49 protein-coding genes, 1 tRNA gene and 1 pseudogene are annotated in these 53,260 nt (G+C 61.8%); 32 read left to right on the top strand and 19 right to left on the bottom strand.

Annotated elements, in window-relative coordinates; translation table 11 throughout:
* A partial coding sequence (locus tag E7T06_RS21465; RefSeq protein WP_205750835.1) for a hypothetical protein occupies positions 1–236 on the bottom strand: 236 nt, incomplete at its 3' end.
* Between the two features lie 67 nt (positions 237–303).
* On the opposite strand from E7T06_RS21465, the gene E7T06_RS06400 reads away from it, so the two are divergent.
* Genes E7T06_RS06400 through E7T06_RS06390 form a run of 3 tightly spaced genes read left to right on the top strand, consistent with a single transcriptional unit; the run spans position 304 to position 2,157 of the window.
* Positions 304–1,047 (top strand): hypothetical protein, encoded by a 744-nt coding sequence (locus E7T06_RS06400; RefSeq protein WP_136364991.1) that lies wholly within the window; start codon positions 304–306, stop codon positions 1,045–1,047.
* On the top strand, positions 1,044–1,235 hold the full coding sequence (locus E7T06_RS06395) for a hypothetical protein (protein WP_136364990.1): 192 nt from the start codon (positions 1,044–1,046) through the stop codon (positions 1,233–1,235). Before E7T06_RS06400 ends, E7T06_RS06395 begins: the two co-directional genes overlap by 4 nt.
* Positions 1,236–1,275: 40 nt before the next feature.
* Entirely contained in the window at positions 1,276–2,157 is an 882-nt protein-coding gene (locus E7T06_RS06390; RefSeq protein ID WP_136364989.1) for a TAXI family TRAP transporter solute-binding subunit, read from the top strand.
* Between the two features lie 207 nt (positions 2,158–2,364).
* Here E7T06_RS06390 and E7T06_RS06385 read toward each other — a convergent pair whose 3' ends face one another.
* A complete protein-coding gene (locus tag E7T06_RS06385) occupies positions 2,365–3,063 on the bottom strand; it encodes a hypothetical protein (RefSeq protein ID WP_136364988.1) in 699 nt (232 codons plus the stop codon).
* 106 nt (positions 3,064–3,169) lie between these two features.
* On the opposite strand from E7T06_RS06385, the gene E7T06_RS06380 reads away from it, so the two are divergent.
* The 3 genes from E7T06_RS06380 to tkt all read left to right on the top strand — a co-directional run bounded on the left by E7T06_RS06380 (position 3,170) and on the right by tkt (position 7,122).
* Positions 3,170–4,081 carry a peptidoglycan-binding domain-containing protein gene (locus tag E7T06_RS06380; RefSeq protein WP_240740882.1) on the top strand — a complete coding sequence of 304 codons (912 nt, stop codon included), beginning with the start codon at positions 3,170–3,172 and terminating at the stop codon, positions 4,079–4,081.
* 20 nt (positions 4,082–4,101) lie between these two features.
* On the top strand, positions 4,102–5,022 hold the full coding sequence (gene pdxY, locus E7T06_RS06375) for a pyridoxal kinase PdxY (RefSeq protein ID WP_168733403.1): 921 nt from the start codon (positions 4,102–4,104) through the stop codon (positions 5,020–5,022).
* A gap of 99 nt (positions 5,023–5,121) precedes the next feature.
* Positions 5,122–7,122 carry a transketolase gene (gene tkt / locus E7T06_RS06370; RefSeq protein ID WP_136364986.1) on the top strand — a complete coding sequence of 667 codons (2,001 nt, stop codon included), beginning with the start codon at positions 5,122–5,124 and terminating at the stop codon, positions 7,120–7,122.
* A gap of 124 nt (positions 7,123–7,246) precedes the next feature.
* Here tkt and E7T06_RS06365 read toward each other — a convergent pair.
* Positions 7,247–8,020 (bottom strand): annotated as a pseudogene (locus E7T06_RS06365) (IS982 family transposase).
* A 207-nt stretch (positions 8,021–8,227) separates the two neighbouring features.
* On the opposite strand from E7T06_RS06365, the gene E7T06_RS06360 reads away from it, so the two are divergent.
* Positions 8,228–9,127 (top strand): SDR family oxidoreductase, encoded by a 900-nt coding sequence (locus E7T06_RS06360; RefSeq protein ID WP_136364985.1) that lies wholly within the window; start codon positions 8,228–8,230, stop codon positions 9,125–9,127.
* 123 nt (positions 9,128–9,250) lie between these two features.
* On the opposite strand, the gene E7T06_RS06355 is transcribed toward E7T06_RS06360, so the two are convergent.
* From E7T06_RS06355 to E7T06_RS06335, 5 genes are all read right to left on the bottom strand, one after another.
* The gene (locus tag E7T06_RS06355; RefSeq protein WP_136364984.1) at positions 9,251–10,786 is read right to left on the bottom strand and encodes a dihydrolipoamide acetyltransferase family protein; all 1,536 of its coding nucleotides are present in this window, start codon (positions 10,784–10,786) and stop codon (positions 9,251–9,253) included.
* A gap of 73 nt (positions 10,787–10,859) precedes the next feature.
* Positions 10,860–11,093: a hypothetical protein gene (locus E7T06_RS06350; protein WP_240740881.1), complete on the bottom strand. Its 234-nt coding sequence runs from the start codon at positions 11,091–11,093 to the stop codon at positions 10,860–10,862.
* 32 nt (positions 11,094–11,125) lie between these two features.
* The gene (locus E7T06_RS06345) at positions 11,126–12,139 is read right to left on the bottom strand and encodes an alpha-ketoacid dehydrogenase subunit beta (protein WP_136364982.1); all 1,014 of its coding nucleotides are present in this window, start codon (positions 12,137–12,139) and stop codon (positions 11,126–11,128) included.
* Complete coding sequence (locus E7T06_RS06340; RefSeq protein WP_240740880.1) at positions 12,136–13,290, bottom strand: thiamine pyrophosphate-dependent dehydrogenase E1 component subunit alpha; 1,155 nt, start codon at positions 13,288–13,290, stop codon at positions 12,136–12,138. The genes E7T06_RS06345 and E7T06_RS06340 overlap by 4 nt, the downstream gene beginning before the upstream one ends.
* 567 nt (positions 13,291–13,857) lie before the next feature.
* Positions 13,858–15,459: an aminotransferase class V-fold PLP-dependent enzyme gene (locus E7T06_RS06335; RefSeq protein WP_136364981.1), complete on the bottom strand. Its 1,602-nt coding sequence runs from the start codon at positions 15,457–15,459 to the stop codon at positions 13,858–13,860.
* A gap of 97 nt (positions 15,460–15,556) precedes the next feature.
* Between E7T06_RS06335 and mnmG the strand changes: the two genes are divergently transcribed.
* The 6 genes from mnmG to E7T06_RS06305 all read left to right on the top strand — a co-directional run bounded on the left by mnmG (position 15,557) and on the right by E7T06_RS06305 (position 21,433).
* On the top strand, positions 15,557–17,362 hold the full coding sequence (mnmG, locus tag E7T06_RS06330; protein ID WP_136364980.1) for a tRNA uridine-5-carboxymethylaminomethyl(34) synthesis enzyme MnmG: 1,806 nt from the start codon (positions 15,557–15,559) through the stop codon (positions 17,360–17,362).
* 102 nt (positions 17,363–17,464) lie between these two features.
* A complete protein-coding gene (locus E7T06_RS06325; RefSeq protein WP_136364979.1) occupies positions 17,465–17,866 on the top strand; it encodes a hypothetical protein in 402 nt (133 codons plus the stop codon).
* On the top strand, positions 17,863–18,600 hold the full coding sequence (gene rsmG / locus E7T06_RS06320) for a 16S rRNA (guanine(527)-N(7))-methyltransferase RsmG (RefSeq protein WP_136364978.1): 738 nt from the start codon (positions 17,863–17,865) through the stop codon (positions 18,598–18,600). Before E7T06_RS06325 ends, rsmG begins: the two co-directional genes overlap by 4 nt.
* An 82-nt stretch (positions 18,601–18,682) precedes the next feature.
* On the top strand, positions 18,683–19,432 hold the full coding sequence (locus E7T06_RS06315) for a ParA family protein (protein WP_136364977.1): 750 nt from the start codon (positions 18,683–18,685) through the stop codon (positions 19,430–19,432).
* On the top strand, positions 19,416–20,273 hold the full coding sequence (gene parB / locus E7T06_RS06310) for a ParB/RepB/Spo0J family partition protein ParB (RefSeq protein ID WP_136364976.1): 858 nt from the start codon (positions 19,416–19,418) through the stop codon (positions 20,271–20,273). Before E7T06_RS06315 ends, parB begins: the two co-directional genes overlap by 17 nt.
* A 113-nt stretch (positions 20,274–20,386) precedes the next feature.
* Positions 20,387–21,433, top strand: a complete 1,047-nt coding sequence (locus E7T06_RS06305) for a transposase (RefSeq protein ID WP_168733402.1) — start codon at positions 20,387–20,389, stop codon at positions 21,431–21,433.
* Between the two features lie 100 nt (positions 21,434–21,533).
* Here E7T06_RS06305 and E7T06_RS06300 read toward each other — a convergent pair whose 3' ends face one another.
* The 3 genes from E7T06_RS06300 to E7T06_RS06290 form a co-directional block, all read right to left on the bottom strand.
* On the bottom strand, positions 21,534–23,057 hold the full coding sequence (locus E7T06_RS06300) for a VanW family protein (protein WP_240740879.1): 1,524 nt from the start codon (positions 23,055–23,057) through the stop codon (positions 21,534–21,536).
* A gap of 74 nt (positions 23,058–23,131) precedes the next feature.
* The gene (locus E7T06_RS06295; protein WP_136364974.1) at positions 23,132–24,133 is read right to left on the bottom strand and encodes a YpdA family putative bacillithiol disulfide reductase; all 1,002 of its coding nucleotides are present in this window, start codon (positions 24,131–24,133) and stop codon (positions 23,132–23,134) included.
* A 124-nt stretch (positions 24,134–24,257) separates the two neighbouring features.
* Positions 24,258–24,887: a hypothetical protein gene (locus tag E7T06_RS06290; RefSeq protein ID WP_136364973.1), complete on the bottom strand. Its 630-nt coding sequence runs from the start codon at positions 24,885–24,887 to the stop codon at positions 24,258–24,260.
* Positions 24,888–24,960: 73 nt separating this feature from the next.
* Here E7T06_RS06290 and fumC point away from each other — a divergent pair, with 73 nt between their 5' ends.
* Positions 24,961–26,379 (top strand): class II fumarate hydratase, encoded by a 1,419-nt coding sequence (fumC, locus tag E7T06_RS06285; RefSeq protein ID WP_136364972.1) that lies wholly within the window; start codon positions 24,961–24,963, stop codon positions 26,377–26,379.
* Between the two features lie 51 nt (positions 26,380–26,430).
* Here the strand turns inward: fumC and E7T06_RS06280 are convergent, their stop codons facing one another.
* Positions 26,431–26,718 (bottom strand): antibiotic biosynthesis monooxygenase, encoded by a 288-nt coding sequence (locus tag E7T06_RS06280; RefSeq protein ID WP_240740878.1) that lies wholly within the window; start codon positions 26,716–26,718, stop codon positions 26,431–26,433.
* Between the two features lie 137 nt (positions 26,719–26,855).
* Here E7T06_RS06280 and E7T06_RS06275 point away from each other — a divergent pair, with 137 nt between their 5' ends.
* The gene (locus tag E7T06_RS06275) at positions 26,856–28,628 is read left to right on the top strand and encodes a hypothetical protein (RefSeq protein ID WP_136364971.1); all 1,773 of its coding nucleotides are present in this window, start codon (positions 26,856–26,858) and stop codon (positions 28,626–28,628) included.
* A gap of 200 nt (positions 28,629–28,828) precedes the next feature.
* Here the strand turns inward: E7T06_RS06275 and E7T06_RS22060 are convergent, their stop codons facing one another.
* Complete coding sequence (locus E7T06_RS22060; RefSeq protein WP_136364970.1) at positions 28,829–29,713, bottom strand: M23 family metallopeptidase; 885 nt, start codon at positions 29,711–29,713, stop codon at positions 28,829–28,831.
* Between the two features lie 91 nt (positions 29,714–29,804).
* Between E7T06_RS22060 and truA the strand changes: the two genes are divergently transcribed.
* Positions 29,805–30,641, top strand: a complete 837-nt coding sequence (gene truA / locus E7T06_RS06265) for a tRNA pseudouridine(38-40) synthase TruA (RefSeq protein WP_136364969.1) — start codon at positions 29,805–29,807, stop codon at positions 30,639–30,641.
* 343 nt (positions 30,642–30,984) lie between these two features.
* Here the strand turns inward: truA and E7T06_RS06260 are convergent, their stop codons facing one another.
* Positions 30,985–32,820 (bottom strand): acyl-CoA dehydrogenase C-terminal domain-containing protein, encoded by a 1,836-nt coding sequence (locus E7T06_RS06260; RefSeq protein ID WP_136364968.1) that lies wholly within the window; start codon positions 32,818–32,820, stop codon positions 30,985–30,987.
* 312 nt (positions 32,821–33,132) lie between these two features.
* On the opposite strand from E7T06_RS06260, the gene E7T06_RS06255 reads away from it, so the two are divergent.
* Both E7T06_RS06255 and E7T06_RS06250 read left to right on the top strand, forming a co-directional pair.
* Positions 33,133–33,828 carry a Crp/Fnr family transcriptional regulator gene (locus E7T06_RS06255; protein WP_026298891.1) on the top strand — a complete coding sequence of 232 codons (696 nt, stop codon included), beginning with the start codon at positions 33,133–33,135 and terminating at the stop codon, positions 33,826–33,828.
* An 8-nt stretch (positions 33,829–33,836) separates the two neighbouring features.
* On the top strand, positions 33,837–34,379 hold the full coding sequence (locus E7T06_RS06250) for a GNAT family N-acetyltransferase (RefSeq protein ID WP_136364967.1): 543 nt from the start codon (positions 33,837–33,839) through the stop codon (positions 34,377–34,379).
* A 94-nt stretch (positions 34,380–34,473) separates the two neighbouring features.
* Here E7T06_RS06250 and glmS read toward each other — a convergent pair whose 3' ends face one another.
* Positions 34,474–36,294 (bottom strand): glutamine--fructose-6-phosphate transaminase (isomerizing), encoded by a 1,821-nt coding sequence (gene glmS, locus E7T06_RS06245; protein WP_136364966.1) that lies wholly within the window; start codon positions 36,292–36,294, stop codon positions 34,474–34,476.
* 639 nt (positions 36,295–36,933) lie between these two features.
* Between glmS and E7T06_RS06240 the strand changes: the two genes are divergently transcribed.
* The 11 genes from E7T06_RS06240 (at position 36,934) to E7T06_RS06190 (ending at position 47,721) form a co-directional block, all read left to right on the top strand.
* Positions 36,934–37,221: an FmdB family transcriptional regulator gene (locus tag E7T06_RS06240; protein ID WP_136364965.1), complete on the top strand. Its 288-nt coding sequence runs from the start codon at positions 36,934–36,936 to the stop codon at positions 37,219–37,221.
* Entirely contained in the window at positions 37,218–38,411 is a 1,194-nt protein-coding gene (locus E7T06_RS06235) for a S1C family serine protease (protein WP_240740877.1), read from the top strand. The genes E7T06_RS06240 and E7T06_RS06235 overlap by 4 nt, the downstream gene beginning before the upstream one ends.
* Positions 38,412–38,596: 185 nt before the next feature.
* Positions 38,597–39,208: a deoxynucleoside kinase gene (locus E7T06_RS06230; RefSeq protein WP_136364964.1), complete on the top strand. Its 612-nt coding sequence runs from the start codon at positions 38,597–38,599 to the stop codon at positions 39,206–39,208.
* A gap of 125 nt (positions 39,209–39,333) precedes the next feature.
* The gene (locus tag E7T06_RS06225) at positions 39,334–39,957 is read left to right on the top strand and encodes a deoxynucleoside kinase (RefSeq protein WP_136364963.1); all 624 of its coding nucleotides are present in this window, start codon (positions 39,334–39,336) and stop codon (positions 39,955–39,957) included.
* Positions 39,958–40,382: 425 nt separating this feature from the next.
* Entirely contained in the window at positions 40,383–41,855 is a 1,473-nt protein-coding gene (locus tag E7T06_RS06220) for a UDP-N-acetylmuramoyl-L-alanyl-D-glutamate--2,6-diaminopimelate ligase (protein WP_136364962.1), read from the top strand.
* A gap of 75 nt (positions 41,856–41,930) precedes the next feature.
* Positions 41,931–42,623 carry a hypothetical protein gene (locus tag E7T06_RS06215; RefSeq protein ID WP_136364961.1) on the top strand — a complete coding sequence of 231 codons (693 nt, stop codon included), beginning with the start codon at positions 41,931–41,933 and terminating at the stop codon, positions 42,621–42,623.
* A gap of 59 nt (positions 42,624–42,682) precedes the next feature.
* Positions 42,683–43,273 carry an MOSC domain-containing protein gene (locus tag E7T06_RS06210; protein ID WP_136364960.1) on the top strand — a complete coding sequence of 197 codons (591 nt, stop codon included), beginning with the start codon at positions 42,683–42,685 and terminating at the stop codon, positions 43,271–43,273.
* A gap of 36 nt (positions 43,274–43,309) precedes the next feature.
* Positions 43,310–43,894 carry a YqhA family protein gene (locus tag E7T06_RS06205; RefSeq protein ID WP_346763189.1) on the top strand — a complete coding sequence of 195 codons (585 nt, stop codon included), beginning with the start codon at positions 43,310–43,312 and terminating at the stop codon, positions 43,892–43,894.
* Positions 43,891–44,628 carry a tRNA (adenine(22)-N(1))-methyltransferase TrmK gene (locus E7T06_RS06200; RefSeq protein WP_240740875.1) on the top strand — a complete coding sequence of 246 codons (738 nt, stop codon included), beginning with the start codon at positions 43,891–43,893 and terminating at the stop codon, positions 44,626–44,628. Before E7T06_RS06205 ends, E7T06_RS06200 begins: the two co-directional genes overlap by 4 nt.
* Positions 44,629–45,126: 498 nt before the next feature.
* Entirely contained in the window at positions 45,127–45,726 is a 600-nt protein-coding gene (locus tag E7T06_RS06195) for a GNAT family protein (RefSeq protein WP_136364959.1), read from the top strand.
* A gap of 288 nt (positions 45,727–46,014) precedes the next feature.
* The gene (locus tag E7T06_RS06190; RefSeq protein WP_136364958.1) at positions 46,015–47,721 is read left to right on the top strand and encodes a M3 family oligoendopeptidase; all 1,707 of its coding nucleotides are present in this window, start codon (positions 46,015–46,017) and stop codon (positions 47,719–47,721) included.
* A 72-nt stretch (positions 47,722–47,793) separates the two neighbouring features.
* Here E7T06_RS06190 and E7T06_RS06185 read toward each other — a convergent pair whose 3' ends face one another.
* Positions 47,794–49,215, bottom strand: a complete 1,422-nt coding sequence (locus E7T06_RS06185) for a hypothetical protein (RefSeq protein WP_136364957.1) — start codon at positions 49,213–49,215, stop codon at positions 47,794–47,796.
* Positions 49,216–49,335: 120 nt separating this feature from the next.
* Here E7T06_RS06185 and E7T06_RS06180 point away from each other — a divergent pair, with 120 nt between their 5' ends.
* Positions 49,336–50,340: a GNAT family N-acetyltransferase gene (locus tag E7T06_RS06180; protein WP_168733401.1), complete on the top strand. Its 1,005-nt coding sequence runs from the start codon at positions 49,336–49,338 to the stop codon at positions 50,338–50,340.
* Here E7T06_RS06180 and E7T06_RS06175 read toward each other — a convergent pair.
* From E7T06_RS06175 to E7T06_RS06165, 3 genes are all read right to left on the bottom strand, one after another.
* Positions 50,312–51,091, bottom strand: a complete 780-nt coding sequence (locus tag E7T06_RS06175; protein WP_136364956.1) for a GNAT family N-acetyltransferase — start codon at positions 51,089–51,091, stop codon at positions 50,312–50,314. The two genes, E7T06_RS06180 and E7T06_RS06175, sit on opposite strands and share 29 nt — an antisense overlap.
* 23 nt (positions 51,092–51,114) lie before the next feature.
* Complete coding sequence (locus E7T06_RS06170) at positions 51,115–51,471, bottom strand: hypothetical protein (protein WP_136364955.1); 357 nt, start codon at positions 51,469–51,471, stop codon at positions 51,115–51,117.
* Positions 51,472–51,780: 309 nt separating this feature from the next.
* Positions 51,781–51,855: transfer RNA gene (locus tag E7T06_RS06165), tRNA-Thr, on the bottom strand.
* Between the two features lie 270 nt (positions 51,856–52,125).
* On the opposite strand from E7T06_RS06165, the gene E7T06_RS06160 reads away from it, so the two are divergent.
* Together E7T06_RS06160 and E7T06_RS06155 are read left to right on the top strand one after the other, a co-directional pair.
* Entirely contained in the window at positions 52,126–52,395 is a 270-nt protein-coding gene (locus E7T06_RS06160) for a hypothetical protein (protein ID WP_136364954.1), read from the top strand.
* Between the two features lie 147 nt (positions 52,396–52,542).
* Entirely contained in the window at positions 52,543–53,139 is a 597-nt protein-coding gene (locus E7T06_RS06155) for an SHOCT domain-containing protein (protein ID WP_136364953.1), read from the top strand.
* Positions 53,140–53,260: the final 121 nt, after the last annotated feature.

The following is a 53,260-nucleotide window of genomic DNA, read 5'->3' as shown; positions in this document are numbered from 1 at the left end:
ACGGGAAAGGCGTCCCAGACAACATTTTTACATGCTCTGTGTTTTGGAACCAAAAACTGTCCGAACCATTGGTCATAGGGCGGGTTCGCCGCTTGTAGCCCCTCTGCTTCGCAGCGCCCCTCTCCCGTAGGTGGGCAGGGAATAAAAACCAATACGACGTTGTAATGATGCTGAGAACGCTGGCTCACACTTTCTATCAGGCCGTCTCCCTTTGCCCCCCAAACACCTTTATTCACCTCTAAACTTTGGGTGTATCCCCCACTTCCCCGCAACCCCTCTCCCCTTTCCGGCGTATAAGAATGTATGAGCCAGCCTGTGCGACCAGAAAAAGTCATCGTGACCCAGAACGTCGGGGCGCGTGCCCCTCTCACAGCGGGGCGAATCGCGCTGTACACGGGCGGCGGGGTGTTGGCGCTGGCGGGCTTGGGCGGCGCGGCGGTGGCGGTAGCAGGCGTGGCCCTGACCACCGTGACCCTCGCGGCGTTCGCGGTGGCGGTGCTGGCCGTCATTTTCCTGATGCCTGCCCTGCTGATGGGCCTCAACGCCGCCCGAATCAAGGCCAAAGAAGGGGTGGCGCGGGCCATGCCACTGGAAACCCTGATTTTGCAACGCGGACAATTTGAGAATCTGATTTTGGCGAAGGGCAGGCAACTGTCGGAAGCCAACGGGCATCTGGCCGACTTTGAGCGCCTCATTAATGCCAACCGCGCCGATATGGACGCCGCAGACGTGGCCCGCTGGGAAGGCGACCTGAGCATGAGCCGGGAAGCCTTTGGCCGCGCCCAGACCCATTTGGACGACTTGCGGGCCGACTTGGTGGCCTTTGACCGTCAGATCAAGAAAGCCCGCATAGACACGCAGTTGGCGCAGGCCAAAGGCAATGTGGCCTCGGCGCTTCAGCAGGCCAACCTGAGTGCCGAAGACCAGCACGTGACCGAAAGCGCCCTGAGCGAAATTGCTCGCCGCGCCGGACGCAACGCCGCACTGCTCGATCAGGCGTTGGCGAGTGGCGAACGGACTTCGCGGCCCAACGGTGGTACGGCATGAGCCGCAGCCGAGTCGTAGGCGGGCTGTTGGCCTTGATTCTCTTGGGCTGCGGCGTAACGATATTTTTGGATCAAAACGGTGCATTTGGCGACACACCCGCATCTGTGGTGAACCCAGTCAATACGCCCGGCACACCTACCCCGCAGCCCGACACGTCTGGCGCAGACGGTTACGGGGAACTGAAATGACCTTTCCCTTACCCCCACTTGGCCCCCGCTTGGAGACTCCATGAAACGCACCCTACTGACCTCACTCCTGCTGACATTTACTGCGGCTCAGGCCGCGACTCCGCCCACCCTGAACGTCGCGACGGGCAGCCCCACCGGAACCTACAGCGCCATGTTCAAGAACATAGGGCTGGTGTGTACCCAAAGCGCCTACCTGCGCGAGCGCGGCACCAGCGGCAGCTTGGAAAACATAGACCTGCTGCTGAACAACGAAGTCTCTTTGGCCTTCGTGCAAAGCGATGTGCTCAAGGCCCGCCAGCAGATCGACCAAGACCCGCGTGTAGAAGGCATCCGGACCCTGTTGCCGCTGCACCGCGAGGAACTCCATTTGCTGGCCAAGCCGCCTACCTCAAGCAAGAATATTTTTGGGCGCGTGACCGTCACTGGAGTCCAGACCTTTGCCGACCTGAAGGGCAAACGGGTGGGCGCGTGGGGCGGCAGCATCGTGACCGCCAAAGTAGTGAGCGCCATGACCGGCGTGCCCTACCAAATCGTGACCATGAAGGATCAGCCCAGCGCCATTGCCGCCCTGAACGCCGGACAGGTGGACGCCGTGCTAGCCGTGGTGGGGCAGCCTGCCACTTGGGTCAAGGGCCTCAGCGGACTGAATTTGGTTCCAGTCCCCAGCAATGCCAAACTGACGGCCATTTACGCGCCTGCCAAGCTGTTTTATCCAAATTTGTCGGCCCAAAGCGTGGCGACCATTTCGGTACAGAGCGTGCTGGCAACACGCGACTTTAAGACCGCCGACAAAAAGCAATTGCTGCTGGCCTACCAGAAATGCGCGATGGACAAGCTGGTGAACTTGCAAGAAGACGAGGGAATGCATCCTAAATGGCAGGAAGTGAACTTTAAGACTTGGCCTTGGCCGCAGTACAAGTGAGGGGGAGGGGCGGGTTCGCCGCTGAATTGCCCCCTCACCCCGCTGCTTTGGCAGCGCCCCTCTCCCACGAGGGGCGAGGGCGAAGGGCTAGGGCTAGGAACTTGGCCTTTTGCTCCCTCTCCCTTGAGGGCCGGGGACTCGCAGAGCTACGCAGTAGAGGGGGTGAGTGAGCGCCAGCGATTGCCCCTCCGCCCTAGCCTCAGACCCTCAGACGCCCTCCCTACTCCCCACTTCCGCCCCCAAAAACGAATTCAGGCGGCGCGAAAGCCCTTTCATTTCCCCGCCCAGTTCGCCCGGTACACCCCCGAAGGCCAACACTGCCAGCGTGCAAGGTTGGCCTTCATTTGTTATGGGTTCAGCGGCAGCTTCGGCAATCAAGTCACTCAGAGCACGGGCAAGGCGGGCGTAGCGTTCCGGTGTGAGGCGCAGGGTCAAGGCATCTAAGTGGGTGGGATAGGGTTCCACTGCGGGCGAATCGGGCAGGCGCGGCGGCGGTGCGGGGTGTTGCAGGTCGCCAAAGCCGAAAGTGTCATCTGCGTCGCCTTGCATCAAGCCCCAAGACCGCTCGTAGGCGTGCAGGAAGGCTACCGAGAGTTCCTGCATATCTCTGGTTCCGTTGCCCTGTCCGTCTTCGGGCGGAAGCAAGCTGGACGCCACCAGAAACTCCCGTGCGGCCAGTTGATAGGCCACTTTGCCCGCCTTGCGCTCCAGCCGCAGCAAGAGTCCCAATCCAGCCAGTTTGCGGGCGTGGTGGTGGGCCAGATTGGCCGCCATACCCACCGCCGCCGCCATATCGCTGGGAGATGTGGGCGCGAGGAACCGGGCCAGAAAGTGATGCTGTTGCCGCAGGGCGCGGGCCTGTGCTGCGCCCGTGATTCTCAGTTGCGTTTGCTGGGTGGCCGTCATGCATTCAGCGTGGCACAGCGGCTTTCAGCCCGCGCCCCCTGCCGCTGAAAGCCACATCAAGGCACGCTCAAGCCTTTCTGACAGGCCCATCAGACTCCGCTGACTTGTGCGTGCTACTTCTAGTTTGATGAAGCGCGTTGCCTTACTGTTTGCCCTTTCCTGTGCCCCGTTTACCTGTGGTTCTGCCGCTGCTGCCCCCGCCAAAGCAGACGTAGACAAGGCGGCGATGCGGTTGGCGAGCGTGCTGAACGGCGTATTGAGGAACTGTCCCACCAGCTTCGCCAAGATTGGCACCAACCTGAAGGCCTGCGTGGGCACAGGCGGCACCGTGGAAAACGTGCGGATGAAACTGGTGGCTGAACTACAGGCCGACCTGTACGGCGTGTGGCGCAGCCGCGACGAGCAACGCAGCGTGTTCAATTGGCTGAAAACGCCTGCCGGGTTTGTGTACGTGCGCCTGCAACCTGACCCGGATGGCCGCGCCCAAACGCTGGTGTATTTGGATACGCCGCCCAACAGTGCCCCTGCGCCCGCTGCCGCACCAACCACGCCGCCTAGCACGGCGGCCAAGCCTGCAACCCCAACTCCAACCACGCCCGCCAACTCTACCCAAATCGGCGGCGTGACCCTGACCCGGCCCACGCCTGCTCCGACTCCGACTCCGACTGTGCCAACTCCCAGTGCGCCTGCACCGACGCCCACACCGCCCGCCGTTACCCAAGCCCCCGCGCCCAGCGCTGCTGTATTGGCTCCCTTGCCCTACACCCGTGTGCTGGAACTGTTGCCCCAACGAATTAATGGGCAGGATGTGCGGGCCGTACAAAACCGCCTGATCGCCCTCACTCAGCCCAACAGCGGCGGGCGCGGCGACGGTTATTTTGGCCCGGTCACAGCGGCCACCGTGCGGGCGTTTCAGGCGGCCAACGGCCTTGGGGTAACGGGGCAAGTAGACCGCGCCACTTGGGACATGCTGTTTTCGGCAGCGGCCAAGCCGTTCAAGGCCAGCGCCATTCGCTGAGTGGGCCGTATTCTGAACGCATGACCGCCCCCGCTCCAGCATCCGTCACCGTGCCGCTTAACCCTGTGCCGCTCAATATCCTCAGCATCCAGTCTTGGGTCAGTTACGGGCATGTGGGCAACGCCGCCGCCGTGTTCCCTTTGCAGTGCCTCGGGTTCGAGGTTTGGGCGGTAAACACGGTGCAGTTTTCCAACCACACCGGGTACGGGGCGTGGACGGGCGCGGTCTTTCCACCCGAACTGGTGGCCGACTTGCTGGACGGCATAGAGGCACGCGGCGCACTGCCGGAATGTCACGCGGTTCTCAGCGGCTACATGGGCAGCGAAGGCACGGTGGGAGCCGTTGTGGGCGCGGTGCAGCGGGTGCGGGCGGCCAACCCGGCGGCGCTGTACTGCTGCGACCCCGTGATGGGCGACGTGGGGCGCGGCGTGTTCGTGCGGCCCGAACTGCCGGAACTGATCGCGGCTCAGGCCATTCCCGCCGCAGACATCGTGACGCCCAACCAATTTGAACTGGAACTCCTGACCGGGCAAACGGTGAACACGCTGGAAGACGCCCTGAGCGCCGCCCACGCCCTGCGGGGCCGCCTGAACCCCAACGGCCCCCAAATCGTGTTGGTCACCAGCCTGACCCGCAGCGACGCGCCGCAAGACACGATAGAAACCCTAGCAGTCACGGGTGACGGTGCTTGGCTGTGCCGCACGCCGCTGCTGCCGCTCGACCCACCGCGCAACGGCACCGGCGACGCGATTGCTGCGCTGTTTTTGGGGCAGTACATCCGCACGGGCGATGTGGCCGCCGCCCTGAGTCTGTCCATGAGCGCCCTGTATGCCCTGCTGGAGCGCACCCACCACGCCGGAACCCGCGAAATTCAGTTGGTGGCGGCAAGGGACGACTACGCCGCGCCGGGGCGGGTGTTTGAAGTGGAACGAGTGGGCTAGAAATCTAGAAGCCGGACTTGTCTGGATGTGGGCGGAAAATGAAGGCCAGCCTATTCGTGTCCGGTGTACACCATTCAAAGGCAGGTTAAGATAGGCGACATGTCCACAAGCACAGAGCAGGCCATAGGTCAGACCTCCGGCGCGGCGCAACTGAGCGTAAATACCATTCGCACCCTCAGCATTGACGCGGTGCAGCGGGCCAACAGCGGCCATCCCGGTGCGCCGCTGGGAGCCGCGCCGATGGCCTACGTGGTGTGGCAAGATTTCCTGCGCCACAACCCCAAAAACCCCGAGTGGGCGGGCCGTGACCGCTTCGTGCTGTCGGCGGGCCACGCCAGCATGCTCATCTACTCGCTGCTGCACCTGACCGGCTACGACATGCCCCTGGAAGACATCAAAAACTTTCGGCAGTGGGGCAGCAAGACGCCCGGCCACCCGGAGTTTTTTCATACCAAAGGCCTAGACGCCACCACCGGCCCACTAGGTCAGGGCGCGGCGATGACGGTGGGCATGGCGATGGCCGAGCATCACTTGGCCGCCCGCTACAACCGCGACGGCTTCCCCGTGTTCGACAACTACATCTATTCCATCTTGGGCGACGGCGACTTGCAAGAAGGCATCAACCACGAGTCGGCGGCCTTTGCCGGACACCTGAAACTGGGCAAACTGATCTGGCTGCACGACGATAACCAAGTGCAACTTGATACCGCCACCAACAAGGCCGAATCCGAAGATACCTCCGAGCGTTACCGCGCCTATGGTTGGGAAGTGCTGCGCGTGCAGGACGGCAATAACCTCGATGAAATCCGCGCCGCTATAGAGCAGGCCAAGGCCAACAAAGATCAGCCCACCCTGATTCATGTCCGTACCGTGATCGGGTTCGGCAGCCCCCGCGCTGGCACCAGTAAAGCGCACGGCGAGCCGCTGGGAGCAGAAGGCGTCGCTTCTACCAAAGCCGCGCTGGGCTGGACTTATCCGCCCTTTACCGTGCCCGACGAGGTGAAGGCCCATATGGACGCCACCGCACGCGGCGCGGAGCAGGAAGGCCAGTGGAACGAGATGATGGCAGGCTACCACGCCGCGCACCCCGAACTGGCCGCCGAACTGGACGCGATGCTGGCCCGCAAACTCCCCGCGAATCTGGCCGACTCTTTGCCCAACTATGAAGTGGGCGGCAAGGCGTCGGGCACCCGCGTCAGCAGCGGCGAAATCATCAATGCTCTGGCAAAAGTGGTGCCCGGTCTGATGGGCGGAAGCGCCGACCTGAGCGGCAGCACCAAAACCACCATCACAGACGGCGGCACGCTGGAACCCGGCCACTACGAGGGCCGCAACGTGTACTTCGGCGTGCGCGAATTTGGGATGGCCGCCGCCGCCAACGGCCTGAGCCTGTTCGGTGGCCTGCGTCCGATGGTCGGCACGTTCCTCGTGTTCGCCGACTACCTCAAGCCCGCCTTCCGCCTGTCGGCCCTCCAGATGCAGCCCGTGACTTATGTGCTGACCCACGATTCCATCGGGCTAGGCGAGGACGGCCCCACGCACCAGCCGATAGAGCAACTGGCGATGCTGCGCTCTGTGCCCGGCGCACACGTGATCCGGCCCGCCGACGCCAACGAAACCGCCGCCGCGTGGCTGATGGCGCTGGAATACGGCAAAGGCCCCACTGCCCTGATCTTGTCTCGCCAGGATTTGCCCATTTTGCCCCGCAACCACGCAGGCGTGAAAAAGGGAGCCTACGTGCTGCGTGACGCCGACAATGCCCAGATTATCCTAGTTGCCAGCGGCAGTGAAGTGGCCCTTGCCCTCAGCAGTGCCGACGCCCTCGCCGCCGAAGGCATCGGTGCCCGCGTGGTGTCCATGCCCTGCATGGAAGTCTTCCGCGCCCAAGACCGCAGCTACCGCGACAGCGTGCTGACCCCCGGCGTGAAGCGCGTGGCGATTGAAGCCGCCACCAAGCAGCCTTGGTACGAATGGGTCGGCACAGACGGCGCGGTCATCGGCATGGACACCTTCGGCGCATCGGCCCCCGCGCCCATCCTGTTCGAAAAATTCGGCTTCAGCGTACCGAACGTGGTGAAAACGGTGAAAGGTCTGCTGTAAAGACGAAAGACCGTGAGTGGTCAGTGGTCAGTAGTGAGTGGGAAAGGCGTGGTGAGCGCTAGATTTACGCCGCTGGGCAGTGAAGAGAAATTGAACCACCAGAATTAAAATCAAGTTACCCCGTTTAGGGCTGGGTAAGATTGTGGGCGAGTACGGCGAGGACAACTCGGAAGCGAAGTGAAGGCAGGGTTTTGGTTTGGACGGAGCGAATCTGAGCTTCAACGAGTTGAGAGAACACCGTTTCAATTCGTTTGCGCAATTTCGGGTGGCGGTCTTCCCGCCACCCGGTGTCGTCTCTCGTCTTCGTCTTAGGTGGAACGATAAACCCTAAGCTGCACTAGCCCTTGTCGCCAATGATCTTTGGGCCGCCACAGTCAGGCCATCGGCGGTTGAGTTCGGACCCAACGGTGGTGTCATGCAAGTTGGCTGGTTGGACGAGGTAGTGCATGATCTGCCCGGCAGGTGAGACCCAAGCGTGCAATGTGTAGCCGTAGACGTCACCTTGAGTGCCATGCCCCCAACGCGCACCGGGAAACGCTGTGCGTTTCCCGCGTTTAGGACGGCACATCGGGAGCGGCATGGAATCAATCATCACTTCGGCACAGCGCTCTGCTGGACAAACGATTTTCTCCAGATGATCGAGCAGTCGCACTCCTCGGGTAGAGGCCTGAGTGTAAGAAGGCAGACCGGGTCGGTCTGCCTTCAGCATGCTCCACCAGATCGACGGATACGGGTGTTTGAATACCAGACGAGCCAAGAGCAGAGCGAGCAAATGAGCGTCACTGAGTTTTTGATGGCGGCATCGCCGCTCATCCGAAACGTGTTGTTTGGCCCAGCGATGGAGTCGACGAATCACAGCCCGACGCCCTAAACTGTGGTGGAGACGATATCTAACCATATCGTCTCTCTTTTTATCGTCTGGGTGCGGGTAAAACTAGAGCTGCTCAACCCCTAAACGGGGTAAGTTGTTAAAAGCGCCCCTCCTCTAACCTCTAGGGAGTGGGCGTTTTCTATGATCAAAAACAAAAACGTTCTGAGCCTTCTTCCTGTATTTGCTACACGCGCCCTAAAGGACAAAGCGGGCCGGGGCGTGTGAAATAGGCGCATGACCTCAGACCAGAAACACGAGCCGGAAACTGCCGCCACCCAAGACATGCCCGAAAAAGCGCCCGCCGAAACGCAGAGCGAGCAGCCCGGCAGTGAAGCAGAAATGAGCGTCGCGCCGGTGGTCGTGCGCGACAACTATCAGGGCAGCGGCAAATTGAGTGGCAAAGTCGCCATCGTCACGGGCGGAGATAGTGGCATCGGGCGGGCGGTGGCAGTGCATTTTGCGCGTGAGGGCGCAGATGTAGCCGTGCTTTATCTCAACGAACACGAGGACGCCAAAGCGACTGCCGAAATGGTGGAAGGCGAGGGCCGCACGTGCCTGATCTTGGCGGGCGACATCGGTGATCCGCAGTTTTCGATTGACGCCGTACAACAAACGGTCACCAAGTTTGGCCGCCTCGACATCGTGGTGAACAACGCCGCCGAGCAGCACCCGCAGGACAGCATCACCGACATCACGCCGCAGCAACTACAGGCCACCTTCCGCACCAACGTGTTTGGGATGTTTTACCTGACGCAGGCGGCCATGCCCCGCCTCAAAGAAGGCGCGAGCATCATCAACACCACCAGCGTCACGGCGTACAAGGGCAGCCCGCAACTGTTTGACTATTCCAGCACCAAGGGCGCGCAGGTGGCCTTTACCCGCAGCCTCAGCCAAGCGCTGGCCGAACAGGGCATCCGCGTAAACGCCGTGGCTCCCGGCCCCATCTGGACGCCCCTGATTCCCGCCACGATGGACAAGGAAAAGGTAGGCGAACACGGCGCGAACGTGCCCCTGAAGCGCCCCGGCCAACCCGCCGAAGTCGCGCCCGCGTATGTGTACTTGGCGAGCGAGGACAGCAGCTACGTGACGGGGCAAGTGATGCATGTGAACGGGGGCGAAGTGGTCAACGAGTGAAAACTGTGAGTGGTAAGTAGTCAGTGGTGAGTGGAAAAAGCGGGAACTGCACACAGAATATCGTTGCAGTCCCCGCTTTTCATCTTTTCCCACTCCCTACTGACCACTTACCACTTACAGCAATTACATCCCTTCCAGCATCAACCGGTCTGGATTCTCTAAGAGCCGGATCACTTCTTTGCAAAAGCGGGCGGCTTCTGCGCCGTCTACAAGGCGGTGATCGAAGCTGAGGCTCAAGTACATCATGTGGGCCACCACGATCTCGTCGTGTTCGTTCACAATCGGGCGCTTGACGATGGAATGCACGCCCAGAATCGCGGCGTCGGGCACGTTGATGATCGGGAAGGAAAACAGCGCCCCGATGGAGCCGATATTGGTGATGCTGAAGCTGCTGCCCGTGAGTTCGTCGGCGCTGAGTTTGCCGTTCTGGGCGCGGCCTGCGAGGTCAACTACTTCGCGGGCCAAGTCGAACACGCTCTTGTGGTTCACGTCGCGCAGTACGGGTACGGTCAGGCCCGCGTCGGTGGCGACGGCCATACCCATGTGATAGTACCGCTTTTGCACAATTTCCCCTGTCGCCTCGTCAAACGAAGTGTTTAGGCTGGGGTATTTGCGGAGCGCCACCGCCACTGCCTTGAAGAAAAACGGCATGTAGCTGAGGCGCACGCCCGCCTCTTTCGCCTCGTCCTTCACGCGGTCACGGAAGGCCACGAGTTTGGTCAGGTTGACCTCATCCACGGTGAGCGTCCGGACAGTGTAGAGGTGGCTGGCCTGCATCTGGTTGCTGATGGCGCGGCGCATTCCGCGCAGTGGCACGCGGTCTTCGAGGTGTTCGTAGCCTTTGGGCGTGCGGTACTGCACGGGGGCGACAGGCATTCCGGCTGTGTTGGGCTGGGTAGGTTTGGCAGGCGCTTGGGGTTGAGGGGCCGGGGCAGGGGCAGCAGATTGGGCGGGCTGAGTTTGAGCGGCTGGAGCCTGTACCGCTGGCGCTTTTGCTGCCTCCACATGCGCCGTCACGTCCTGCACACGCACGCGCCCGTTGGGGCCGCTGCCCTGTACCTGCGCCAAATCTACCCCCAGTTCGCGGGCCAGTTGGCGGGCGGCGGGCACGGCCAACACGCGGCCATCTTCGCGGGTCTGCACGGTGGGCTGAGAGGGGGCGGGAGCCGTCAGAACGGCGGTGCGGCCAGCGTTTCCTAAACCCTGCACCCTCACCGTTTCGTCGCTGGCAAAGGCTTTGAAGAGGCTGGTATCGTCGTCGGCTTTGGCCGGAATATGGCCCGCTTCTACAATCGAGCGTTCTTCCTGCGCTTGCGGGGGCAGATGCTCGGCTGTCGTAGCGGAGTTTTGAACGCTGTCCTGAATGGCCTGAATCGGGGCCACGCTCTCCCCTGCTGCCGAACCACTGGCCGCACTCGCCGCGCCGCTTTCATCGATCAGCGCAATCGCGGCGTGGACGGCCACCACGTCGCCTTCCTGCGCCAGCCGTTTGGCGAGGCGTCCGGCGACAGGGCTGGGCAGTTCCACGGTTACTTTGTCGGTCATGACTTCGCAGAGGGGTTGTTCCAGCGTGATCATGTCGCCTTCCTGCACCAGCCATTTTAAGATTTCGCCCTCTACGACGCTTTCAGCAAGTTCGGGCAGCAGCACTTCTTTCATAAGAACCTCGGTTGTGGGGGGAGGCTGTAGGAACAGACCCAGCCCCAGATGAATTGTGTTCAGCGCAGGACGTTTATCTGAGAAGGAAGGCCCGCAGTAAGCCGTAAGCCATCAGAATGACGCCCAGAATCTTGATCCAGCGTTCGTCGCCCGCATAGAACCAAGCCGCTATGCCCAGCAGCACGAACATTGCGCCGATGCATAGGCTTTGCCACGGTTCGGGGAGTCGACCTACCTGCGAGTACAGGCCAAAGCCGATCAGCAGGCCGATGGTGCCGAGGAAGGGACGCAGAAAGTTGGGATTCATAGCCCTCAGCATAAAGATTAATAATCCAAAGCCTAATAATTCAGCGCCTTCACGCAGGCCGCCGTGATGCGGTTGGGGCCGGGCAAATACACCTTGTCCTGCACGTAGGGATACGGCGTATCGAAGCCCGCCACCTGCCCCACCGGAGCCAGCAGCGAGTCGAAGGCCTGCTCCTGAATCACGTAGGCCACCTCGCCCATAAAGTTGCTGATGCGCGGGGCCTCGCTGACCAGCACGGCGCGGCCCGTTTTTTGCACGCTGCTCAGGACGAGTTCCCGATCCCACGGCACGAGGCTTCGCAGATCGATGACTTCCACGCTCACGCCTTCTGCGGCCAGCGCGGCGGCGGCCCGTTCTGCGTCGGGCATCACGCCGCCGTAGCCCACCAGCGTCAGATCCGTGCCTTCCCGCCGAATGGCACCCTCGCCAATTTTGACGGTGTAGTCGTGGCTGGGCACTTCCCCTTTGGCCGCCCGATACAGGCGCTTGGGTTCAAAATAAATGACCGGGTCTTCCCCACGAATGGCGGCTTTCAGCAGGCCTTTGGCGTCGTAGGGCGTGCTGGGCATCACCACTTTCAGGCCCGGCGTGTGCGTAAAGTAGCTTTCGGGGCTTTGACTGTGATGGTGGCCGCCCTTCACGCCGCCGCCGCTGGGCGTGCGAATGATCATGGGCGCGGTAAATTGCCCGCCGCTGCGGTAGCGGATTTTGGCCGCCTGACTGATGATCTGATCGAACCCCGGCCCCATGTAGTCGGCAAACTGGATTTCGGCAATCGGACGCAGGCCACGCACGGCCATGCCCACTGCCGCGCCCACAACGCTGGCTTCCGACAGGGGCGTATCGAACACCCGGCGCGGGCCAAATTCGGCCTGCAACCCGGCTGTGGCGAGGAAGACGCCGCCGCGTGCGCCCACATCTTCACCAAAGACCACCACGCGGTCGTCACGGGCCAGTTCCTCGCGCATAGCTTCCGTCACGGCCTGAATGAGAGTGAGGATGCGGGTCTCCCCCGCTTGAGTTGGTCGCTCTTGGGTGGCCGTCATTTCTGGCCCTCCATCTCGGCCCGCACGAAGGCAGCTTGCTCGCGCAGATGGGGCGGCGTATCGGCGTACACGTCCTCAAACATGATTCGCCAATCGGGTTGACCGGTGGCTTCGGCCTTCAGCACATCGGCGTCTACAGCCCTGTGAACCGCCGAAATCAGGTCAGCACGTTCTTCGGCATCAACCGGGTGGCCCAAGTGCGCCAGCAGTCCTTCTACGCGGGCAATTGGGTCGCGGGCCAACCAAGAGTTCACTTCGTCGCGGGTGCGGTAGTTCTTTTCAGCGTCGGCATCGGCGTTGCTGTGAGAACCGACCCGGTAGGTCAGGCATTCCACCAGCGCGGGGCCGTTGCCTGCCCGCACCCATTCGGCGGCGTACCCACAGACTTCCATCACGGCAATAATATCGTTGCCATCGACATAAAACCCCGGCATCCCGTAGGCTTTGGCCTTGATATGAATGTTCGGGCTGGCTGTTTGGGCGGCCAGATTGGTGCTGATGGCCCACTGGTTGTTCTCGCACACGAACAGCGCCGGAGCTTTGGCCGCGCCCGCCATGTTTAGGCCCGCGTGCCAGTCGCCCTCGCTGGTTGCGCCGTCGCCAAAGGTACACAGGGTAATTTCATCGGTGCCGAGGTACTTTTGGGCCATCGCGTTGCCCGCTGCGGGCGGTACCTGAGAAGCGATGCTGGAGCTGATAGACACGAAGTTTTTGCTGGCGCTACCAAAGTGGTGTGGCATCTGGCGGCCTTTGCACAGGTCGGAATTGGTGCCGAGACACTGGCTGATCAGGTCAATCATGGGCACGCCCATTGCCAATGCCAGCGTGTGGTCACGGTAATACGGCCAGACCCAATCGTGGCCCACGCGGATAGAGCGGGCCAGCCCGACTTGCGTGGCTTCCATGCCGCTGGACTGGGCATAAAAGGTAGTGCGCCCTTGCCGCAGCAGCGTCACCAGTTTGCGGTCAAACTCGCGGGCACGCACCATCTCGCGGTGCAGTTCGCGCAGCAACTCGGGCGTGTAGCGGGCGGGCAAGTCGCGCACAGGACGGCCATCTTCGGCCACCCAGCGCAGCGGCTCGGGCGAAAAGGGTTCGATAGGACTGGCTAGGGGCAGGGTAGTGGGGATGGATGGTGAAGCGGTCATCATGACCGGGCCTCCTCGGATGCGGATGGGAAATAGGCTTGGGTGAAATGGGGTTTAGATGCAGCAGGCGGCAGAAAGCGCGGGCAATCGCTCAAGCTTTGGCCTCCTTCTGCGGTGGAAATCTGTCTAGCAAACGCTCGTTAGGTATCTTATACGGATTCGGCCCGCCGCGTCCTGTGTGGGCAAAAAGAGGCGGCTGGGTGCGGGTTTGGTTACGCAGCAGGTCAGACCAAACTGGCAGAGTGCTTCCAGTTCGCTGGGCAGGGCATCGGTGAGCATGCAGGGGTTAGGGCGCACAGGCTGAAGCTCTCGCCGTGCGCCGTGGAGGACTTGGGGTGTCTAGGAGTGCTGGACGGAGTTGGGTGGGTTCGCTACTCGGACGCCCCCTCACCCCGCTGCTGACGCAGCGCCCCTCTCCCACAGGGGGCGAGGGCAACATACAAGGGCAAAGGCGTGGTTTAGCTCCTCACCCTTGAGGGGGGAGGTTGGGAGGGGGTGAGTGAGCAACGCGATTGCCTGTCCTTTGACACTAGACCCTTAGACGCCTTCCCCGCCCCCCACAAGTTCCGCTCAGTACGCGAAAAACACCAAATCCGCCGGAATATGCGCCGGAATAATCCGCTGCTCCAAGTCGGGCGCGAGGGCCGCCACCCGCGCCGCAGCTTCGGCCAAATACTCGGCGTAAGGCACGTCTCCCCCACTGCGCTCTGGGCGGGCGTCGCCAAACAAGTCCAACGGGGCGGTGTCGGCGTCGTGCGTCCACGCGCCAGAACCCCAATTGAAGTGATACAGCGGCAAAAAGCGTTCGCCGTGTGCGGCTACGAATTCGATGGCGTCCAGCAAAAACTCGACTTCGGCGTCGGTGGCCCAAGGCGCGAGGTTCAGGCGCGTCCAGCCGGGTTTCAGGCCGTCCATCTCGCCCAACACGCAGTTCAGGTAGCGTTCGCTGCGTTCCTCGTCTATGCCCAGCAGCACATGGCCGTATGGCCCAGCACAGGCACACCCACCCCGCGCCTGAATGCCGAACAGATCGTTCAGCAGGCGCACCACGAAGCGGGGATGCAGGAACGCGCCCGACTCGGTGTGGATCAGGAACGACAGGAAGGCCAAGCGGGGCGAATCGGGATTGCCCAGCAGATGCACGCGCTTGTTGAGGGTCAGGCGGGCCATTGCACGGGCAAACAGATCGTGTTCGCGGGCGGTCAGCGCCTTCACGCCCAGTTCTTCCTTCACCTTAAAGGCCAGTGCGGTGCGGATTTTACCCAGAATGGCGGGTGTTCCTGCATCCTCACGGGCCTCTATGTCGTCTATGTAGGCGTGCTTGGTGCGGCTCACGTAGCGCACCGTGCCGCCGCCCGCCGTACTGGGAACCGTCAGGCGGTACAGATGCTCCTGAAAGCAGAGCAAGCCGGGTGTGCCGGGGCCGCCCACAAACTTATGGGGACTCAAAAAGACCGCGTCGTACCCGTCTGCTTTGCCGGGTTTCATATTGATCAGGACATACGGGCCACTCGCGGCAAAGTCGAAGCAGGCAAACGCTCCGTGCGCGTGCAAGATTCGGGCCACCGTGCGCGTATCGGTCAGTAGGCCCGTGACGTTGCTGGCGGCGCTGAAGGAACCGATTTTGGGTCGCCGCACGAATTCGGGGGCCTTGAGGAGCGTCACCAACGCATCCAAATCAAGGTTGCCCCGCTCGCACAGCGGAACTTCTACCACTTCGGCCAGGGTTTCGCGCCAACTGACTTCGTTGCTGTGATGCTCGTAGGGGCCGACGAACACCACCGGGCGCTCGTGGGCGGGCATGGCGTGCAGGAGCGCGGCGCGGTGGACTTCCGGCACGCTGAGACCCAGAATGTCTTGCAGCCGCCGCACCGCCGCTGTGCTGCCCGATCCGCAGTACACCAGCTTGCAGGTGGCGTCTCCGCCCAGTTGCCCTTTCACGTATTCGGCGGCCTGGTGCGCCAAATGCGTGGTCTGCGCTCCCGTCGCGCTGTCCTCGGTGTGGGTGTTGGCGTAGAGCGGCAGCGCCAGCGTGTGCACCCGCTCCTCTATGCTCCGCAGCGCCCGCCCAGACGCCACATAGTCGGCATAGGTCACGCGGCGAGGCCCGAACGGGGTGCGAATCAGGGTGTCTGACCCGATCAGGTCGGCACGGAGCGAGGCGAAGTCCATGAAGACATCTTAATCTGTAAGCTGTTTAGCTACTGTGACAGACCGTAATCCAGCGCAGCGCAATCTTTGCCGCCGCCCACTACACTCTTTTCTTGAGATGAGCGGCGTGCAGACGGGATGGAACGTAATCGTAATCGGTGGCGGCCACGCGGGGCTGGAAGCAGCGTGGGCAGCGGCCAAATATGCGCGGGTCGCGCTGTTGGTGGGCAATCCGTCAACTATTGGCCGGATGCCCTGCAACCCGGCGGTGGGCGGCCCCGGCAAAAGCCAATTGGTCTTCGAGGTGCAAGCGTTAGGCGGTCTGATGGGGCAATTGGCCGACGCCACCGCGATTCATACCCGCGTGCTGAACGCCAGCAAAGGGCCAGCCGTGCAGTCTTTGCGGGTGCAAAACGAACGTGACGCTTACGCCGAACACGCGCAGGACGTGATTTTAGGGCATACGGGCATAGATGTAGTTCGTGGAGAGGCTGCCGATCTGGAGAGTGACGGACGCGGCGGTTGGTGGGTCATCACGACGGATGGACGCAGGCTGGCGGCCCGCAGCGTGGTCATTGCGGCGGGAACCTTTATGCGGGCCGTGACGTGGTACGGACGGCAATCGCGCCCCGAAGGACGGCAGGGCGAGCCACCTTCACGCTTCCTGTCGGAGCCGTTATCGCGGGCGGGGCATGTACTCAAGCGGTACAAAACCGGAACGCCGCCGCGTGTCCGGGCCGACGCCGTGCGATTTGAAGACCTGTTGGAGATTCCCGCCGATCCCAATCCACGCGGCTTTACAGGCCCACCCGGCCCACGCGCCATGCGCTCCCCCACTTGGCAAACCTACACCACCCCCGAAACGCACCGACTCATTCAGGAAAACTTGCACGAGTCGCCCATGTACGCTGGAGATATCGAGGGCTTAGGGCCGCGCTACTGCCCCAGCATCGAAGACAAAGTGGTGCGGTTTGCCCACCATGACCGCCACCTCTTGTTCGTGGAACCCGACGGCATAGAAACCAGCGAGGTGTATTTGCAAGGCTTCAGCTCCTCGCTGCCGCCGCACTTGCAAGACCGCTTGGTACGCACCTTGCCCGGATTTGAACAGGCCGTGATTCAACGCTACGCCTACGCCGTGGAGTACGACGTGGTGGACTCCACCGAACTGACGCTGAATCTGGAGTCGCGCCAGTTGCCGGGAGTGTTCACAGCAGGCCAGATCAATGGCACTAGTGGCTATGAGGAAGCCGCCGCACAAGGCTTGGTGGCCGGAACCGCCGCCGCTCGCCGTGCCGAAGGCTTACCAGAGCAGTTCATTGGGCGCGAAACCGGATATATGGGCGTGATGCTGGACGATCTGGTCTTTAAGGGCAGTGACGAACCCTACCGCATGATGACCAGCCGCGTGGAACACCGCCTGCTGATGAGACAGGACAACGCCGATGAACGCCTGACGCCGCTAGGCCACGAACTCGGCTTAGTCTCTGATACCGAGCGAGAGCGGGTGGCCGCGAAATACGGGCGGGTAGCAAACGCTGTAACGGAATTGGGCCGCCAGCGCGTACAGGGCCACACCGGGGATGCTTGGCTGCGTCGCCCGGAGTTCACTTTGCCGGATGTAGAAGCGTTGGGATTCACAGTCCCCGCCTTAGACGCCACCGAACGGGAAGCCCTAGAAATCCGGGTGAAGTACGCGGGCTACATTGCGCGGGCCGAAACGCAACTGAAATCGGAAGGGCGGGCACGGGAACTGAGTTTGGCGGGCGTGGACTTTGCAGGCATCGCGGCGCTGTCGAACGAAGCCCGCGAGAAGCTGGGACGGGTGCGCCCGCTGACCGTGGAACAGGCGGCACGGGTTCCCGGTGTACGCCACGCCGATATCAGCGCCCTGCTAGTGCATCTCAAGCGTCAATCTGCGTAAAGATGTTTCACGGGAAACTTGACGGTGAAACAAATTGGGGCAATAGACTGAGGTGGGGTGCTTGACCTGAGCCATGTTTCACGGGAAACTTGACGGTGAAACATGACTACCCCCCCCGAACCTTCTGCTCTGACTACACCCTTCGATCAGGGATTACTGCTGGGCATCCTTATTGGTGAAGGGCATTTCGGCGGCGACGGCAAGCAGCCGCACATCACGCTGAGAATGCATACCCGCCACCGCAAACTGTTTGAAGCCATGCTGCGAATCTGCCCCGGCTCGCGGCTGTACGGCCCCTACGATCACGGTGGACGCCAGTATTACCAATGGATGGCGCGTGGCAAAGTGCTGCGCGAGCAACTGATTCCGCTGCTGGACGCCCTGCCGATGGCCAAATTGGACGACCATGTGTTTGAGCGCTACTTAGATATGAAAACGAGGTACGGCCTGATGAATATCACCCCACTAGAAACCCAAACAGAAAAAACGCAGGACACCGCATGACGCCTGAGGGCCAAGACCTGTTGCTTCGGGGCGGTGACGCGCTGGGGTTAGACCTGACGCCGCATCTGCCCGCCTTTACCGAACTGCTGAGGCTGCTGCTGGAAGGCTCAGCCCGCACCAATCTCACTGCGCTTAAGGAAGAACCGGACATCATCCTGAAACATTTCGTGGATTCGCTGACGTGTTTGCAGGGCGGCTACCTACACGGCATTCAGCAGGTCATAGACCTCGGCACTGGCGCAGGTTTTCCCGCCCTACCGCTCGCCATCGTGCAGCCTGAATTACAACTGGTTCCGGTGGATTCCACCCGCAAAAAGATCGAGTTTGTGCGGGCTACCGCCGCTGCACTGGGCCTGACCAACGTGAATCCGCTGGTGGGCCGCGCCGAGGAACTGGGCCAAGACCCCGAACACCGCCAACGCTATGACCGCGTGGTAGTGCGTGCAGTGGCCGCCTTGCCCATTTTGGCGGAACTGGCTTTGCCCCTGCTGCGTGAAAATGGCCTGTTGGTGGCCCAAAAAGGCCCGATCAGCACCGAAGAGCTGAACGCAGGCCGCCGTGCATCAGGCGAAGTGGGGGGAAAAGTACAAGTCGTTGACCCCTTTACGCTGCCCATTCTGGGCGACGCCCGCACGCTGATCGTGATTGAAAAGCTGAAGCCCACGCCCGCCAAATATCCCCGGAAACCCGGCGTGCCGAATCATCAACCCCTGTTCTGGAATGGCAATACGTGAGTAGCCGAAAAATCACGGCAACACCGCTCGACTCCCAATTGACGGTATCTTCACTGGCAATGCTCGTTCTCAAGGACTCTCAGTGAAGACCATCGGTGTGGTCAATCAAAAAGGTGGGGTGGGCAAGACGACCACTGCCATCAATCTGGCTGCTTACCTCGCGGCGGGCGGGCGGCGCGTGCTGCTGCTGGACATGGATCCGCAGGGGAACGCCACAAGCGGCTTGGGCCTGCGCGGGGCCACCGAGGGGCTGTATGAGGCGCTGGGCGAACCGGGCCGAGTCGCCGAATGGACGCGCACCACCGATCAGGCGGGGTTAGATGTCCTGCCCGCTACGCCCGATTTGGCTGGCGCAGGCGTAGAACTGGCCGAAGACCCGGACGCCCTGAACCGCCTGCTGGCGAGCGTGAAGGGCTACGATTTGGTGCTGATAGACGCGCCCCCCAGCCTCGGGCCGCTGACCGTGAACGTGCTGGCCGCCGCCGACGCCCTGCTGATTCCCTTGCAAGCCGAGTACTACGCGCTGGAAGGCTTGGCCGGAATGATGGAAACGGTGGAGCGCATTCAGGGCGGCCTCAATCCACGCCTGAAGGTGCTGGGCGTGGCCCTGACCATGTTTGATGGCCGCACCAATTTGGCGCAGGAAGTGGAGACGATGGTACGGCAACATTTCGGGGAACTAGTGTTCTGGTCGGTCATTCCGCGCAATGTGAGGCTGTCGGAAGCGCCCAGCTTCGCCAAGCCCATCAATGCGTTTGCGCCCTTGTCGAGCGGCGCAGCGGCCTACAAACGGCTCGCCGAAGAGGTGATGCAGCGTGTCGAAAAAATCTAGCCTCGGACGTGGCCTAGACGCCCTGCTGGGCAAGCCTGTGGCCGAATCGGGCAGCGTGACGGGCATCCAAACCCTGCGGCTTGACCGAATTGTGCAGGCCGCCTACCAGCCCCGGCAGGTGTTTGCCGCTGATGGCTTGGCGGAATTGGCCCAGAGCATCCGGGAAAAAGGCGTGCTGCAACCTTTGTTGGTGCGCCCACGCGGAGACGCCTTCGAGATCGTGGCAGGCGAGCGGCGTTGGCGGGCTAGCCAACTTGCAGGGCTGACCGAACTCCCGGTCATCATTCGTGACCTCGGAGACCGCGAGGCGCTGGAAATTGCGATTGTAGAAAACCTGCAACGCGAAGATTTAGGGCCGCTGGAAGAGGCGCGGGCTTATCAAGCTCTGATAGATCACGGGCTGAATCAGGAAGGCGTGGCGCAAGCAGTCGGCAAAGGCCGCAGCACCGTCTCTAATGCGCTGCGCCTGCTGACGCTGGGTGAGGCGGCACTGCGGGCACTGGATAACGGCGAGATTACCGCCAGCCATGCCCGTGCCATTCTTGCTCAACCGACCAAAGACCGCGATTGGGCGCTGGAGCAGATCGTGTCGCGCGGCCTGAATGTGCGCGACGCCGAAGCCCTGAAACGGGAAGTCAAAGCCGAAAAACCCGCATCCCACACACCTATTCCTGTAAATCCGCCTCGCACCTACCGCCAACTGGAACTGGATTTGAGCCGCCGCACCGGAACGCGCGTGCGAATTACAGGGGAGGACAAGGGGCGCGTGGAACTGAATTACGGCTCCCGCGAGGAGCTTGACCGGATTTTGGAACTGTTGGGGTTTGCAGCGGAGGAGTAGGTCGAAGGGTCTTAACAAGAGTTTCCACGCAGGGATTTATGGCGACAGCAACGAAGGCCCTTGAGGTGGGAATTGAAATTCCCCGGTCTTGTGGGCCTTCATGCGAAGTGTCTATGCCTCGGTCCTCCAGCCTACCGCTCAGCATCGTGACTGCGTTGTTGAACCGTGCCACCAGTGTGAGTGGCATCGCCCCCTACAGCACCGTCCGGAAAAGCACCCTGTGCCAGTCCTTGGCACAGCACTCGTTCACGACGAACCAAGATCTTCAGCGCCGAGCCAAGAACGCGCCACAGGGCGCGTTCTTGGCCATAGACTTTGTGATGGTGCCGCACGCGGGGCTGGAGATGGAGGGTCTGAACTTTCACTACAGCGGTCAGGCGCGAACTCAATTGGGGCATCAGTTCACCTCAGCGGCCTTGGTGAAGTTCGGGGCCGATCCGACGCCGCTGTTGGAGCGGTTCACAGTCTCTCGCTTGTTGGAGACGCCCGCGTATCCGTACCGCACCGCGACCCAAGAGATGATTCACACCATCACGCAGTGCCGGGCGGCGGGGGTGTCCATCGCCGGAGTGCTGCTCGATGGAGAGTTTGGACGAGATGAGGTCGTGACCTTCAGTCACGACACGCAGATCCCCGTGCTGGTACGGGCCAAGCGCAACATGAGTGTTCACGTTGAGGGTGAGAGCCTCACCCTCAACGCTCTGGCACAGCGCTTTCCTCCCGAACGGTGCCATCTCTATGCCGAGGTGGGATGGCGTGTCCGTCGGCTTCCCGTGTCGCGTGACGTCGGGGCGTTCGATGTGCTCATCATTTGGCGCAAGGTTCACGGCGAATGGAGCTGCTTTTTTCTGTTCAGCACGTTTGACCCTGCCGTGACCGTCCGAGCGCTGCTGCGGGCTTGGAAGGCCCGCTGGGGCATCGAAGTGATTCACCGGTTGATGAAGCAGAATCTCGGGCTAGGACGCTGCCGCTGTCGAACCATTCAGGCCCAAGACAACTGGGCCTGGTGCGTGGTCGAGGCTCTTCATGCGGTGCTCCTCGTCCGTCAGGAGCAGCCGCAACTGACATGGCGAGCGGCTCAGCACCGAGCCGCACAACACACAGAATTGTACGTCCTGACCGAAGTGCAGCCTGTATCACAACAACTTCACGCCGCCTGACACGCGATTGCGGTAACCGTGGAAACTCTTGGTCTTAAGAAAAACCTAAAAGCAGTAGGGGAGAGGCTTTAACGGCCTCTCCCCTACGTTTTGATTGAACTTAGCGGCGCGTGCCAACGAGGAAGATATTGGGCCAAGGGCGGTACACGCTGCGGAGAATGTCTTGCTTAAAGGCTTGGCCGTTGCGAACGAATTTGCGGGTCACTTCTAAGGTGGCTCCGGGCGCAGCCCAGTCGACTTGCTTGCGCTGTCCGGCGGGCAAAGTGGGGTCAGAAATCAGGCGGTCAGCGGGTGAGGGCCGGGTGGCAAGCGTGCGGGGCGCACCGACTTCGACGGTGTAGTCGCGGGCCTTGCCGAACACCGCGACGGTCAGGCGGGCTTCTTCGTCGTTCCAGTCGGTCTGGAACCACAGTGCGCCGCCTGTATCGTTGGCAAATTTTAGGTCTAGGCTGGGCTGATAGATGGTGGCGTCAAGGCCCTGCGGATCGTAATAATGCACCTGATAAGAGTGGGGCTGGCGCTGAAGCGTGGACAGCCCCGCGCCGTACAGGGCACGAAACACGGTGGTGCTGACCTGACAAATGCCGCCGCCGACGCCGCTGGCCGTGCGCTCGCCAGAGATGACTAGGCCCGTGACGAAGCCAGTGCTGGTATTGATCGTTCCGACAGTTTGGTTGAACGAGAAGACTTTGCCTTCTATCAGGCGGTCTTTGAAGCGCGAGGCTCCGACGTGGATATTGGTGACGCGGGCCGCGCTACTGCCGTAATAGTTGGTTTCGCCTGTGCCCAAATGCTGGGTAATGCCGCGTGAAGCAAAGAAATTCAGCGTGCGCTGGGGGGCTACCTGCCCGGACACAATGACGCTGGCTTGCACGCCCTGCGGATTTTTCAGCACAGCCTCAATGCTGGCGCGGGTCTTGTCCATATTCACGATCAGGCCGTTGCGCTGCACGATAGACCAGCCGTCCCAGAGTTCCTCGAAGAGGGCGTCTACGGGTTTAGAAGGCAAGTCGGCCACAAATTTCTTCAGATCGGCGTCCAGAGAGGCGCTGATACCGCCGCCACGTTGCCGCAGTTGTGCCACCCGCGCACTGGAAATGGTGAGAGTACGGGTGAAGGGCAACGTCGTTTTTTTGCCTTCTACCAGTGCAGGCCACTCGGAGCGCACCGTAATCAGCAGCGGCGCGGTGCGGGCGGGCGTAATCTTCACACTGGGTTCGGGCGGGGTAGGTGCGGGCTGTACGGGAACCACAGGCTCCACCGGGGGGGTGGGAACGGGTTCCAGCACAGGTTCAGGCGTCGGCTCTACAGGCGGCACAGGCGGTGTTTCTACGGGTGGCACGACTGCCGGGGGCGCTTCTACAGGTGGAGTGGGGTCTGTGGGCGGTGTCGTTGGAGGCACGGGCGCAGGAGGCGTGACGGTGGGGGGCATCGGGGGCAAGGGCAATGCCGGAATAACAATTGGAGCGGGTGCAGCGGGCGGCGTCGGTGCGGGTTGCGTCACAGGTGGGACAGCAACGGGAGGCGTTTCCGTCTGCGCCCCCGCGCCGCCTAACCATGCCCCGCCCAAGACTGCACTGACCAGCACCGTCCACCTTCCTACACGCCCAAGTTGACCCTTCATGCTCGGCAGTATTTCACGCGCCCCAGACTGAATTGTGAAGCGCGTGAACGTGAAGATGGGAAACGAAGAGCCGCTCAGCGGGTGAGCAGGGCCGAATTTTCCAATTGCCGCCCGATTTCAGCCACCGCAGCGAGGGCGTGATGCCGCCCGTTTTCGATGAAGACCTGATTGGTCTTGCCCGCAAAGCCCGCGCTGCCCACCACGAACAGGCCGGGCGTGCTGCTTTCGTATGTCTCCGACATGACCAAGCAGGCGTCGGGGTGCTGCGCCAAGTTCAGACCGTCTAGGAAGCTCAGATCGGGGCGGTAGCCGGTGAGGGCGAAGGTGAAATGGGTGGGCAGGTCGAAGGTGCTGCCATCGGCCCGCTCGATCCGCGCCATGTCGGGCAGGATTTCCGTGACCCGCGAATTGAAGTGCGCGGCGATGCTACCTTCTTTGATGCGGTTCTCTAGGTCAGGGCGCACCCAGTATTTGATGGTGGATTTGAGTTCGGGGGCACGCACCACCATCGTCACTTTTGCCCCGCCGCGCCACAGGTCAAGAGCAGCGTCGGCGGCGCTGTTGCCCGCACCGATCACGGTCACGTTCAGGCCCATAAACGGGTGCGCTTCGGTGTAGTAGTGCGACACGTTGTCGCCGTCCTCGCCGGGAATGCCGAGGTGTAGGGGATTGTCGTAATAGCCTGTGGCTACGATCACGCGCCGCGCTTCCACCACACCGGGTGTACCGTCCCGCGCTTCTATTTCCAGCGTAAAACCCGCTGGGGCCGCATGAATGTCGGTCACGGTGGTGTAGTGCTCCACATTCAATTCCTCGCGCTGGGTCACAAGGCGGTAGTACATCAGCGCGTCGCGGCGATCCGGCTTGTCGTGCCCCGTGACCATCGGATGATTGCCGATTTCCAGTTCAGGGGCGGTGGTGAAAAACGTCATGTAGGTGGGGTATTCAAAGATGGCGTTGACCACGCAGCCTTTTTCCAGCACCACGTAACTCAGGCCCGCCCGCTTACAGGCGATAGCCGCCGCGAGTCCCACCGGGCCAGCGCCCACGATTGCTACATCTATCAGACCACTCATGCCGCCCATTCTGGCAGGGCGGGGGAGGGGAGACCGTAAGAGAGGTTTGGCTAGGGGGCGTGAAGGGCGTCTAAGAGTCGAGGGTCTAAGGGTCTAAGACGGGCGAGTGCTTGCGCCGCCCAGTTCACACCTTGCGGCAAGCCGATTTCCAAGCTCCGGCCTCCGGCACGCCGCTTCTGTTCAGAAAAATATCGACTTCCGGACGGTCAGCCGAGGCGGTGGCCTTAGAATCGGTGGCTTTGGAGTCGGTGGCCTTGGAGCCGGTCACTGTGGCCCAATTGTGATGCACCAGCACGCGGGCACGCACGGTTCCCAGTTGGCGTTCGCGGTTCACTTCGTCCGTGATGCCCAAGCGCACGCTCTCGCGGATCAGGGCGTCTAGGGCCGGAAGCTGAGCCGTACTGAGGCCAAAGCACTGCGCTCCGGCGCGGGCCGCCATACGCGACAGCAGGCGTCCGGCAGCGTCGGCATTGGCTTTCAAGGCTCCAGCCTGCGGCAAGTACGAGAGTTGCCACTCGCCCGCCAAATTGCCGCGCCCACCGCGCAGATTTAGAATCCACTGGCCGCCCAGAGCGTCGGGCTGAAGAGCATACGCGCTTTCTTCGCCTCCGGATTGGGTGGATTTGACTGGGCTGATCTGGCGAAATACCCCGTCTGAGCGCAATGAAACCAAATAGTCCACTCCGACTGCCATGCCCGCTTGCGCCGCTGCCATGCCCAGACCCATCAACATCAACCCGCCCAAGCGATTCATGGCTGCACCCTACACCGCCGCCGCGTCCAGAGTTCCTGACCGTGTGACAGCCTGACCGCCCTAAACTTGGGGCATGACCGACACCCCTACCACTTCTCTTCCGGCCACCCGCACCGAGTCCGACACGATGGGCAAGCTGGAAGTCGCCTCTGACCGCTACTGGGGCGCACAGACCGAGCGCAGCATTCACAATTTCCCGATTGGGCGCGATACCTTCGTGTGGGGCCGCCCCGTGATTCAGGCACTAGGAATCCTGAAAAAGGGCGCGGCGCAGGCCAACGCCGAACTGGGCGAATTGCCGCAGGATGTGGCTGACCTGATCGTGCGGGCCGCCGACGAAGTGATCACAGGGACGCTGGACAGTCATTTTCCGCTGGTGGTGTTTCAGACCGGAAGCGGCACCCAGAGCAACATGAACGCCAACGAAGTGATTTCCAACCGCGCCATAGAACTGGCGGGCGGCGTGCTGGGCAGCAAAGCGCCCGTGCATCCCAACGACCACGTGAACCGGGGCCAGAGCAGCAACGACACTTTTCCTACTGCCATGCACATTGCCGTGGTGCTGGAACTGAACCACCGCCTGTACGGCAGCGTGGGTAAATTGCGGGATACGTTGCATGCCAAAGCCGAGCAACACGCCGGACTGGTGAAAGTGGGGCGCACGCACCTACAGGACGCCACGCCGATTACTTTGGGTCAGGAAATCGGCGGCTGGGTGGCGCAACTGGACTACGCCCTAGCCGAAGTGAAGCACGCCGAAGCGGGGCTGTATGACCTCGCCATCGGCGGCACAGCAGTCGGCACGGGCCTGAATGCCCACCCCAAATTCGGTGATCTGGCCGCACAAAAGTACGAGGCAGAGACAGGCTTCCCCTTCCGCTCGGCAGAAAATAAATTCGCGGCCCTCAGCGCCCACGACGCACTGGTGCAAACCTCGGCAGCGCTGCGAACCCTCGCCGGAGCCTTGATGAAAATGGCGAACGACGTGCGCTGGCTCGCCAGTGGCCCCCGCAACGGCATCGGTGAAATCGTGATTCCCGAAAACGAACCCGGCTCCAGCATCATGCCCGGTAAGGTGAACCCCACCCAAAGCGAGGCGCTGACGATGGTGGCGACCCGCGTGTTCGGCAACGACGCGACCGTTGCTTTTGCGGGCAGTCAGGGCAATTTTCAATTGAACGTGTTCAAGCCCGTGATGGTTCACGCCGTGCTGGAAAGCATTCGCCTGATTGCCGACGCCAGCCTCGCGTTCAACGACAATTGCGCGGTGGGAATAGAGCCAAACCTCGCCAAGATCGAAGAAAATCTCAGCATCAATCTGATGCAGGTGACGGCGCTGAACAAGCATATCGGCTACGACAAAGCCGCCGCTATTGCCAAAAAAGCCCATAAGGAAGGCAGCAGCCTACGCGAAGCAGCCCTCGGTCTCGGCTACGTCACCGACGAAGAATTTACGGCTTGGGTGATTCCGCTGGAGATGACGCACAACTGAGGATGGGGTGTGGGAAAAGCGGGAACATGCGGGAGAGCTTGCCTTTCCTAGTTACCCCTCACCGCTTACAGCACCCCGCGCTTCCTGTACCTCGAACACCCACGATTTGGCCCCGGCGGGCAGCGGCAACTGGGGCGCGGGGCAAGTCCAACGGCTGGCAATCAGCACCAAACCGGGTTGGGCGGGGCTGGTCAGCAGTTCGGCCCCCACAAATCCCGGCTGAGCCTGCAACGTGTCTAGGTGGGCAACAAGGGCAGCAGCGATAAGGCCGTCGCCCTTGTCGTGGGCTTCTACGTACTGCACCTGAACGGGCAGCGCGGCGGAGGGCGCGGGGGGCATAGGCGTAGGCTAGCGGCTGGGCAGAGTTTGGCCGTATCAAGACCTGTATTCATTGAAAGCTTGCACCCATCTGGGGGTCAGACCTGTCAGTTATTGCCCCCTGACCACGTCAGACGCGCTAGGCTGAAGTCCGTACCGTGTGTCCTCCTTCTGCTCCTCCTGGTGTTACCGACGTCGCCGTATCGCCTGACGTGATTCGGCGGGCGGCAGACTGGCGCACACAGGCGCTCCGGTTGCTGGGCGCGGGCCGAATTCAGGAAGCGCTGTGGGCAATGGCGCGGGCCAATGCAGGCGGCGACCCTTGGGCACAGGCCACGCTGGGGCACGTGTACGCGCTCTTGGGCTTAGATGAAGCGGCGGCACGCTACGAGGCGGCGGGCCTGAACCACCTGAGCCGTGACAGTTTGGACGGCCCTGACATCGCGGGAGCGGCGTTCGCCTGTGCGCGGGCCTGGGCGGCGCTGCGTGAAGCCGACAGCCAGCCCCAGCAGGCAAACTGGCAGCGGGCCTTGCGGTGCGTGCAGGAGGCCACTAGCCTTCCTTCTCCGTTGGCCGCGCACCTGTGGCTGGCACTGGCGCGGGGCCTACGCGATGCGGGCGAGATGATGCAGGCAGGCCAAGCCCTCCAAGCGGCCCGAACCGCACAGACCCAAACCGCACAGGGCAAGGCCGACTCGACGATTCCGGCAGAAATCTGGGCTGCCGAATGGGCCTTGACTCTGTCACCCACGTCTGGGCAGATGCCGGAGGACGCGCCTTCTGGAGAGGGAGAGGCACTTGGCGCATCTGCCAAACCCAGCGCAAAGACTCTCAACAAAATCCCAGACTTATCCAGTCCCAATCTACCCAACCCCAATCTACCCAGCCCCGATGCACGCGCCCTCCGGGCCTTACTGGCCCTGCAACGGCACGGCACGGTGGGCACCCTGACCGAGCTGGCCGACGCGCTAGAGGCCGTAGAGCGGGTCAATCTGCGCCGCAGCTGTGCTTTTACGCTGGCTGAACGCCTGAGCGAGTTGGGCGCACACCGGGCCGCGCTGGCCGCCATGCACAGCTACCCGCTGTTTCCCCGCCCCACCGGGCCGCGCGACTGGGCTTGCCGGGGCGTGTTGCTGCGCCGCCAACACCACGACCCTCCCGCCCTGCGCGACCTAGACGCGGCTCTGCGTGCGCCCGGCAGCCTGCCGCCGCTGCTCTGGGTCAGGGTGTGCCTGCACCGGGCCGATCTGCTGTACCGCCAAAACCGCTTGCCAGAAGCACTGGACGGCCTGCGGGAAGCCTTGCCCGCTCTGGTGGGCCTCAGTGCGCCTCAACTGCTGGCCCCCGATTTGGCCGAACTCACCACGCTGATGCAGCTTGCGGCGCTGGAACCGGAGTTGAGCGGCTGGGCAGAGCAGGCGTATGGGGCGGTGAACCAGCGTGAGCCGGAGCCAGCGCAGACTTTGGCAAGTTGGACACTGGACACCCTCGGTCAGGCCACCTTGCGCCGGGGCGGCCAGCCCGTGCCGCTGCGCTGGCCCGAAACTGCGCTCCTCATCGCCTACCTGACCCTGCAGGGCGAGGTGACCCGCACGCAGGCCGAACTGGACTTGTTTCCAGAGTTGCCGCCCAAGCAGACTTTAGCGCTGTTCCGGCAAGCCTTGGCCGAACTCCGCGCCCACCTCGGCCCGGACGCCGTGCGCGTGGGCGGCCCCAAGAGATATCCCACCTACACGCTGCTGGTGCCTGTGGCACTTGATGTGCAGCGGCCTAGTGCGGTGGCCGCCGCGCCGGGGCTATTTTTGCCGCTGCTGCCCCACACCGGGTGGGTGGCCGAACGCCGAACACTGCACCGCCTGACCGATCAACATTTCATAGAGCAGCAGGCCAAGAAGCAGGCGCAGGAGCGGCAGTTCAGGGGGTACGACTGAGCAGAGGAGTCACGCGAGAAAGGCGTCTGAGGGTCTAGGGTCGAAGTGTCTGAGAACGGCATCCAAGACGCTGCTTCCCTGTCCTGCCCTCAAGGGGGGGCGTTGCACAGCAACGGGGGGGCTCACCTTCTGACTCAAACGCCCCAACACTTTAGACCCCCGACTTTTAGACCTTTAGACCACTCCCAACCGCGCCCAACTCAATACAAACTCAGCGGATTGCGCGGCACCCAGCGCAGATAAGTTCCGAAATGCAGATGCGGCCCCGTAGACCGGCCTGTATTGCCTACCTTGCCCACCGGTTGCCCGCGCACCACCAGTTCACCCTGTTTGACCAAATTAGCGCTGAGGTGGGCATACCGCGTAATCCAGCCGTCGGGGTGCTGCATCACCACCGTCCAGCCCCAACCCCGGTCAAAGTCGGGGCGAGATTCCAGCACCCGCCCGCTGCGGGCCGCCCGCACCAGCGTTCCAGTCGGGGCCACGATGTCTATGCCGTAATGTAGTTCGCGCACGCCGTCTATGACGCGGGAACCGTAATCGCTGCTGACGAAACGGTGTCCGGCTATAGGCCACAGCCAAGCCCCCGATGACGCCGGAGCCACCGGATCGACCCGGATCGCGGCGGGGCGCACGGTGGCAGTCGTGCCTGTGCGGGCGGCGACAGGGCGTGCAGCCACCGTGCGTGCTGGAATCTGAATCACTGCGCCCACCCACACGGGTTTTCCGCCCGCGTAGTTGGGGTTGGCCCGCACCAACTGCGTCAAAGTCAGGCCCACCCGTTGGGCAATCACGGTCAGGTTCTCGCCCTCTTTGACGCGGTAACGGGTGGCAGGCAGCACGCGCCCCGGCAAGGTCAGAACGCGGCCCGCCTGCACCGAGTCGGCGTCGCGCAGGGCGGGATTGGCCGCCCGCAACTGCGCCACCGTGACCCCCGCCCGCACTGCGATGCCCGACAACGTATCGCCCGACTTCACGCGGTAAGAGGTGGCCGCCAGCGCCGCGCCGCCCAACACGGAGGCACTGATCAGGGCGGCAACAGCGGTCAGGCGGACGGCCCGCGACACCCGGTGGAAAAGATTCACAAGCCATAAGATACCCAGTCACCCTGACTTTAGGCTGAGAACACTCTTCTGTACTGCGGTTCGGGCCAGTGCGGTGCGCTAGCCTGCTGCCGTGTCCGCCGATGCTGTCCTCCCCGCTGCCCCGCTGTTTGCGCCGCCCGCTGGGTTCGTGCGCCTGCGCCTCACGGTGGCCTATCACGGCGCACAGTTCGCGGGCTGGCAGTCTCAGCCCCACACCCGCACCGTGCAGGACACCTTGCACGAGGCTTTTGCGCGGTTAGGCGCAAGCGGGGCGGCGCGTCCGGTGGCGGCGGGGCGCACCGATGCCGGGGTTCATGCGGGGGCCATGCCTGCCCACATAGACGTGCCAGACAGCTTCGGGCTTGCGCCCCAGCGGGTGGCCCGCGCCCTGAACGCCCACCTTCCGCCTGATCTGGCCGTGCTGGAGGCGGCCCCCGCGCCTGCTGGCTTTCATGCCCGCTTTGGGTGTACGGGCCGCGCCTACATCTACCGCCTGTGGACGGCCCAGCAACGGCACCCGCTGTGGGCAGACCGCGCCCTGCACGTATCCGGGCTGCTAGACGCCGGGGCCATGAACGCCGCCGCCGCCACCCTGATCGGCACGCACGATTTTGCCGCCTTTGCCACCCGTGAAGACCGCCATACCGTGCGCGAACTGCGGAAGTTGGAAGTCAGGACAACAGGTGATCTGTGGGAAATAGACGTGCAGGGCGAGAGTTTTCTGCGTCATATGGTGCGCGGCCTAGTGGGTACGCTGCTGCTGGCCGGACAAGGCCACCTGACGCCTACCCAAACCGCCGACATTTTGCAGGGCGGCCAACGCGCCCGCGCAGGCGCGAATGTTCCCGCACACGGTCTGACCTTCAGCGGGGCCGAGTACGGGGAAAGAACGTTTGGCAGCTCTCATCAGAGGACAGCGCTGGAGTAGGTGGGAGTTGTTTGAACTCCGACTGAAGGCCAATATGCTCAGTCTTCAATGGGAGTGAAGTTGGCGGGGCGGAGGAATTTGATACGGGATTAAATAGACTTCTAAATATGTGATTTTGCCCTCTCCACTCATGGGAGAGGGGCGCTGCACAGCAGCAGGGTGAGGGGGCGTGCCAGCGGCGTACCCGACCCATGTCAAAGATTCAATTTAATTCCCTATAGGTAGGCGCGAGCGAATGCCCTTGCTTAGACCCCTAGACCAAGCCCCCGCAACGTTTCCAAACAACCAAAAACAGCGCCCCCACCTTTCAGTAGGAGCGCCACAAAGCAGGGGAGGCTAAGGCTTAAGCGCCGACCAAGGCCCGTTCCAGCCCGAACATGCGGTCATCCACAGCAAGGCTCTCGTTTCCGGCCTTGATGGTGGCGGCCAGCGCCTTGGTTTCGGGGAACAGTTTGGCAAAGTAAAACTGCGCGGTCTGCACTTTGGCGAGGTAAAAGCCGTCGCGGTCTTGCCCAGCGGCAATCTTGGCGTAGGCAATTTTCGCCATGCGTGCCCACAGGTAGCCGTACACCACATGCCCAAAAAAGCGCAGGTAGTCCACCGCCACCGCGTTCACCTCGTCGGCACCTTCCGGGCCGCTCATGGCTTTCTGGCCCACCACCATCGTCAGGCTGCCCAGTTGGTTGGCGGCCTTGCCGAGTTGATCCAGCATGGCGGCCAAGTCGTCCTCGCCCTCGTTTTCCTCGATAAAGGTTTGCAGGATGCCTGCCAGTTTTTGCAATTTCTTGCCGCCGTCCATCAGCACTTTGCGGCCCAGCAGATCGAGGCTCTGGATGCCGTTGGTGCCCTCGTAAATCTGGCCGATGCGGGCGTCGCGCACGTACTGCTCCATGCCCCACTCGCGGATATAGCCGTGACCGCCGAACACTTGCTGGCTCTGCACGGCAATATTGAAGCCGTTATCGGTCATAAAGGCTTTGGCAATAGGCGTCAGCAGGGCCACGAGGTCGGCGGCTTCCTTGCGGGCAGCCTCGTCGGGGTGATGATGCTCGGTGTCGATGCTGAGGGCCAGCCACATCGCCATAGCGCGGCCCGCCTCGGTGTAGGCCTTGCCCGTCAGCAACATGCGGCGCACGTCGGGATGAATGATGATCGGGTCGGCGTTCTCGGCGGGGTTCACGCGGGGTTCGTGGCGCATCTGGGTACGGTCTTTGGCATAGGCCAGAGCGTTCTGGTAAGCAGTTTCGCCAATGCCGAGGCCCTGCAAGCCCGTGCCCAAGCGGGCCGCGTTCATCATGATGAACATGTGGTTCATGCCCTTGTTGATCTCGCCCACGAGGTAGCCGGTTGCGCCGTCAAAGTTCAGCAGGGCGGTGGCGTTGCCGTGAATGCCCATCTTGTGTTCCAGCGAGCCGCACACCACGCCGTTGCGCTCACCGATGCTGCCGTCCTCATTCACGAGGAATTTGGGTACGAGAAACAGCGAGATGCCCTTGGTGCCTTCCGGGCTGCCTTCCAAGCGGGCCAACACCAGATGCACGATGTTGGGCGTCAGGTCGTGTTCGCCCGCGCTGATGAAGATTTTGGTGCCGCTGATGGCGTAGCTGCCATCGGCGTTGGTGGTGGCCTTAGTGCGAATGATGCCCAAATCGGTTCCGGCATGTGGCTCCGTCAGGCACATGGTTCCCGTCCACTCGCCACTAACGATTTTGGGCAGGTAGATGGCCTTCAGTTCCTCGCTGCCTACCGCGTGTAGCGCCGAATACGCGCCGTGGCTGAGGCCGGGATACATGCTCCACGCCACGTTGGTAGAGTTCATCATTTCCACCAGCACGTTGCTGATCAGGTGCGGCATGCCCTGACCGCCGAACGCGGGGTCAGCGTCCAGCGCCGTCCAGCCTGCGGCGCGGTACTTGTTGTAGGCGGCCTTGAATCCGGTGGGGGTGGTCACGCTGCCGTCGTCGTGGCGGGTGCAGCCCTCCTGATCGCCCACCGCGTTCAGGGGCAACAATTCGCCTTCTACAAAGCGGGCGGCTTCCTCCAGCACTTGGTTCATCAAGTCGCCGTCGGCGGTGTCGTTCTCGGCATAAAACGGCATCTTCGCCAGTTGCGCCGGGGCGTCCAGCAACTCATGCATCAGGAATTTCACGTCACGAAGGGGGGCTTTGTATACAGGCATAAACACTCCTCGCAGGGGGCCGCCCGACGAGAGGGCGCAACCCAGCATTGTTGATTAGACTCAGTCTAAAACTTTTTGGCGTGGTTGTCATGTGGTTCAACCTTGGTTTCAAAAACGCTCAAGGGTGCCTGGATGTGTCTCTGGGCTGGGAACACAGCACTCAGCCCCTTATCAAACCTAAAGCAGAGATTCACCTTTGCCCCAAAACAGGTTAAATCAGGCCGGAATTCATCTATCGGGGGGCGGGGGCCATCTGTCCCGCCAAGGCTGTTTGTGTTCCCTCCCTGCATTTCAGGTATGTTGTTAAGGATCATGAACTACCCAAGCCTTGTTTGGCACCTCAAGCGCACCGAGCTGTTTGCTGATCTTGAGCTGACCGAACTAGAGCGCGTGGCTGCCACGACGCCCTACCGTTCTTATCAGCCGGGTGAAGTGATTTACCGCATGGACGACCCTTCCGATGCGCTGTATTTCGTTCGCAGCGGCCTCGTGAAAATCAGCAAGCTGTTTCCGAACGGCAAGGAGGCCATTCTCGGCGTGATCGGGCAACACGACACCTTCGGGGAACTGCTGCTGCAAGCCGATGAGCGCCGTCCCACACAGGCCGAAGCCCTAGAACGCACCACCCTGATTGTGCTGCCGCGCGGCGAGCTGCAAAAGCTGCTGAACAGCAAACCCGAACTGGCTATGAAACTCATTCGCCTGATGGCCGCCCGGTTGTTCGAGGCCCAAAGCTGGACGGCTGCCGTCAGTGCCTACAGCGCCCCCGAGCGTGTGGCAAGCCTGCTGTACCGCCTTGCCCGCGAATTTGGCCGCCCACACGCACAAGGCGTGGAACTGGCCCTCAAGCTGAACCAAGAAGACATCGCCCGTATGGTGGGGGCCACCCGCGAAACGGTGAGTCACTCTTTAGGCAAACTCAAGCAGGAAGGCGCGATCATGCGGGCCAGAACACCCATCATCGTGCGGATGGAAGCCCTGAAACGCTACCTCGAACAGAGCAACTAAGCTTTCCTATGACAAACGGACGCATCCGGTGGGCTACCCCTGCCGATGCGTCCGCTTTGGCTTGGGTACACGTGAGCAGTTGGCGAGACACCTACGCCGGACGGATGCCCGCAGCCTTTTTGGCAGGCATGACCGACGCTGCCGCACAGGAACGCCGCCGCGTTTTCTGGGAAAGGCATGTGGGCAGCCCCGATCACGTGACTCTGGTGGCCGAACTTGGAAAAGAAGTGGTGGCCTTCGTCTCCGGCGGCCCTACAGCTGAGCGAGATCACCCCAGCTCTGACGCCGAACTCCATACCCTGTACGCCCTGCCACACGCCAAAGGCTTGGGCTTAGGCCGCCGCCTCACCGCTATGCTGGCCGAAGAATTGCAGGCACGCGGCTTTCAATCTCTGTTCCTCTGGGTGCTGGACGTGAATCCCACCCGCGCCTTCTATCTCCATCTGGGTGGACGCGAGGCAGGAGAGAAGATTGAAACCATTCCCGGCGGAGAGCTGCGTGAGATTCGGCTGGTCTGGGATGACTTAGCGAGTCTGATCCCAAAAGGTTGATTCCAAGCTGGGAACATGCAAAGCGGCGGAGACTAAGCAGCTCCGCCGTTTTGTTTATCTTCTAGCCCTTAGACCCTTTGACCCTTAGACTTGTTTACTCCACCGTCACGCTCTTAGCCAAGTTGCGGGGTTTGTCTACATCTTTGCCCAGCGCCGTAGCCGTGAAGTAGCTCAGCAGTTGCAGCGCCACGACGTTCACAATCGGGCTGACCATTTCGTGGGCGCGGGGCACGTAGAGCACATCGTCGGCGTGTACAGCGTTGGCAGTGTCGCCGTCGCTCAGGATGGCAATGACCTTGCCCGCCCGCGCCCGCACTTCCTGCAAGTTGCTGATGGTCTTTTCCAGCAGGAAGCTCTCGGTGGCGATGACCACCACAGGCAGGTTTTCGTCGATCAGGGCAATCGGGCCGTGCTTCATTTCGCCCGCCGCGTAGCCTTCGGCGTGGATGTAGCTGATTTCCTTCAGCTTCAGTGCACCCTCTAAGGCGGTGGGGGCATTCACGCCGCGTCCGAGGAACAGGTAATCGCGGGCGTGGGCGTACTTCTCGGCCACTTTCTTGATGGCTTCCACGCGCTCCGGGGCCAACGCTTCTTCCACCAGACGCGGCAGTTCGCGGGCGGCGTGCAGCAGCTCTTTGGCTTTTTCGTCGGTCAGGGTGTTGCGGGCGCGGGCCAGCCAGAGCGCCAGCATCAGCATGGCCGACACCTGCGCCGTGTACGCCTTGGTACTCGCCACGCCAATTTCGGGGCCAGCGTGAATGTACAGCGTGTCGTCCAGCTCACGGGTCATCGAACTGCCCTTGGCATTGATCACGCCGAGGGTTTTCGCGCCGTGCTTCTTGGCTTCTCGCAGGGCTTCCAGCGTGTCAATCGTCTCGCCCGACTGGGACACCACGATGGCAAGAGTGTTCTCGCTGACCAGTGGCGAGCGGTAGCGGTACTCGCTCGCCACGTCCACTTCCACCGGAATCCGCGCCAGTTGCTCGATCAGGTATTCGCCCACCAATCCGGCGTAATAAGCCGTTCCACACGCAATAATAGAGATGCGCTTGAAGCTGGCCGGATCAAGGTTGATGTCCAGATTCACTTCGCCCGTTTCGTCGTGCAGGCGGCCAATCAGGGTGTTGGTGAGGGCGGTGGGCTGCTCGTAGATTTCCTTGAGCATGTAGGTGTCGTAGCCGCCCTTTTCGGCAGCTTCGGCGTCCCAGTCGATATGTTCGATGTCGCGCACGACGGGATTTCCGGCCAAATCGGTAATGCGGAAGCCGTCATCGTGCAGCACCACCATGTCGCCGTCGTGCAGGAAGACCATCTTGCGCGTGTAGGGCAGCAACGCGGGCACGTCGGACGCGAGGAACATCTCGCCCTCGCCCACGCCCATGACCAGCGGGCTGACCGTGCGGGCCGCCACGATTTCGCGGTGATCTACATGCGTGACCACGATGCCGTAAGCGCCGCGTACCTGTCCCAGCGCCGCCCGAACCGCTTCGTACAGGTCGCCGGAGTAGGCTTCTTCGATCAAGTGGGCCAGCACTTCGCTGTCGGTTTCGCTCTTAAAGCTGTGGCCGCGCTCGATCAGGCCCGCTTTGAGGGTCAAGTAATTCTCGATGATGCCGTTGTGAATGATCACGATGCGGCCATCTTCCGTGGCGTGTGGGTGGGCGTTGCTGTCGTTGGGCAGGCCGTGCGTGGCCCAGCGCGTGTGCCCGATGCCCAGCGTACCTTCCAGCGGCGCACCTTCCAGCAGCGTACTCAGGTTGGCGAGCTTGCCCGCCTTCTTCTTCACCTCTATGTGCGTGCCGTTGCGAATAGCCACGCCCGCGCTGTCATAGCCGCGATATTCCAGTTTGGCGAGGCCCGAGATGAGAACGTCCTGCGCCTGCCGACTGCCGATATACCCTACGATTCCACACATAAGAACTCCATCCCACACAGCCTAGAGTTGGTGGGGGTGTCTGCTTTGAATTTGAGTGCATGTTGCCGAACCTTATGTCTGCGTTGCCGCAGGGGTTATCGTCCGGGCTTCCCGCACCAATCTGGGTGCGGCGGGTAGGCGTTCATGCTCGCCTGAGGGCATCCGCAGAAATCTCGCTGACCCTCACCTCGTTTCCCCAGCAACCCGTCAGGGCTAAAGGGGCCTTGCGCTGCCCTGTTTTTGCTTCGTGTAGACCCGACACCAACGGTCTGCCCCGCAGTGTATCACCCCCGCCTGAGCAGAGTGAGCAAGATACTCATCAGGGGTATTGGCCGGGGGGGTGTGGTGGGGGAACAGGGCTGGCCTGCCCCCGCTGGCTCATTCTTGTCTAAAGCTCAGCCGGGACAGCCTGACCTGCCTGTATGGAGGCTGCCTGATAGGATGACGGCACGGCAGGCGGCCCGGCGTTGTGACTCCGTATTTTAGGAAAGCAATACAGCCGGGTAAGTCCGCAGCACGGGCGCTTCTGGCGCAGTTCTTCAGCACCACCGGTTCACAGCAGGTCATCTTACTAGGAGTCGTTCACCCTCACCCCACTCATCTCGCAGTTTCAGAAACACTGTTTTTAGAGGACACCCCATGCCGACGTACCTATACAAAAACACCCTGACCGGAGAGGTCTACGAACTGCGCCAGAGTATGCGCGACGACGCCTACACCACCCACCCCGAAACTGGCGTAGCCGTCAAGCGCATTTTGGCGCGGCCCAGCATCGCCTTTAAGGGCAGCGGCTTTTATGTCAACGACTCCCGCCCCGCCGCCAACGGTGATTCGGGCGGCGGCTCGTCTTCGGGTTCCAGTAGCAGTTCCTCAGGCAGCAGCGGTTCTTCCGATGGAGGCAGCAAGGGCAAGAGCGGCGGCGAATGACCCCCGGCACGCCCCAGCCCACTGACGCGGCAGAGCTTCAGACGGAAGTTCCGGCCACTTCTACGCAGACGCAAATAGCACGGCCCAAACGCTCATTTGCGCCTGCGTTGGGCTTGGCCCTGCTGCTGTCGGCGGCGGTGGCGGGCGCTTATGTCACGGGGCGCGTCACGGCCCAGCGTGCCCTCATTACGCCCGATGAAATCAACACGGTAGAAGTGGCCCAAAACTCCATTCAAGCTGTGGTGCGCGTAGATTCGCGGCTGCGAAAAGAATTCCTGCAACCCGGCGACGATCCTATTGAAGTGGGCACGGGGTTTTTCTACAAAAAAGACCTGATCGTGACCAATTACCACGTCATTCAGTATCAGGAATCGGTGAGTGTGACGCTGTCTAACGGGCGGCGGGTGAACGCCAGAATTGAGGGCGTCGACCCCGGCATAGACATTGCCATTTTGCGCGTCACGGGCGTCACAGCCCCCAAAACCCTGAGCTTCGGCCAAAGCGCCCGCCTGATTCCCGGCCAAAAGCTGATCAGCATCGGGACGCCGCTCCGCATTCAAAACTTTGTCGGCGCGGGCATCTTCAGCGTGATGGTCAGCCCCCGCGACGTGCCCCGCAACGACAATTTGGGATCGGAAATCGGGCAGTACATCACGACGACCACCAGTATTCAGCCCGGCAACAGCGGCGGCCCCCTGCTGGATTCTCGCGGCGCGGTGGTGGGTGTGGCCGACCTGAATGCTGCACCCAGCGGCCTGATTCCCGGCACCATCGGCATCGCTATTCCCGGCGATCTGGTCAAGCAGAGTTTGGACGACCTAGAGAAAATCGGCGTGCCTCAGCGCGGCACTCTGGGCGTGACTTTGGTGGATCTGGAGACGCTTGACCCGGCCCTCCGCAGCTTGGCGGGCCTGAACAGCAGCGAAGGCGCACTGATAGACGAAGTGCCCGCCGGAAGCGCCGCCGCACGGGCCGCCCTGCGCGGTTCCCTCCGCAACAGCAAAGATCAGTTTTTGGCCCCCCTCGGAGACATCATCGTGGCGGTAGACGGCCAGCGGGTGCAAAACTCCTTCGACGTGATCCGCATCGTGGCGGCCAAGCGCCCCGGCCAAACGGTGACGTTGCGGCTGTGGCGCAACAAGAAGAGTGTGGATGTGAAGGTAACGCTGCTGCGGCGCACGTTGCAGTAAGAAAAGCAGTGAGTGGCTAGTGGTGAGTAGTCAGTAGGAAGGGCGTATGGATGCCGATTGGGACAGCATTTTTCGGGCTGCTGTCGTCGCCTAGGGTTTAGATTTATTGCCCTTCTGCTTTTTCCACTTCCCACTGACCACTCACCACTTACGCTTTTGCAATAGGCGCTATCATTTGCCCCGTCATGTACTTGGTCATCGAAGGCCCCATCGGGGTGGGAAAAACCAGCCTCGCGGGGCGGCTGGCTGCCCGTTACGGCGCAGACCTGAATCTGGAAATCGTAGAGGAAAACCCCTTCTTAGCGCGGTTTTACGAAGACCCCGCCGCCTACTCTTTTCAGGTGCAGGTGTTCTTTTTGCTGTCACGCTTCAAGCAGCTCAGCACCCTGTCCCAACCGGGACTGTGGAGCGGCAACGTGGTCAGCGATTACCTGTTTGCCAAAGATTTTATTTTTGCGGCCATGAATCTTAAAGACGCCGAATTTTCCTTGTATGAAGACCTGTATTCGCACCTGTCGCCGCGCCTGCCTACGCCTGATTTGGTGGTGTACCTGCGGGCCGACACCGATTTGCTCCTGCGCCGCATAGAACAGCGCGGGCGGCCCTTCGAGCGCGATATGCAGGCCGCGTATCTGGCCGACCTGACCGCCCGCTACGACGAATATTTCCGCACCTATCCTCACCCGCTGCTGACCGTGGACGCCAGCGGCTACGACTTTGTGGGCAACCAGTCGGACGAACGCGCCATCGTGGAACAAATAGAAGCGGCTCTGGCAGCGGCGAGCGCGGCGGATTGATGAGGGATAGTGAGTGGGGAGTGGTCAGTAGTCAGTGGGAAAAGCGGAAAAGAATCGTTGGTTGTGGCGGCACTTTACCCACTCACCACTCACCCCTCACCACTCCCTCGCGGCAGGGCCGCTAGATGTACGTCGCCGTTTCAGGCAACATCGGCAGCGGCAAAAGCACCCTGACACGGATGCTGGCTGAACGCTACAGCCTGCGTCCCGTGTACGAGCCGTACACCGACAACCCGTACCTAGAGGACTTTTACCGCGATATGCGGCGCTATTCCTTCCATTCGCAGGTGTATTTCCTCAGCCGCCGCCTAGAGCAACACCTGAATTTGGTGACTGGGGCGCGGTACGTCATTCAAGACCGCACCGTGTTCGAGGACGCCAACATTTTTGCCCGCAACCTGTACGAATCGGGCCAGATGGAAGAGCGCGACTGGGCCACCTACCGGGGGCTGTACGAGGGGATTTTACCCGCCCTACGCTTGCCCGACCTGCTGATTCATATTGACGCCAGTTTGCCCACCCTGCAAAGCCGCATTGCCCAGCGGGGCCGAAGCTACGAGCAGACCATTCCCGAAGCGTATTTGGGTGGATTAAACCGCCTATACGACGGCTGGGTGGCAAGTTTCGACGCCTGCCCGGTGGTGCGCGTGCCCGGCGATCAGTTGGACTTTGTGCAAGACCCTGCCGCGTTTCAGTGGGTCTGTGACCGCGTGCAGGCGTTCGGGTTTGGGTTGCCGTTGCTGCGGTAGGGAGCAACCTAGGGCTCTTGAGCTTTCTCGGTGGCCCCCTCACCCGTTGCTCCGCAACGCCCTCTCCCACAAGGGGCGAGGGAATAAAAATGAATAGACTGCTGTACTCATTAATTCCTGTAGGGCTGGGCAACATCCAAACGTGGCAAGCATTGAACGTTGACGATTCCGGGCGAACCCCCCAGTCTGCTTCGCAGACGGCCCCCCTCAAGGGGAGCGAAAAGTCTGTTGTCCTCCCCTCAAGGGGGGGCGTTGCGTCAGCAACGGGGGGGTTCACCTTCCAACTCAATGTTCCCAAGATGTTGCCAACCTAAGCAGCAATCAGTCGCTTGGCCGAAATCACAATGACTCTCCCTAGCCCTCTTGACCCCTAGCCCCACCCCCATCCCCTCAACCTCACTCCCCAACACTGCTAGCGTTGGCCCATGCTTCTCCGTGACCTTGCCCAGAGCCTAGATGTCGTCCCCGAAGAGGGCGCGTGGCCCGAAACTGCCCTGACTGGCATTACCCACAACGCGGCGTGGGTGCAGCCCGGTAATGTGTTCGTCGCCATTCGCGGCGCACGGTTCGACGGGCATAGTTTTCTGGACGATGTGGCCGCACGCGGGGCAGTGGCGGTCTTAGGCGAAGGCCTACCAGACGGCGTTTCTTCCCCCTTGCCTTACCTGAAAGTGGCGTCGGCGCGGGCCGCGTTGGCCGATGCAGCGGCAGCCTTGGCGGGCCATCCGGGGCGGGAGATGAAGGTGGTGGGCGTGACCGGAACCGACGGCAAAACGACCACCAGTTGGCTGACCCGGCATTTATTGCGGGCCGCCGGACTGCCCACAGGCCTGCTGAGTACGGTGGGCTACGAACTCCCAGACGGGCAGTTACGCCACTTTCCGGCCCATTTCACCACGCCCGAAGCGCCGCAAGTACAGGCCACGCTGCGCGATATGGCAAACGCGGGCGGCGCGGCGGTGGTGCTGGAAGCCAGCAGCCACGCCCTCGCCCTAGACCGGGTGCGGGGCGTGCCGTGGGCGGTGGCGGTCTGGACTCACCTCAGCAGCGAGCATCTGGATTTTCACGGCACGCTGGACAACTACTTCGCCGAAAAACGCAAGCTGATCGAACGCGCTCCCTTCGCGGTTCTGAACGCCGACGACCCGTGGACGGCGCAACTCCGGGGCATCGCTCCGGCAGAAGTCACCTATTCGGCAGAAGGCCAGCACGCCGACTGGCAAGCACGCGGGGTACGCGAAACGGCAGACGGCCTGCATTTCGAGGTTATTTCGCCGCTGGGCCAGTTCGCGGCGCATCTGCCCATGATCGGCCGCTTTAACGTGGCAAATGCTTTGGCGGGCATGGCGGCGGCGGCGCAGTTGGGGGCCACTGCCGAGCAATTGGCGGCGGGTCTGGCGTCGTTCCGGGGCGTGCCGGGGCGTATGGAACTGGTGGCGGGGCAGGCCGACTCACCCCGCGTGATCGTGGATTTTGCCCACACGCCGCCCAGTCTAGAAAAGGTGCTGGGGATGCTGCGGGCCACCACCGCTGGACAACTTTGGGTGGTGTTGGGTTCGGCGGGCGGCCTGCGCGATCCCGGCAAACGTGCGCCGCTGGGCGAGGTGGCGAGTCGTTTGGCCGACCACGCCGTCTTTACCGAAGAAGACTGCCGCGATACCCCGCTGGCCGACATTCTGAATGAAATGGAACGCGGAGCGCGGGAAGGGGGCAAGACCAATTTTGTGTCTATCCCAGACCGTGCCGAAGCCATTGCCCACGCTATTCATGCCGCTCAATCCGGCGATACCGTGCTGCTGGCCGGAAAAGGCCCCGAAGACACGTTGGAGCGGGCCGGGGAGACTTTGGCTTGGAATGAAGTGGAGCAGGCGAGACAGGCTTTGACGGGCCACGAGTAGCCCAACCTATTTAGATACCGGGGGCGACGGGTGTACACCGCGCTCCCGCCCTCTCAAAACGCCTACGCTCAGGCCATGCGCCCCGTTGCCCGGAGTTTGCTTGCTTTGGCCCTCGCCCTGCCTGCTCTGGCCGTTGCTGGCGGTTCGGGCGACCCACGCCCAGATGGAACTTTTCCTGCGGGGCAAGTGCTGACCCGGCTCGCTCAGCCTGCCGTGACGTTAGAGGCCGTCAATGCCTTCAAATGGAATGACATTGTTGGAATCCGGGTGCGGGCAGGCGGCGCGGTGCGGGTGTTTCCGGCATGGCGCAGCATCAGCAACCCCACGTTTTGGCCCACCTTGCAGGCCGCCGACCTGACCGGAGACGGAAAGCCCGAAGTGTTGGCGCAACTGATGGTAGGCGAAGGCACGGGCTACGCTGTGTTCGACGCCCGCGTGCTGGCCCTGCCCGACGCCACAACTGCGGGCCTGCGTGAACTGAAGGTGGCTGAACCGCTGAACGCCATCCGCGCCCGCGTCACGTTTGCCCCCGGCGCTGTCACCCTTGGCGGCGTGCGGCACACGCTGGACTTGCCGGAAGGTGTGCCCACCGTTTCCGCCCGCATAGGCGACCAACTGCATTGGAGCGTGCGCAGCGGGCGCTTGGTGGCCGAAGCGGTGGTGCAGCAAGAGTGGGCTTTTTCGGGCACGCTGCTGCTGATCTACCGCGTGCAGGACGGCGCATTCGTGCCAGACCGGGTGGAATACGATGCCAGCATTCAAGATTGACCCGGATTTGGCCCGCACCAACCCCGCTAGCATGGCTCTATGTTGATTAGGCAGGCCCCATGTTGACCATGCAGGAACTCAGACGCAGTTTGCCCCGGCCCGGACGGGTGGAGTGGATTGGCCTCCGCGAAGGCCGCCGCTTGCCTGTTCAGAGCGTGCCGGAAGCCGAAGCACATCCGTTGGTGGGCTTATTGGGCGATCACGGTAAAACTGCGCCGGGCCGGTTGCGGGCCATTTCGGGGGATGCGGGAGAAGAAATCGCGCCGTACACTGCGCCCCAGCCTGCTCCTGCATCCACTTGGCCCGCATCTGGTTGGACTGGCCCCGGCAAACGCCAAGTCACGCTGATTCAAGCCGAACACTTGCCCGTCATCGCCGCTTTGGCGGGCGTGGAGTCTGTCACCCCAGAAGAGATGCGGCGCAACATCGTGGTCAGCGGGATGTCTGTGTTGGCCCTCAAAGACGCCCGCTTTCAGCTTGGAGAAGTGATTTTGGAAGGCACGGGCGAATGCCATCCTTGCTCGCGCATGGAAGAAACCTTTGGGCCGGGCGGCTACAACGCGGTGCGCGGGCACGGCGGGATTACGGCGCGGGTGGTGCAGGGCGGCGTGATCCGGGTGGGGGATATGTTGACGGTGTCGATAGATTGAGCCTACTGCGGCGGCCCACACCGTATGCTGGAACCCGTGAGTCAGCCCCGTTCCTCCACCCGCCGCGTCCGGGCCTTTACCCTCCAGCGGGCGTTCGGATTCTCGCGCCTGATCGTCGAACTGGGTGTGCTGAGTTCTTTTGCCTTCAGCTTGGCCCTGTTCGTGGCCGCCATCGTGCAGGCCTACCTCAGCATTACGGAGGCGTTTGGGCATTTGGGCGAAGAAGGCATGACCAAGCATCTGCTGATTGCCGCTGTGGAGCAGACCGACACGCTGCTGGTGGCGATGGCCCTGCTGCTGATCAGCCTGGGTATGCAGTCACTGTTCATCGGAGACGTGAAAAACGTGCCGGACTGGTTGCACATCCGCACCTTTGAAGACCTGAAACAAAAGCTGCTGGGCGTGGTGGTCACAGCCATCGCCGTAGACTTTTTTTCGGTGGCGCTGGAATGGAAGGGCGGATCTGACGTGCTGATCTACGGCGCAGCGGTGGCCGCCGTCATCTTGTCTATCGGCACGTATTCAGTCATTTTGTCGCGCCAAAGTGCTAAATGTGACGGCAGCACCGAACACGCAGCAGGACAGCCACCGACTGCTCCTTTGAAGGAAATCTCAGAGTGACCGTCAACACTGCGACGCCACAAACAGTGCAGCGGTTTGCGCGGCTGGACGAGCGGCTAGAAGCGGTGTTGGCCCTACTCAACAGCGGCACACACGCCGATATAGGTTCCGATCATGCCAAATTGCCCCTGCGCCTGATCCAAAGCGGGCGGGCGCGGCGCTGTATCGTGGTGGAACTGAATCCCGGCCCGCTGGCACTAGCGCGGCGCAATGTGGCCCGCGCCGGACTGACAGACCACATTGAGATTCGCGCAGGCGACGGTTTTGCGCCCCTGCACCCCGGCGAGGCCGACAGTGCCAGCATTACGGGCATGGGCGCGGGCACCATTGCGGGCATCTTGCGGCGGGCAGAGGCACGGTGGGCAGAGACGGGCGTGCTGCCGCCCACGCTGGTGCTTCAGCCCAACGATAACCCGGCCCCCATTCGCGTGTGGGCGCAGGAATCGGGCTACCACCTCACCGACGAACGCCTGATAGACGGCTACTGGCCGTACCCGGTGTTGCGCCTACTGAGGCACCCCGGCCCCGATTCGGCTTACCGGGGCTTGCCACACGCTGCCGCCCTGCGTTACGGCCCCCACCTGCTGCGCGAGGCTGGCCCGCTGCTGGCCGCCCGCATCCGCGCCGATGTACTGCGCCTAACGCCGTTGGCCGCACCGGGACGAACCGCACAACTGGAATTGGACGCCGCACAGGACGCGCTACAGATCATCGAACGCCTTGCCGGAAAGTAAAACAAAAAATCCGCCGAGTGGCGGTAGTTGGTTTAACTTGATTGAACAAAGTATAGCGCGGTATGCAGGCTCGGTCAAGCTATGCAGGTGCATCCCAAAAACTGCGTGCTAGACGGTATTGGGGTAGAGGCGAACAGTTCAATAGTCTGCCCTCGCCTTGTTGGAGAGTTACTCGTTTCTCCACATGGTCCAAAACAAAAAATCCGCCAAGTGGCGGCGGTCTGTTTAACTTGAGTGACAACACTATAGCGTGGTATGCAGGCTCGGTCAAGCTATGCAGACGAATCCAGAAAACTACATGCTAGACGGCATTGGCCCAGAAGCCATTCAGATTAGAACGCTCTGCACCAATCTTGCTTTAGCTTCAGTCATTCCCACCATAAGCCAAAACAAAAAATCCGCCTACGGGCGGCGGTGGGTTCAACTTGATTGACGTAAATATAGCGCGGTATGCACCGCAAGTCAATCTATGCAGACGGATTCTTTTAAGCTTGGGCCATGCTGCATGCCCTAACCCTCAGCGACGGCAAGTTTAACGGCGGTAATCTCACCCTACGGCCCCTGACACCCACCGACTTTCCTGCGCTGCTGGCCCTGACCCTTGCCACACCGGGGGAGTGGGCCTTGATGGGCAGCCAACCCACCGAAGAATCCTATTTTCAGGCCGCGTTGGACGCTCCCGATGCCCTGCCGTTTGTGTTGGAAGTGAATGGCAGAGTGATGGGCGGCACCCGCTTAGGCGCACTGAGTCAGGCCCACCGCGCCGCCGAGATTGGCTGGACATTCCTCAGCCCGACCCTACACGGCACGGGGGCCAACCGCCGCATGAAGCTGCTGCTGCTCACCTACGCCTTTGAGGGCCTCTGGGACGGCCTCGGCTGTGCGCGTCTGCAACTCAGAACCGATGCGCGCAATGTTCGCAGTCAGCGGGCCATAGAAAAACTGGGAGCGGTGCGCGAAGGCGTGTTGCGCTCGCACATGATTACGGCCAGCGGCTATGTGCGCGATACGGTGATGTACTCCATCACGCGGGAGGAGTGGGCGGGGGTGAAAGCGGGCTTGGGTGGCGGTGATGTGGTGGAGGGGTCAAGGGTCTAAGGGACTAAGAAGGGCAATCGCTGGCGCTTACTCACCCCCTCTGCTGGTGCAGCTCTGGGAGTCCCCATCCCTCCCCCCTCAAGGGTTGAGGAGCTAGAACCCCGGATTCTAGCTTTTGCTGTTCGCCCTTGCCCCTTGCGGGAGAGGGGCGCTGCACCGCAGCGGGGTGAGGGGGCCACCGAGCAACCGCCCCCGCCCCACCCCCTTAGACCCTTAACCCTTAGACCCGCCCCACCGTCGCTCATTTGGCCTATGCCCCCGCCACACTCTGCCGCTACACTGAGGGCCATGACCGCACAACTAGAGGCTGTGGAACGCATTCTGTCCGTTCCCGAAGACCAAACCCGCTGGGACACCTTCGCGCCGCGCTATCAGGCTTTGCAAGACGCCGAACTGACCGCAGACGGCGTTCCCGCTTGGTTGGCGCAGTGGAGCGCCGTAGACGCCGATCTGACGCAGGCCCGCTCCAAACTGTCTACGCACGCCGACCTACACACCGACGACGAGGCGATTCAAGCGCGGTTTCAGGCATTCGTGCAAGACGTAGTTCCCGGCGTTCAACGGGCCGAACAAGCCCTGACCGAAAAGCTGTTGGCCGTGCCCGGCTACGTGCCTGCCCCCGATTTTGCCCTGAATTACCGCCGATTCCGTGACGCCGCCGCCCTGTTCCGTGAGGCGAATGTGGAACTGGGCACCACTCACGAGCAGCAAATGTCGCGGCATGGGGTCATTACGGGCAACCAAACGGTGACGCTCGACGGTGAAAGCGTGACGGTGCCTCAGGCCAAAGCCAAGCTGGACGACCCAGACCGCGCCGCCCGTGAAACCGCTTGGCGGGCGTTGGCCGCCAGCAATCTGGAGGTGGCCCCCGACCTAGACGCGCTGATGCTGGAATTGATCGCCACCCGACAGCAACTGGCCCGCAACGCCGATCTGGGCAATTTCCGCGACTATATGTGGAAGCGCCTAGACCGCGTGGACTACACGCCCGCCGACTGCACCGCGTTCCATGAGGCCGTGCGCGAAGAAGTGGTGCCGCTGACGACCCGCATGATGGCCGAGATTGCCGCCACATTGGGCCTCGATACCGTGCGCCCTTGGGACTACAACCGCAACAATTTGCTTGACCCGGCGGGCCGCGCTCCGCTGAAGCCGTTTACCACAGGCGCAGAGTTAGAAGACTTGGCGCAGACTGCCTTCGACTCGCTGGACGCCGATCTGGGCGCACGCTTCCGCTCTATGCGCGGCGGCCTGCTCGACCTAGAATCGCGGCCCGGCAAGATGGCGCACGCCTACTGCGAGTATTACCCGGTGGAAAATCAACCTTTCGTGCTGATGAACGTGGTGGGCACAGGCGAAGACGTGCGGGTGCTGTTTCACGAGGTGGGGCACGCCTTCCACGGCTTTTACAGCGGCGACGCGCAACCGCTGCTCTGGAACCGCTGGAGTCCGATTGAATTCGTAGAGATTCCCAGCATGGCGATGGAATTCCTGACGCTCGATCATCTGGGCCACGCCCTGACGCCCGAAGAACTGGCCCGCTACCGTCAAAAGCAGTTGGAGGGTGTGGTGGCCTTCTTGCCCTGGGCCGCACAGATGGACGCTTTTCAGCACTGGCTCTACGCCGAAGCCCCCGCCGACCTGACCATTGCTGATCTGGATAACAAATGGCTGGAATTGGATCGCACTTTCCACCCCTTCATCAACTGGGACGGCTTGGATCAGAACATTCGGGCCAAAGGCTGGCAGTATTACCACATCTTCCGTGCCCCGTTTTATTACATCGAATACGCCATGTGCTACCTCGCGGCGGTGGGCATCTGGCAGCAGGCGCGGCTTGACCCGGCAGCGGCCCTGACCAAGTACAAAGCCGCCCTGCGCCTCGGCAGCACCGCCCCCAACCCAGAGTTGTACCGTGCAGCAGGCGTCGAATTCCGCTTTGACCGCGAGTACATCAAGGGACTGATGGCCTTTTTGGGCGAGCAGTTGGCGTAAGTAGGGGAGAGCCAAGAGGGCCGCTGAGACTGGATTGCTCAGCGGCCTTCTGATTGGTTTTGTTCGACTCGCTCAGCGTTTCAGTTCGCCGCCGTAAGCAAAGTCCTGATCTTTGCCCTCCAGTTCCATAAAAAATTGCTGACTTGCACCTTTAACCCCGTGTGAGCCGCTTATTTTGGCGTACAGACTGCCATCGGCGCGGCGCAGTTCTCCATTCCACTCAACGCTTGGTGGAATCGTCGGGCTGGTCTGAGGCTGCAACTTGATCCCGTAGGCTTTCGCCTTGGCTGTCAGCGTCAGCGGTTCCTCGTTCACGCGGGCTTCCCCGGTTACATGGTATTCCGTTTCAGAAATCCAAGTGGCGTTGGCCTTAAGCCACAGGGTTTTGGGAGCCGCGCCCAATTGCCACTTCACGCCGTCCGCCTGTTGGTACTTCAGCACACCAGATTCAGTTTTGAAGATGCTGCCCAGAATGGGAAGGCGGGCGGCGTCGGGGGCGTTTGCGTCCACTTGCGCCGTAATTTGCCCGTCCGAGAGGCGCACCGTCCCCAGTGTTTTGCCCGTGAAGGTGAGCGTGTCACCCTTAAGGCTCAGATCAACCCTCTGGCATTCCCCGGTGTCTACCGCAGTCTTAAGCATGCCGTCAGCGCGGCGCAGTTCGATCACGCCGTCATCGTAGGCCAGTGCTGCCCCGCCGTCAGGGAGTGTCAGGGCGTCGTTGCTGATGCCGTTATCGTTCCCGACAGAGCATTTGAAGGCGTGTTGAGCCTTCCCGTCTATGGCTTGACCTGTGACATTGGACGTAAAGATAGAGCGTCTCACTTTGTAGAGACCTCGCCAGATCAAGTCCTCAACAGCAAACCACTGCTTGTCCGATGACCAATACGTGTAAGCGTCCTTCGGCAAAGTTGTCAGCAACTGGGTGATGGCGGGATGAATGGACATAAGCTGCCGCGTGCGCGTATCTATGAGCGTGTTGTTGTCCAGCAGCGCCAGCGTGCCTTCGGCATTGAAGCCCCGAAATGCAGAGGGCGAAGACGGTAATGCCCAGCGGTCTGTTTCGGCCAAGGTCAGGGGATCGCGCTCAATGATGAGCATTTGAGAGTTCACATACACCGCTTCAAGTAGCCGGGCTGGAACAGAGGGCGTCGCCGCACGAAATCGAAGAGGTTCGTACCCGTAGTAATTATTATTCCAAGGAATCTGCTTCAGCACTTGCCCAGTTTGACGGTCTATCGCCACCAATGTTGAAGTTGTGCGTGGGACACGGTAATAAAAACTGTTCCAAAAATCGCCGCCTTCCAGACGGAGGGCATACAGCTCTTCAGCCCCCTGTGTCCTCAGCAAATAGCTCACAGAAGGCGTCAGCATTCCGCGCCATTCGCCGTGCAGGGCGGCTTCTCCCTCTGGAATCTTGAGGATCTCGGGTGGCGGGCTGGGGCAAGCGGTCAGCAAGCACAAGCAGGCGGTAATGGGAAAAAGCAGACGCTTCATGAAGGCATCTTAACGGAGTGTGCTGACCTGCCGTGCTGCACATCTGCACTCTCACAGTTGGTTTAAGCACTGCGCCACTTTGCCGATGCATTCTTGACCCGAATTGGCACACACTGGAGCATGACAGCAACTCAGCTCCAAGTAGAGACATTCGACAAGGCCACCGCGTCCTCGGAGGAGCGGCTGGCAGCAGCAGACCTCATTTTGGCCTGCCACGCGCTGGCCTACCCCGAAGACCCACCGCTGGTGCGTGACCATGTGGCCGCCACTCTGGGCGACCATCTGCCCGATGAGATGGTGTTGCCGTTCATGGTGCGCGTGGCCGGGCAGGTCATCGGCTGGGCCAAACTGGAATTCAGTCTGACGCAAAATCTGCATGTGGCCCACGCTCATGTCATGGTTCATCCGCAGCACCGCCGCACAGGAGTGGGCCGCGCCCTAGCCGCCACACTGGAGCAGCAAGCCCGCCAACACGGACGGCGACTGGTGACCTTCATGACCTCTGACCGGGTGCCCGCCGCCCATCCCTTTGCCCAGAGCCTAGGCGGAGAAGCGGCCCTGCCCATGCGCCAAAGTCAGTTGGTGATAGAGGACGTGAGCGCCGAACTCCTAGACCGCTGGTGTGCCCGCCCCGACGCCGATCCCTACCGCCTGCACGTCTGGACAGTGCTTCCCGAAGAATATTTGGCCCGCGCCGCCGACCTGATGGGCGTGATGAATAGCGCCCCCAAAGGCGATTTGGACATAGACGACTGGACGATTACGCCTGAGATGATCCGGGGCTGGGAAGCCATGATGGTCAAGGAGGGCGAAGTGTGTCTGACACTGGCCGCCGAAGACCCCGCCACAGGCACGCTGGCCGGATATACGCAACTATTCTGGCAATCGCAGCGGGCCAGCCTTGCTTTTCAGGGGGCAACGGCGGTGCGCCCAGAGTACCGGGGCGCGGGCCTCGGCAAATGGCTGAAAGCCGCCGCCCTGCGCGAACTGCCCGCCTACTGCCCCGGCACGCGCTCTATTCGCACCAACAACGCCGACGTGAATGCCGCGATGCTGGCGATCAACGTACAAATGGGCTTTTTGCCGTATGCCGCCGTCACGGAGTGGCAGCTGAAACTGGCCTAATTCCGGGTTTGAGTTGCTCGAAGCGCAGGCGTGCGCCGCACTGGACGAATCCGGCGCGGCGCACATTGCGTTCACTGCCCGAACCGGGTGTCACGTTGACGCTGGCAAAATCTGCGCCCTGCTGCGCGGCCAACTGCAGGCGGGCGGCAAGGAGCGCCGATTGCACGCCCCGGCCTCGCTGCTGGGGCAAGGTGGCCCCACTAAACAGCATCGCCACGCCAAGCTCCGTTCCCATCAGGCCCATCCCAGCAGGCGCACCGTCCAGCCACGCCACCACCCGCGTGATACCGGGCAGCGCGGCATTCACCCGCATGATGGCTTCGCTCCCCGGCCCGAAGGCACGGCAGGCTACCTCTGTCCACACGTCGGACGTGGCCTCCTGCACGGCAATGGCGGGCAAATCGGGCAGAGCAGTGAGTGGGTGCAGGTACACATGCAGAATTTGGGTAAGGGTGAAGCCTGCCCCCGCCAGTGCTGCCAGCGTTTCTGTAGTCACGTCGCTGAACGTCTGCACGCTGGCCTTTACACCCTGCGATTCGAAGAACTCGGCAGTGACCCGCAAGTCCTCGGCGGTAGCCGTGCTACCGGGCGCAAGAGTGGCCACATTGACCGGCAACTCTGCCCCCGAAAAGATGGCAATGAGTGGGCCAAAACTGGCCTGTGCCTGTGCATAGGCAAGCAGTCCCTGAGCTTCCGCCTGTGCGATTCGGGCTAATTCATTTTCCAGCACAGGCGGTTGCTCAGGGGTCATGCCCTCAGCATACGGGCCGCTGCTCAGGCATCTGGATCAGCGTTCCACTCGGTCAGGCTGTAAGCGGTCAGGACTGTGGCCGCCAGCCCCACGAAATAGGCTTTTTCTTTGGTGCCGCTCAGGCCGCCCAGCATCGCAGGCAGCGCGAGGAGAGCCGGGGCGCTTGCCAACTCGATCTTCCCGTGAACCGGAAAAGGAATGACGCGCCGCACGCCCAGCGGGAAATCGGTCAGCGCTGTAACGCCCAGATACGATCCGGCAAACAGGGCCGAGATGCGGCGGGCGGCAGGACTGAGGCCTAGCAGGGGAGGGGCGGCCAGCATCAGGGCACAGGCGGCGTAGTCGACGATTCCGTGGCGGCGCGGCGTGAGAGGCTTCATGGGCCTCAGCATCCCGGCCCCAGATCAAGGCCAGATAGCAGTTGACTTAAAGACTCTTGAGGGTGGCTTGCCGTCACCGTTATTTGGAAGGAGTACAGACCAAAAGCTACGCCGTTCCTTGTAAATTCTGAGAATCAGTCTGACGTTCTAGTGGTCGAGTTTTCACAGGGGGGAGAGGGCTGAAACCTTAGCAGCGTTGTAGTGGCCTGTTCTCTATCGGTAAGGACATAGGGATGAAAACCGACACGGCATGACGTTTTCTGAAGCACACTCAAAAGCAAAAACCCCGCGCAGGGCGGGGCATTTCCTTGGAGCCAGTGATCCGGGTCGAACGGACGACCTACTGATTACGAATCAGTTGCTCTACCACTGAGCTACACTGGCCCGCTGCCTTACTTTCCCCGCTGAACTGCTCAGGTGAAGCCTTGGTGGCAAAGGCCGGATTTGAACCGGCGACCCAACGATTTTCAGTCGTTTGCTCTACCAGCCGCCCCAAACACCGCATGGATAAGGGTAAAGCATGACGCTGCCCTTGTCAAATGCCCGCTAGCAGCACACGATTCGGTTTCCAGCCCTGTGCATGAGAACCGTTCCCTTTCCTTCTTCCCCCGGCCTGCCTGTGCAGCCGGGGGCTTTCTTCTTTGGAGGCCCCACATGTACTACACCGACTTAGACCTTATCCGTGCTCGCCTTGTTGAAACCGACCTGCCTGCCGAGGTGCAACTCTCCTACCTTCAGGTACTCGCCAACCTCAACGCCCTGAGCATCCTGCTGACCCCCGAAGGCGAGGACGACCTCGACGCACCGGAGCACACCCAGCTCAGCCACTTGTTCGCTCAGCACCAACAGCGGCGAGTCTTCCTCGAAACCGAGTACCCGGCACTCGCGGTCTTGTCCAGGCCGAAAGGATGGGGCGGCAATTGACCCGATAGGGGAACTGGGGGGGGTTGCTGGGTATGCGGCCCCTCCTCGATACGGCCGCCGTTATGTTGGCAGAGCCAAGCGAGCGCCCTGCTGCCCTTCGGCGGCCGCAGCTTTTCTCATTCTCTCGTTCTTCCCTCAAGGAGTGCCATGACGCTACCCGCATCTTATGAAGAGACTTTTCGCCGCTTTGACCGAGAGGGCGGACGCTGGTTGGCCACTTGGAACTGGGCCGCGTTTGTCTTCGGCGTGTTCTGGTATCTGTACCGTGGCGTGTGGGTCAAAGCGCTGATTTACTTCGCTGTCATCTTTATCGTCAGTGCCATCACTGGCGGCATCGCGACCATACCGCTGTGGATTGTGGTCGGTGTGCTCGCCAATTACGACCTGTACCTGTTGAAACGCAAGGGTACCCAGCTTTGGGACGGCGGCGGAGTCGCCCCCAACGCCGTCCCCGGCGTGACCAGCCCCGCGTTCTCTGCGCCTTCGCCCTCCTCGGCTATGGCCCGCCTGACCGCCCTCGACAACGCCCGCACCCAAGGGGTCATCTCCGACGCCGAATACGCCGACAAGCGCCAACAGCTCGAACTTGACGCCGAGCGCGAGCGGAAGCTGGGGGCACTGGAAGACATGCGCCGGGCAGGCATCTTGTCGCCCGTCGAATATGAGGCTAAGAAGCGCGACATCATGTTTGAGAGCTACCAGACGGCGGCTCCTCAACCAGCGGGCATCTCGCTTAACAAGTAGATTCCGCAAGCACAGTGCCGGGCCACCGACCATGGTGGCCCGCTTTTTGCGATTAGGCCAACAGACGACGCAGAGTGGCTTGTACCTCATATAAGGTTTCTAGGGCGTGTAGGCAAAGTAC

Origin of the sequence: Deinococcus sp. Arct2-2, assembly GCF_004801315.1 — a bacterium.
In the GTDB taxonomy this organism is placed as follows: domain Bacteria; phylum Deinococcota; class Deinococci; order Deinococcales; family Deinococcaceae; genus Deinococcus.
The sequence above is the reverse complement of the archived record's forward strand: the minus strand, read 5'-3'. Positions and strand labels throughout refer to the sequence as shown.

Coding starts and splice junctions, on each gene's coding strand:
- E7T06_RS06170 (WP_136364955.1), bottom strand. CDS start 51,471: ATGAAGCCTCTCACGCCGCGCCGCCACGGAATCGTCGACTACGCCGCC.
- E7T06_RS06230 (WP_136364964.1), top strand. CDS start 38,597: ATGTACTTGGTCATCGAAGGCCCCATCGGGGTGGGAAAAACCAGCCTC.
- E7T06_RS06280 (WP_240740878.1), bottom strand. CDS start 26,718: ATGCCCCCCGCGCCCTCCGCCGCGCTGCCCGTTCAGGTGCAGTACGTA.
- E7T06_RS06215 (WP_136364961.1), top strand. CDS start 41,931: ATGCGCCCCGTTGCCCGGAGTTTGCTTGCTTTGGCCCTCGCCCTGCCT.
- E7T06_RS06395 (WP_136364990.1), top strand. CDS start 1,044: ATGAGCCGCAGCCGAGTCGTAGGCGGGCTGTTGGCCTTGATTCTCTTG.
- E7T06_RS06355 (WP_136364984.1), bottom strand. CDS start 10,786: ATGAAAGAAGTGCTGCTGCCCGAACTTGCTGAAAGCGTCGTAGAGGGC.
- pdxY (WP_168733403.1), top strand. CDS start 4,102: ATGACCGCCCCCGCTCCAGCATCCGTCACCGTGCCGCTTAACCCTGTG.
- E7T06_RS06210 (WP_136364960.1), top strand. CDS start 42,683: ATGTTGACCATGCAGGAACTCAGACGCAGTTTGCCCCGGCCCGGACGG.
- E7T06_RS06255 (WP_026298891.1), top strand. CDS start 33,133: ATGAACTACCCAAGCCTTGTTTGGCACCTCAAGCGCACCGAGCTGTTT.
- E7T06_RS06360 (WP_136364985.1), top strand. CDS start 8,228: ATGACCTCAGACCAGAAACACGAGCCGGAAACTGCCGCCACCCAAGAC.
- E7T06_RS06195 (WP_136364959.1), top strand. CDS start 45,127: ATGCTGCATGCCCTAACCCTCAGCGACGGCAAGTTTAACGGCGGTAAT.
- E7T06_RS06155 (WP_136364953.1), top strand. CDS start 52,543: ATGACGCTACCCGCATCTTATGAAGAGACTTTTCGCCGCTTTGACCGA.
- E7T06_RS06335 (WP_136364981.1), bottom strand. CDS start 15,459: ATGGACTTCGCCTCGCTCCGTGCCGACCTGATCGGGTCAGACACCCTG.
- tkt (WP_136364986.1), top strand. CDS start 5,122: ATGTCCACAAGCACAGAGCAGGCCATAGGTCAGACCTCCGGCGCGGCG.
- E7T06_RS06185 (WP_136364957.1), bottom strand. CDS start 49,215: ATGAAGCGTCTGCTTTTTCCCATTACCGCCTGCTTGTGCTTGCTGACC.
- E7T06_RS06250 (WP_136364967.1), top strand. CDS start 33,837: ATGACAAACGGACGCATCCGGTGGGCTACCCCTGCCGATGCGTCCGCT.
- E7T06_RS06260 (WP_136364968.1), bottom strand. CDS start 32,820: ATGCCTGTATACAAAGCCCCCCTTCGTGACGTGAAATTCCTGATGCAT.
- E7T06_RS06300 (WP_240740879.1), bottom strand. CDS start 23,057: ATGAAGGGTCAACTTGGGCGTGTAGGAAGGTGGACGGTGCTGGTCAGT.
- rsmG (WP_136364978.1), top strand. CDS start 17,863: ATGACGCCTGAGGGCCAAGACCTGTTGCTTCGGGGCGGTGACGCGCTG.
- E7T06_RS06400 (WP_136364991.1), top strand. CDS start 304: ATGAGCCAGCCTGTGCGACCAGAAAAAGTCATCGTGACCCAGAACGTC.
- E7T06_RS06305 (WP_168733402.1), top strand. CDS start 20,387: ATGCCTCGGTCCTCCAGCCTACCGCTCAGCATCGTGACTGCGTTGTTG.
- E7T06_RS06240 (WP_136364965.1), top strand. CDS start 36,934: ATGCCGACGTACCTATACAAAAACACCCTGACCGGAGAGGTCTACGAA.
- E7T06_RS06175 (WP_136364956.1), bottom strand. CDS start 51,091: ATGACCCCTGAGCAACCGCCTGTGCTGGAAAATGAATTAGCCCGAATC.
- E7T06_RS06390 (WP_136364989.1), top strand. CDS start 1,276: ATGAAACGCACCCTACTGACCTCACTCCTGCTGACATTTACTGCGGCT.
- E7T06_RS06235 (WP_240740877.1), top strand. CDS start 37,218: ATGACCCCCGGCACGCCCCAGCCCACTGACGCGGCAGAGCTTCAGACG.
- E7T06_RS06385 (WP_136364988.1), bottom strand. CDS start 3,063: ATGACGGCCACCCAGCAAACGCAACTGAGAATCACGGGCGCAGCACAG.
- E7T06_RS06180 (WP_168733401.1), top strand. CDS start 49,336: ATGACAGCAACTCAGCTCCAAGTAGAGACATTCGACAAGGCCACCGCG.
- E7T06_RS06295 (WP_136364974.1), bottom strand. CDS start 24,133: ATGAGTGGTCTGATAGATGTAGCAATCGTGGGCGCTGGCCCGGTGGGA.
- E7T06_RS06225 (WP_136364963.1), top strand. CDS start 39,334: ATGTACGTCGCCGTTTCAGGCAACATCGGCAGCGGCAAAAGCACCCTG.
- E7T06_RS06345 (WP_136364982.1), bottom strand. CDS start 12,139: ATGACGGCCACCCAAGAGCGACCAACTCAAGCGGGGGAGACCCGCATC.
- mnmG (WP_136364980.1), top strand. CDS start 15,557: ATGAGCGGCGTGCAGACGGGATGGAACGTAATCGTAATCGGTGGCGGC.
- E7T06_RS06160 (WP_136364954.1), top strand. CDS start 52,126: ATGTACTACACCGACTTAGACCTTATCCGTGCTCGCCTTGTTGAAACC.
- E7T06_RS06340 (WP_240740880.1), bottom strand. CDS start 13,290: ATGATGACCGCTTCACCATCCATCCCCACTACCCTGCCCCTAGCCAGT.
- fumC (WP_136364972.1), top strand. CDS start 24,961: ATGACCGACACCCCTACCACTTCTCTTCCGGCCACCCGCACCGAGTCC.
- E7T06_RS06290 (WP_136364973.1), bottom strand. CDS start 24,887: ATGAATCGCTTGGGCGGGTTGATGTTGATGGGTCTGGGCATGGCAGCG.
- E7T06_RS06190 (WP_136364958.1), top strand. CDS start 46,015: ATGACCGCACAACTAGAGGCTGTGGAACGCATTCTGTCCGTTCCCGAA.
- E7T06_RS06350 (WP_240740881.1), bottom strand. CDS start 11,093: ATGAATCCCAACTTTCTGCGTCCCTTCCTCGGCACCATCGGCCTGCTG.
- glmS (WP_136364966.1), bottom strand. CDS start 36,294: ATGTGTGGAATCGTAGGGTATATCGGCAGTCGGCAGGCGCAGGACGTT.
- E7T06_RS06325 (WP_136364979.1), top strand. CDS start 17,465: ATGACTACCCCCCCCGAACCTTCTGCTCTGACTACACCCTTCGATCAG.
- E7T06_RS06220 (WP_136364962.1), top strand. CDS start 40,383: ATGCTTCTCCGTGACCTTGCCCAGAGCCTAGATGTCGTCCCCGAAGAG.